Annotated in this window: 52 protein-coding genes and 1 tRNA gene (1 of these 53 cut by a window edge); 31 read left to right on the top strand and 22 right to left on the bottom strand. The window is 61.3% G+C overall.

Features of this window, described 5'->3' with window-relative positions:
* The first annotated feature begins 204 nt into the window (after window positions 1-204).
* A complete protein-coding gene (locus tag CXR43_RS13955) occupies window positions 205-1,803 on the top strand; it encodes a hypothetical protein (protein ID WP_146036528.1) in 1,599 nt (532 codons plus the stop codon).
* 58 nt (window positions 1,804-1,861) lie between these two features.
* Here the strand turns inward: CXR43_RS13955 and CXR43_RS13960 are convergent, their stop codons facing one another.
* The gene (locus CXR43_RS13960) at window positions 1,862-2,875 is read right to left on the bottom strand and encodes a cyclase family protein (protein WP_103334783.1); all 1,014 of its coding nucleotides are present in this window, start codon (window positions 2,873-2,875) and stop codon (window positions 1,862-1,864) included.
* Between the two features lie 191 nt (window positions 2,876-3,066).
* Here CXR43_RS13960 and CXR43_RS13965 point away from each other — a divergent pair, with 191 nt between their 5' ends.
* Genes CXR43_RS13965 through CXR43_RS13980 form a run of 4 tightly spaced genes read left to right on the top strand, consistent with a single transcriptional unit; the run spans window position 3,067 to window position 5,707 of the window.
* Window positions 3,067-4,392, top strand: coding sequence for a short-chain fatty acid transporter (locus CXR43_RS13965; protein ID WP_103334785.1), 1,326 nt, complete (start codon window positions 3,067-3,069; stop codon window positions 4,390-4,392).
* A 4-nt stretch (window positions 4,393-4,396) separates the two neighbouring features.
* Entirely contained in the window at window positions 4,397-4,702 is a 306-nt protein-coding gene (locus tag CXR43_RS13970; RefSeq protein WP_103334787.1) for a YciI family protein, read from the top strand.
* A gap of 1 nt (window position 4,703) precedes the next feature.
* Complete coding sequence (gene catC, locus CXR43_RS13975) at window positions 4,704-4,994, top strand: muconolactone Delta-isomerase (protein WP_103334789.1); 291 nt, start codon at window positions 4,704-4,706, stop codon at window positions 4,992-4,994.
* Window positions 4,991-5,707 (top strand): SDR family oxidoreductase, encoded by a 717-nt coding sequence (locus CXR43_RS13980; RefSeq protein WP_103334791.1) that lies wholly within the window; start codon window positions 4,991-4,993, stop codon window positions 5,705-5,707. The genes catC and CXR43_RS13980 overlap by 4 nt, the downstream gene beginning before the upstream one ends.
* A gap of 13 nt (window positions 5,708-5,720) precedes the next feature.
* Here CXR43_RS13980 and pcaD read toward each other — a convergent pair whose 3' ends face one another.
* Both pcaD and CXR43_RS13990 read right to left on the bottom strand, forming a co-directional pair.
* Entirely contained in the window at window positions 5,721-6,497 is a 777-nt protein-coding gene (gene pcaD, locus CXR43_RS13985) for a 3-oxoadipate enol-lactonase (protein WP_103334793.1), read from the bottom strand.
* A gap of 5 nt (window positions 6,498-6,502) precedes the next feature.
* A complete protein-coding gene (locus CXR43_RS13990; protein WP_146036529.1) occupies window positions 6,503-7,411 on the bottom strand; it encodes a LysR family transcriptional regulator in 909 nt (302 codons plus the stop codon).
* Window positions 7,412-7,600: 189 nt separating this feature from the next.
* On the opposite strand from CXR43_RS13990, the gene phnD reads away from it, so the two are divergent.
* From phnD to phnE (CXR43_RS14010), 4 genes are all read left to right on the top strand, one after another.
* On the top strand, window positions 7,601-8,554 hold the full coding sequence (gene phnD / locus CXR43_RS13995; protein WP_103334798.1) for a phosphate/phosphite/phosphonate ABC transporter substrate-binding protein: 954 nt from the start codon (window positions 7,601-7,603) through the stop codon (window positions 8,552-8,554).
* A 68-nt stretch (window positions 8,555-8,622) separates the two neighbouring features.
* Window positions 8,623-9,444, top strand: a complete 822-nt coding sequence (gene phnC / locus CXR43_RS14000; RefSeq protein WP_103335336.1) for a phosphonate ABC transporter ATP-binding protein — start codon at window positions 8,623-8,625, stop codon at window positions 9,442-9,444.
* The gene (gene phnE / locus CXR43_RS14005; RefSeq protein WP_103334800.1) at window positions 9,441-10,241 is read left to right on the top strand and encodes a phosphonate ABC transporter, permease protein PhnE; all 801 of its coding nucleotides are present in this window, start codon (window positions 9,441-9,443) and stop codon (window positions 10,239-10,241) included. Before phnC ends, phnE (CXR43_RS14005) begins: the two co-directional genes overlap by 4 nt.
* Entirely contained in the window at window positions 10,238-11,041 is an 804-nt protein-coding gene (gene phnE / locus CXR43_RS14010) for a phosphonate ABC transporter, permease protein PhnE (protein ID WP_103334802.1), read from the top strand. The genes phnE (CXR43_RS14005) and phnE (CXR43_RS14010) overlap by 4 nt, the downstream gene beginning before the upstream one ends.
* A 326-nt stretch (window positions 11,042-11,367) precedes the next feature.
* Here the strand turns inward: phnE (CXR43_RS14010) and CXR43_RS14015 are convergent, their stop codons facing one another.
* Window positions 11,368-11,670 carry an SH3 domain-containing protein gene (locus CXR43_RS14015; RefSeq protein WP_103334805.1) on the bottom strand — a complete coding sequence of 101 codons (303 nt, stop codon included), beginning with the start codon at window positions 11,668-11,670 and terminating at the stop codon, window positions 11,368-11,370.
* Window positions 11,671-12,643: 973 nt separating this feature from the next.
* Here CXR43_RS14015 and CXR43_RS14020 point away from each other — a divergent pair.
* The 3 genes from CXR43_RS14020 to CXR43_RS14030 all read left to right on the top strand — a co-directional run bounded on the left by CXR43_RS14020 (window position 12,644) and on the right by CXR43_RS14030 (window position 15,727).
* Complete coding sequence (locus CXR43_RS14020; protein ID WP_246831398.1) at window positions 12,644-13,378, top strand: class I SAM-dependent methyltransferase; 735 nt, start codon at window positions 12,644-12,646, stop codon at window positions 13,376-13,378.
* A gap of 24 nt (window positions 13,379-13,402) precedes the next feature.
* On the top strand, window positions 13,403-14,095 hold the full coding sequence (locus tag CXR43_RS14025; protein WP_246831399.1) for an N-acyl amino acid synthase FeeM domain-containing protein: 693 nt from the start codon (window positions 13,403-13,405) through the stop codon (window positions 14,093-14,095).
* Window positions 14,096-14,308: 213 nt separating this feature from the next.
* Window positions 14,309-15,727, top strand: a complete 1,419-nt coding sequence (locus CXR43_RS14030) for a sensor histidine kinase (protein WP_103334810.1) — start codon at window positions 14,309-14,311, stop codon at window positions 15,725-15,727.
* Between the two features lie 30 nt (window positions 15,728-15,757).
* Here CXR43_RS14030 and CXR43_RS14035 read toward each other — a convergent pair whose 3' ends face one another.
* On the bottom strand, window positions 15,758-16,150 hold the full coding sequence (locus CXR43_RS14035) for a response regulator (protein WP_103335341.1): 393 nt from the start codon (window positions 16,148-16,150) through the stop codon (window positions 15,758-15,760).
* Between the two features lie 340 nt (window positions 16,151-16,490).
* Window positions 16,491-17,300, bottom strand: a complete 810-nt coding sequence (locus CXR43_RS14040; RefSeq protein ID WP_103334812.1) for a GntR family transcriptional regulator — start codon at window positions 17,298-17,300, stop codon at window positions 16,491-16,493.
* Between the two features lie 516 nt (window positions 17,301-17,816).
* On the opposite strand from CXR43_RS14040, the gene uxuA reads away from it, so the two are divergent.
* A complete protein-coding gene (gene uxuA / locus CXR43_RS14045) occupies window positions 17,817-19,034 on the top strand; it encodes a mannonate dehydratase (RefSeq protein WP_103334814.1) in 1,218 nt (405 codons plus the stop codon).
* A gap of 20 nt (window positions 19,035-19,054) precedes the next feature.
* Here the strand turns inward: uxuA and CXR43_RS14050 are convergent, their stop codons facing one another.
* Window positions 19,055-19,780 (bottom strand): GntR family transcriptional regulator, encoded by a 726-nt coding sequence (locus CXR43_RS14050; RefSeq protein WP_103334817.1) that lies wholly within the window; start codon window positions 19,778-19,780, stop codon window positions 19,055-19,057.
* A 144-nt stretch (window positions 19,781-19,924) separates the two neighbouring features.
* Here CXR43_RS14050 and dctP point away from each other — a divergent pair, with 144 nt between their 5' ends.
* From dctP to CXR43_RS14070, 4 genes are all read left to right on the top strand, one after another.
* A complete protein-coding gene (gene dctP, locus CXR43_RS14055) occupies window positions 19,925-20,941 on the top strand; it encodes a TRAP transporter substrate-binding protein DctP (protein ID WP_103334820.1) in 1,017 nt (338 codons plus the stop codon).
* Between the two features lie 96 nt (window positions 20,942-21,037).
* On the top strand, window positions 21,038-21,616 hold the full coding sequence (locus CXR43_RS14060; protein WP_103334822.1) for a TRAP transporter small permease: 579 nt from the start codon (window positions 21,038-21,040) through the stop codon (window positions 21,614-21,616).
* The gene (locus tag CXR43_RS14065) at window positions 21,613-22,908 is read left to right on the top strand and encodes a TRAP transporter large permease (protein WP_103334824.1); all 1,296 of its coding nucleotides are present in this window, start codon (window positions 21,613-21,615) and stop codon (window positions 22,906-22,908) included. The genes CXR43_RS14060 and CXR43_RS14065 overlap by 4 nt, the downstream gene beginning before the upstream one ends.
* Before the next feature lie 34 nt (window positions 22,909-22,942).
* Entirely contained in the window at window positions 22,943-23,872 is a 930-nt protein-coding gene (locus CXR43_RS14070; RefSeq protein ID WP_103334827.1) for a dihydrodipicolinate synthase family protein, read from the top strand.
* Here the strand turns inward: CXR43_RS14070 and CXR43_RS14075 are convergent.
* From CXR43_RS14075 to CXR43_RS14105, 7 genes are all read right to left on the bottom strand, one after another.
* Complete coding sequence (locus tag CXR43_RS14075) at window positions 23,859-25,931, bottom strand: TRAP transporter permease (RefSeq protein ID WP_103335344.1); 2,073 nt, start codon at window positions 25,929-25,931, stop codon at window positions 23,859-23,861. The genes CXR43_RS14070 and CXR43_RS14075 overlap by 14 nt on opposite strands.
* Window positions 25,932-26,019: 88 nt before the next feature.
* On the bottom strand, window positions 26,020-27,030 hold the full coding sequence (locus CXR43_RS14080) for a TAXI family TRAP transporter solute-binding subunit (protein WP_103334829.1): 1,011 nt from the start codon (window positions 27,028-27,030) through the stop codon (window positions 26,020-26,022).
* Window positions 27,031-27,145: 115 nt separating this feature from the next.
* Window positions 27,146-28,909, bottom strand: a complete 1,764-nt coding sequence (locus CXR43_RS14085) for a SulP family inorganic anion transporter (protein ID WP_103334832.1) — start codon at window positions 28,907-28,909, stop codon at window positions 27,146-27,148.
* Window positions 28,910-28,968: 59 nt separating this feature from the next.
* On the bottom strand, window positions 28,969-29,871 hold the full coding sequence (locus CXR43_RS14090; RefSeq protein ID WP_103334835.1) for an MBL fold metallo-hydrolase: 903 nt from the start codon (window positions 29,869-29,871) through the stop codon (window positions 28,969-28,971).
* A 19-nt stretch (window positions 29,872-29,890) separates the two neighbouring features.
* Window positions 29,891-30,325: a DUF6691 family protein gene (locus CXR43_RS14095; RefSeq protein ID WP_103334837.1), complete on the bottom strand. Its 435-nt coding sequence runs from the start codon at window positions 30,323-30,325 to the stop codon at window positions 29,891-29,893.
* Window positions 30,326-30,330: 5 nt separating this feature from the next.
* Window positions 30,331-30,756 carry a YeeE/YedE family protein gene (locus CXR43_RS14100; RefSeq protein WP_168219843.1) on the bottom strand — a complete coding sequence of 142 codons (426 nt, stop codon included), beginning with the start codon at window positions 30,754-30,756 and terminating at the stop codon, window positions 30,331-30,333.
* A gap of 111 nt (window positions 30,757-30,867) precedes the next feature.
* On the bottom strand, window positions 30,868-31,092 hold the full coding sequence (locus tag CXR43_RS14105; RefSeq protein WP_103334840.1) for a YgaP family membrane protein: 225 nt from the start codon (window positions 31,090-31,092) through the stop codon (window positions 30,868-30,870).
* Between the two features lie 53 nt (window positions 31,093-31,145).
* Between CXR43_RS14105 and CXR43_RS14110 the strand changes: the two genes are divergently transcribed.
* Window positions 31,146-31,478, top strand: coding sequence for an ArsR/SmtB family transcription factor (locus tag CXR43_RS14110; protein ID WP_246831400.1), 333 nt, complete (start codon window positions 31,146-31,148; stop codon window positions 31,476-31,478).
* Between the two features lie 435 nt (window positions 31,479-31,913).
* The gene (locus CXR43_RS14115) at window positions 31,914-33,581 is read left to right on the top strand and encodes a BCCT family transporter (RefSeq protein WP_103334845.1); all 1,668 of its coding nucleotides are present in this window, start codon (window positions 31,914-31,916) and stop codon (window positions 33,579-33,581) included.
* Between the two features lie 224 nt (window positions 33,582-33,805).
* On the opposite strand, the gene CXR43_RS14120 is transcribed toward CXR43_RS14115, so the two are convergent.
* Entirely contained in the window at window positions 33,806-34,912 is a 1,107-nt protein-coding gene (locus tag CXR43_RS14120) for a tyrosine-type recombinase/integrase (RefSeq protein ID WP_103334847.1), read from the bottom strand.
* A 369-nt stretch (window positions 34,913-35,281) separates the two neighbouring features.
* On the opposite strand from CXR43_RS14120, the gene CXR43_RS14125 reads away from it, so the two are divergent.
* The 5 genes from CXR43_RS14125 to CXR43_RS14150 all read left to right on the top strand — a co-directional run bounded on the left by CXR43_RS14125 (window position 35,282) and on the right by CXR43_RS14150 (window position 38,942).
* Window positions 35,282-35,704, top strand: a complete 423-nt coding sequence (locus tag CXR43_RS14125) for a helix-turn-helix domain-containing protein (protein WP_246831401.1) — start codon at window positions 35,282-35,284, stop codon at window positions 35,702-35,704.
* Between the two features lie 328 nt (window positions 35,705-36,032).
* A complete protein-coding gene (locus tag CXR43_RS18235; RefSeq protein ID WP_103334853.1) occupies window positions 36,033-36,368 on the top strand; it encodes a HigA family addiction module antitoxin in 336 nt (111 codons plus the stop codon).
* Window positions 36,369-36,373: 5 nt separating this feature from the next.
* A complete protein-coding gene (locus CXR43_RS14140; protein WP_103334856.1) occupies window positions 36,374-37,222 on the top strand; it encodes a hypothetical protein in 849 nt (282 codons plus the stop codon).
* The gene (locus CXR43_RS14145) at window positions 37,219-38,106 is read left to right on the top strand and encodes a hypothetical protein (RefSeq protein ID WP_103334858.1); all 888 of its coding nucleotides are present in this window, start codon (window positions 37,219-37,221) and stop codon (window positions 38,104-38,106) included. Before CXR43_RS14140 ends, CXR43_RS14145 begins: the two co-directional genes overlap by 4 nt.
* Entirely contained in the window at window positions 38,103-38,942 is an 840-nt protein-coding gene (locus tag CXR43_RS14150; protein ID WP_210402101.1) for a hypothetical protein, read from the top strand. Before CXR43_RS14145 ends, CXR43_RS14150 begins: the two co-directional genes overlap by 4 nt.
* 36 nt (window positions 38,943-38,978) lie before the next feature.
* Here CXR43_RS14150 and CXR43_RS14155 read toward each other — a convergent pair whose 3' ends face one another.
* A complete protein-coding gene (locus CXR43_RS14155; RefSeq protein WP_146036530.1) occupies window positions 38,979-43,082 on the bottom strand; it encodes an NACHT domain-containing protein in 4,104 nt (1,367 codons plus the stop codon).
* Window positions 43,083-43,513: 431 nt separating this feature from the next.
* Between CXR43_RS14155 and CXR43_RS14160 the strand changes: the two genes are divergently transcribed.
* Window positions 43,514-43,762: a helix-turn-helix domain-containing protein gene (locus CXR43_RS14160; RefSeq protein ID WP_103334863.1), complete on the top strand. Its 249-nt coding sequence runs from the start codon at window positions 43,514-43,516 to the stop codon at window positions 43,760-43,762.
* Between the two features lies 1 nt (window position 43,763).
* Window positions 43,764-45,089 (top strand): type II toxin-antitoxin system HipA family toxin, encoded by a 1,326-nt coding sequence (locus CXR43_RS14165; protein WP_103334866.1) that lies wholly within the window; start codon window positions 43,764-43,766, stop codon window positions 45,087-45,089.
* Here the strand turns inward: CXR43_RS14165 and CXR43_RS14170 are convergent.
* From CXR43_RS14170 to CXR43_RS14180, 3 genes are all read right to left on the bottom strand, one after another.
* The gene (locus CXR43_RS14170) at window positions 45,086-45,661 is read right to left on the bottom strand and encodes a helix-turn-helix domain-containing protein (RefSeq protein WP_103334868.1); all 576 of its coding nucleotides are present in this window, start codon (window positions 45,659-45,661) and stop codon (window positions 45,086-45,088) included. The genes CXR43_RS14165 and CXR43_RS14170 overlap by 4 nt on opposite strands.
* A gap of 287 nt (window positions 45,662-45,948) precedes the next feature.
* Window positions 45,949-46,812, bottom strand: coding sequence for a hypothetical protein (locus CXR43_RS14175; protein ID WP_103334871.1), 864 nt, complete (start codon window positions 46,810-46,812; stop codon window positions 45,949-45,951).
* 134 nt (window positions 46,813-46,946) lie between these two features.
* Window positions 46,947-47,023 (bottom strand) — tRNA-Arg (locus CXR43_RS14180).
* A 269-nt stretch (window positions 47,024-47,292) separates the two neighbouring features.
* Here CXR43_RS14180 and CXR43_RS14185 point away from each other — a divergent pair.
* Entirely contained in the window at window positions 47,293-48,327 is a 1,035-nt protein-coding gene (locus tag CXR43_RS14185) for a LacI family DNA-binding transcriptional regulator (protein ID WP_267134643.1), read from the top strand.
* Here the strand turns inward: CXR43_RS14185 and CXR43_RS14190 are convergent.
* Both CXR43_RS14190 and CXR43_RS14195 read right to left on the bottom strand, forming a co-directional pair.
* Window positions 48,324-48,944 (bottom strand): enoyl-CoA hydratase/isomerase family protein, encoded by a 621-nt coding sequence (locus tag CXR43_RS14190; protein WP_103334876.1) that lies wholly within the window; start codon window positions 48,942-48,944, stop codon window positions 48,324-48,326. The genes CXR43_RS14185 and CXR43_RS14190 overlap by 4 nt on opposite strands.
* The gene (locus CXR43_RS14195) at window positions 48,941-49,687 is read right to left on the bottom strand and encodes an SDR family oxidoreductase (RefSeq protein WP_103335354.1); all 747 of its coding nucleotides are present in this window, start codon (window positions 49,685-49,687) and stop codon (window positions 48,941-48,943) included. The genes CXR43_RS14190 and CXR43_RS14195 overlap by 4 nt, the downstream gene beginning before the upstream one ends.
* A gap of 238 nt (window positions 49,688-49,925) precedes the next feature.
* On the opposite strand from CXR43_RS14195, the gene CXR43_RS14200 reads away from it, so the two are divergent.
* Both CXR43_RS14200 and CXR43_RS14205 read left to right on the top strand, forming a co-directional pair.
* Complete coding sequence (locus tag CXR43_RS14200) at window positions 49,926-51,266, top strand: TldD/PmbA family protein (protein ID WP_103334879.1); 1,341 nt, start codon at window positions 49,926-49,928, stop codon at window positions 51,264-51,266.
* Window positions 51,253-52,023 carry a 3'(2'),5'-bisphosphate nucleotidase CysQ gene (locus CXR43_RS14205; RefSeq protein WP_103334882.1) on the top strand — a complete coding sequence of 257 codons (771 nt, stop codon included), beginning with the start codon at window positions 51,253-51,255 and terminating at the stop codon, window positions 52,021-52,023. Before CXR43_RS14200 ends, CXR43_RS14205 begins: the two co-directional genes overlap by 14 nt.
* Window positions 52,024-52,077: 54 nt before the next feature.
* Here the strand turns inward: CXR43_RS14205 and CXR43_RS14210 are convergent, their stop codons facing one another.
* Window positions 52,078-54,345, bottom strand: a complete 2,268-nt coding sequence (locus CXR43_RS14210; RefSeq protein WP_103334884.1) for a DEAD/DEAH box helicase — start codon at window positions 54,343-54,345, stop codon at window positions 52,078-52,080.
* Between the two features lie 278 nt (window positions 54,346-54,623).
* Between CXR43_RS14210 and hisD the strand changes: the two genes are divergently transcribed.
* The gene (hisD, locus tag CXR43_RS14215) at window positions 54,624-55,910 is read left to right on the top strand and encodes a histidinol dehydrogenase (protein ID WP_103334887.1); all 1,287 of its coding nucleotides are present in this window, start codon (window positions 54,624-54,626) and stop codon (window positions 55,908-55,910) included.
* A gap of 54 nt (window positions 55,911-55,964) precedes the next feature.
* Window positions 55,965-56,698: the 5' portion of a D-cysteate sulfo-lyase gene (gene cuyA, locus CXR43_RS14220; RefSeq protein ID WP_103334889.1), read on the top strand. 268 nt of this gene lie beyond the right edge of the window; 734 of the gene's 1,002 nt are visible here — the first part of the coding sequence; its start codon is at window positions 55,965-55,967; its stop codon lies off the right edge, out of view.

Consider the following 56,698-nt stretch of genomic DNA (forward strand, 5'->3'; position numbering starts at 1 on the left):
CGCGTGATCCACAAGATGTACCCTGCCCGCGCCAGACCCAATCCCGCTCTCCATTCTCCGACTCGCCCCATATTGCCTCCAGCCGGACCATGGGCCGCAAATCTTAAGAAAAACCTCCATCCCCTCCAAGATCACGTTCATCCCCCCGTAAGGACCCGCTGCTAACCTCCGGCAGGACAAAGCTGAGGAGCACACAGAAACCGCATGGGTTCACTTGCCGCGAGCGCATCCAACGCAACACAGTCCCCCCTCTCACAAGCAGGGATTGCCAGCCGTGACTCCTTTGCCGAACTTGCCGTGCGTCTGGGGGATGTTCAGGCGGCCGTTCTCGCGCTGCTAGAGCTTTTTGCCGCCCTCGCAGACCATCTGGCGGCGGAAGGTACCGGTCCCGATCCCGTGGCCGAGGCCGATCATGCCGCCCGCACATTGGTGGGTGTGTTGCCAGTCATCTCTGGCGATACCTATATCCGCGCCCTTGGTGAAACCCGCGCCGCCCTGCATGAGATTGCGCAAGAGGCGCGGTCGCTCAAGGCCTATGCCGCGCTGACCCGGCTCACCGCCGCCTCGTTGCGGGTGGATGTGCTGCAAGCCTATGTGGTCGAGGTGCAGCAGATCGCCGAAGCCGTGCAGGAAAACGCCCAATCGCTGACCGAATGTGTGGAAGTGATCGATCTTGAACGCGGCCCAGCGGTTGCGGCCCAGCGTATGGCGACGACCGGCCTGCAACGCATGCTGGATGAACTGGCTCAGGCCCATGCCGCCAGTGCTGGCCTCGCAAGCGAAGAACGGGCGTTCCGAGCCGATCTGACGCGGCGGATTGATCGGCTGTCGCAAGGGGGGCGGACAGAGATTTCGGCTTTGATTTCCATGGTCCAGTTCGCCGATCAGTTTGCCCAAAGGCTGGAGCATATCGAAACGATCCTGACGTCCGATGTCGACCCTGTCGACACTGCCCCCTTGGCCGCCGCGCTGGAGGCGGCGCTAGTTGCGGATGCGGGTTCGGTGTGTTCGGCCGCCGTCAACAGCCTTGACCGTCTTGCAAAGCTGGCACGGCGCTCTGCCTTGGTGGATGGGGCGGCGCTTGCGTCCAGCCCGCTTGGCCGGTTGTTGCAGAGCCGACGGGCCGCCCTGGATTGTGTGCAGCGTTGCAATCAGGAAACTGCGGCCTCGCTGTCCTCGGCAGCGGCGGCCGCGCGCCAGATCTCCGGCGCGCTCGCCGGGGCGCAGCGCGAGTTTGATGCCCTGCGCGCCAGCGCCGCCAGCGTCAGCATCGCAGCAACCAACGCCCTGCTGCTGCCCGGTCGTACCGGCGAAGCACGGCTGCCGCTTGGCGTTCTGGCCAAGGCAGTGCAAGAAAGTTCGGCCGCTTTCCGCGACAAGACTGCCGCTGCCAGCCTGTCGATCAAGGGTCTGTCAGACGGGTTTGATGGCAGCGTCATCGCCGCGCTGGAACAGGGTCTGGCCGGATTTGATGAATCGGTCCAAACCTCTTCGGCCCGAATCGATGCCGCTGATGACAGCCAGCGCCGGATTGCTGCGCTGCTGTCAGATATCGACGTTGCCGTTGCTGCACTGGACCACGCCGCCAAGGACAGTCAGGCGGCAATGGCCCGTGTTCTGGCCTCGCTGCGCATCCTGCGGAACTCGGCGGCACCGATCAATCATGGGCGGCCCAATCCCGGCAACCTTGAAAAGTTCATCTCCATTTACACAATGGCAAGCGAGCGTGAGGTTCATGGCGCTGTGACCGGAATCGCCTTGCCAGAGCCTGAACCAACAGCATCAGAGATCGAATTTTTCTGACCCGCTGCTCACGACACGCTGCACAGTCAAGGCCCGTCTAGGCAACCGTGCGGTCGTGTCAGATCGTGGCAATCGGGGTCACTGGCGATCCCACCGCGCCCGGCAACCGCAAGGGCGGTGCCGTCAAAAACACAGCCGTACGCCCGCGCTGTTCCAAGGCACTGGCCAGATCACGCATGTACCACAACTCGGCCAGTGGCATCCCCAGTTTGAACAGGCAATGGTGGTGCAAGGGCAGCTTGAAACAGCAATCATCCGGGGTCAGATGCGGATTTTCCACCGCATAATTATCTGCCGCAATCGCAGCGATCCGGCTGTCGCTGATCCAGCGTTTCAACGCGTCATCTGTTCCGTCAAGCACTGCGCCAAACCGGTCCAGTGCCGCCGGATCGGGTGCTGACTGCATGTCCAGCAAAGCCTCGGCATATCCGGTGCGCAGCATGACGATATCGCCCTGCCGCACCTCAACCTGCTGCGCTGCCATCACCGCCTGCAGATCATTCAGCCCGACACTCCGCCGCTCTGGCCCAAAAGCGCGCAGCAGATCAATTAGCACTCCGCGTCCCTGCACCCCGCTTTCCGCCATTCCCGCTACCGAAAGATGTCGGGCAAAAGACCCGTGCACGCTGCCATCGGTCTGGCCTTCAATGTCGGAACCGGCCCGGAACCCGTTGTAATAGACCGCTTCGCTCACGCCGTCGCCATCCGCGTCGAAGAGCGCACCGACATGGGCCAACGAATCCCATTGCGTTGAATACTGGGTGGACAGCAGCACCTGATCGTCGCTCAGCACATCCTGCAGCCCCGCCGCCACGTTTTCGAGCGGATAGTTGATATAGGGCGTATCGCCCAGAAACGTCGGCTGCAGGCGTGGCGGTTTGCGGCGCGGGTGGATCGAGACGGTGCCGGGGATGTCCAGCGGCAATGACAGGCAAAAAACCAGCCCTTCCCGGATTTCCTTTGCCGCTGCAAGCCGCTGCGCAGCACCGATATGGTTCAGCGTGCCCAGTTCATCCTGTGGGCCGAACCGGCCCCAGTTTGACCCTTCGGGGCTGTTCTTCCACCGCTTCATTCCATCCCCCGTTTTGCCTTCTCAACCGTTCCGCGCTCTCGGCAGTCCACAGGTGGCGCACATCACTGATATGACCCGCGACGCAAGGCTTGCGCAACCACATCCATCGCAATTTATGCGTTGACAATATAACTACGAAGGTTTGATAAGCAATACATATAAGGTTCGGGGAAACCTTCGGAGGAGAACAGATGAACGCGATCGCCAATTTTTTCATGCGGATCATGAGCCGCTATATGCCCGACCCTTTGGTCGTGGCCATTATCCTGACCGCATTGACCGTTGTCTTTGCGGTGCTGAGCCAGGGCACCGGTGTTCTGGAAGCCACGCAGTACTGGGGCGACAATTTCTGGAGCCTGCTGGCCTTCACCATGCAGATGACCATCATCCTGCTGGCCGGCTACATTCTGGCACGGACGCCGCTGGTCAACTGGCTGATGGACAAGCTGATTGCCCCGGTTACCACCCCGCGCGGCGCCGTCATTGCCGCAACCATGATCGCAGGTGTCGCCACCTGGTTGAACTGGGGCTTTGGTCTGGTCATCGGCACGTTGATCGCGCAGAAACTGGGCCACAAGGTCAAGGGGCTGCACTATCCGCTCGTCATCGCGGCGGGCTATTCCGGCTTTGCCATCTATGGCATCGGCCTGTCTGGCTCGGTCCCCTTGCTGATCAACACGCCGGGACATTTTCTGGAGGAGACCATTGGTCTGATTCCACTGAGCGAGACGATCTTTTCGCCCATCATGCTGATCACCAGCGCGTTTATCGTGCTGACCTTGCCCTTCTTCAACGCCATGCTGCTGCCGAAAAACCCGGCGGATATCAAGGAGGTGGCGGCCAATGAGCAAGCGCGCGTAACCCAACCCGACACCGCCCGCGACTCGGTTGCCGAAAAGCTGAACAACAGCGCCATCATCGGCGTCGGTACCGGCCTGTTTGGGGTGCTGTATACCGGGCTGTACCTTTGGAACGGTGGAGCCATCACGCTGAACTTCGTCAACACCTTGTTCCTGTTTCTTGGCATCCTGCTGTTTGTCACCCCCAACCGCTTTCTGGCGGCCCTGACGGACGGGGTGAAGATCTTGGGGGGTGTGATTATTCAATACCCGTTCTACGCCGGCATTCTTGGCATCCTGTCCGGATCCGGCCTGATCGTGACCTTCGCCAGCTGGTTTGTTAGCATATCGACCGCCGAAACGCTGCCGATCTGGTCATTCATTTCGGCCGGCCTGATCAACATCTTCGTGCCTTCGGGTGGCGGTCAGTGGGTCATTCAGGGCCCGGTGATGATGGAAGCCGCCCGCCAGCTGGGCGCGCCAATCCCTGCCACCGCCGTGGCCGTGCAGATCGGCGACCAGTGGACCAACATGGTGCAACCGTTCTGGCTGTTGCCCGCCCTTGCGATCTCGGGGCTGAAGCTGCGCGACATCATGGGCTATATGGTGCTGATCCTGATCTATCTGGGTGTGATCTTCGGTGCTGCCGTCGCGATCTGGGGCCAAATGGGGGCCTGACCAGATGCCATACATGATCGAAACCTACGACAAAGCCGAAGCCGGAGACCTGCGTCTCCGGCTTCGGCCCGCGCATCTGGAGTATCTGGAGGCAAACCGCCACCTGTTGCTGGCCTGCGGTGCCAAGTTGTCAGATGACGGGCGCGCGGCAAGTGGTGGATTGTACCTTGTCGCACTCGAAACCCGTGCCGAGGCAGAGGCATTCATCGCCGCCGATCCCTTCCATCAGGGCGATTTGTTTGACCGGGTGGTCATCACCCGCTGGCGACAGGCCTATCTGGACAGGCGCAACACATTGGAAGAAGGCTGACATGCTGTATCAGGTAGAGATGACCGTTCTGCTGCCCGCTGACATGGACGAAGCGCAGGCGGCAGAAATCAAGGCGCGGGAAAAGGCCTATGCACAGGATCTTCAGTGTCAGGGTATCTGGCGCCACCTGTGGCGGGTGGCAGGCAGCTACAGCAACCTGTCGATCTTTGATTGCCGCGACAACGCCCATCTGCACGAGGTGTTGACCGGCCTGCCGCTGTACCAGTGGATGAAGATCACCGTCGCACCGCTGTGCCGTCACCCCTCCTCAATCCATGAGGATGACCGATGACCCAGACCGCCGTCATCACCGGCGGCGCGGGCGGAATCGGCGCGGCCATCACCGCACGACTGGCCGCTGACGGGTTCCGCACCGTGGTGCTGGACACCGCTGACCCCGAAATCCGCCCCGACCGCTTCGTCCAGGTCGACCTGTCCGATGCCGAGGCGACGCGCGCCGTCACGGCAGACCTGGTCGCCACGGAAAGTGTCACCTGTCTGGTCAACAATGTCGGCATCGTCGCCCCCGGCCCGCTGGAAGCCGTGGATCTGGACGAATTTGACCATTTGTTCCATGTGAACCTGCGCGCCTCGCTGATCTGCGCGCAGGCCTTTGTGCCCGGCATGAAGGCGGCAGGCAGCGGGCGCATTGTGATGAACACCAGCCGGGTCACCTTGGGCAAGGAACAGCGCACGCTCTACAGCGCCACCAAGGGGGCAGCGCAGGCCATGGCCCGGACCTGGGCGCTGGAACTGGCCTCCAGCGGTATCACCGTGAACTGCGTTGCCCCCGGACCCATAGGCACGGCAGCGTTCTGGGCCAACAATCCCCCGGATGCGCCTCTGACCCGCCAGATCATCGACAAAGTGCCCTTGCGCCGCATGGGCCAGCCCGAAGATGTGGCCAATGCGGTGGCGTTCTTCTGCGCGGCCGCATCGGGGTTCGTTACAGGACAGACCCTGTTTGTCTGCGGCGGCGTTACGGTGGGCTTGGGCGGGGCCTGATGGCCCCACCCCTTCAGGCCAGAAGCTGCGTCAGCAATGCCACAAACCGGTCTGGCTGCTCCACGCATGGCAGATGCCCCGCATCGGCAATTTCGACAAACTGCGCCCCGGCAATCTGCTCTGCCATGGCACGCACTAGCGCTGGCGGTGTCGATGCATCGTCACGCCCCACCACCACCAGCGTTTTCGCCCGAATGCGCGAAAGATCCGCAGTATAATCGGCATCGCGGATCGCGGCACAAACGTCGGCATAGCCCTGCGCCGGTGTCCGCTCCAGCATCATGCGCCACATCTGGAAATCGGGCGTCGTTGCATAGCCGGGGGCAAACCAACGTGACAGGATGGCATCGGAAATCGACGCGATGCCATTGTCCAGCACCGCAGCAATTCGGGGGTTCCAAAGCTCGGGTGAGCCGATCCTGGCCGCCGTATCCGCCAGCACCAGATGCGGCATGGCCTGCGCCCGGCGCAGCGTAAGGCGCTGCATGATCAGCCCGCCCACGGACAGGCCGACGCCCGCAAAACGGGTGATCTCCAGATGATCCAGCAGCATCTCCACATCATCGGCCATGGTCTCGATGCTCGGTGAAGTACGCGCGACGCTCAGCCCATGCCCGCGCTTGTCATGCCGCAAGATACCCCAGTCAGCCGGCAGTCGCGCGCAGACCCGGTCCCAGACCCGCAGGTCAGTGCCAAGCGAATTGGCAAAGACCAGCACAGGGGCCTCTCCCTGCGCAGGACGATAGCCATAATGCACGCCTTGCAGCGCGCCGAACTCTTCTACACTCATCGGCGTCACGTCGCGATCCCTCCGTCGAAAACGTCTCTAATACTGGCCAAAAACAGGTTCAGCGGCGGGCTTTCCCTGTCGGCCCGGTAAATCAGCGCGATCGGCGCCGTCCGCGAGGTGCCCCGCAACGGGCGGTAGACCACTCCGGGCAACAGCGCATGCCGCATGGCCTCCGGCACGATCGCCACGCCAAGCCCGGCCCCGACCAAAGAGACAATGGCCGCAAACTGCGGCGCACGGTGAACGATATTAGGGGTCACCCCCGCCTCGGCCCAGGCGGCATGGGCGGCCGCTGAAAAACCGGTGTTCGGCGGCAAATGGGTCGCGATGAAATCGGCCCCATTCAGATCGGCAAGCGAAACTTCCTCCGCGCCAGCAAGTTCATGGGTTTCAGGCAGCGCGATCCACAAGGCCTCGTGATGCAGGGTGTGCGCCACGACATCGGGCGGAATATCAGGATAGGGCAGCCGCACCAGCCCCACATCCAGGTTGCCGGCGGCGACCTCTGGAAACTGGCGGTCCAGATCCATCATCACCAGCCGCAGGTCGATCTGGGCTGCACGGCCGCGGAAATCGGTCAGAATCCGTGTCAACACGCCATTGAAAGCGACCGCACCGACATAGCCCAGCGACAGCTCTCCCAAAATCCCGCGCCCGGCGCGCAGGGCGACGTCCTCGGCGCGCCGGGCATGGCGCACAACCGCCCGGGCATCGGGCAGAATCAGCGCGCCTGCAGGCGAAATCGACACCCGGCGCCGGGTCCGATCAAACAGAAGAGCCCCGACAATTTCTTCCATTTGTTTCAGATGCTGGGTAAGCTGCGGCTGAGACACGCCAAGCCGGGCTGCCGCCCGCCCGAAATGCAGCTCTTCGGCCAGAACGCACAGCAATTCATAATGCTTCAGCGTCAGCAACACATTTCCTTTTCTAATCACTGAATGGTTTATATCAGAAAAAATGATAAGCGGCGGTGCAGTAAAATGCAACAGCCTGCCGGCATCTAGGGCTTTTGAAGCGCCCGTCCGTCACCAAATCGTCACTTGCACGATATCTGGCTGTGACATGCGGCTGCTAGGCGACCTCCAGTTGAAAAGGAGATCGCCATGACCATCCGCACCATCCTGACCGCAACCGCCTTGACCTGCGTTGTCGCCTTCCCCGCCGCCGCCGAATTCGCGCTGGATCAGCGCTACACCGACGCGGACGGCGACATGATTGCCGATATTCCGACCGACCCTGCCCAGTTGGTAGACCCTGACACGTTGATCTTTGCCTATACTCCGGTCGAAGATCCGGCCGTCTATGCCGAAGCCTGGGCCGATTTCATCACCCATATGGAAACCGTTACCGGCAAGACCGTGCAGTTCTTCCCGATCAACAGCAACGCCGCCCAGATCGAGGCGATGCGCGCGGGCCGTCTGCATATTTCCGGCTTCAACACCGGGTCGAACCCGCTGGCCGTGGCCTGTGCGGGGTTCCGCCCCTTTGCGATGATGGCCGCCGCCGATGGAAGCTTTGGCTATGAGATGGAGTTCATCACCCATCCGGAATCGGGCATCACGTCAGTGGAGGACATCAAGGGCCGCACCATGGCCTTTACGGCGGAAACCTCGAACTCCGGCTTCAAGGCACCGTCGGCCCTGCTGGCGTCGACCTACAACATGGTCGCCGGCACCGACTTTACCCCGGCATTTTCAGGCGCACATGACAATTCCATCCTTGGTGTCGCCAACAAGGATTATGACGCTGCCGCAATTGCCAACTCGGTTATGGCCCGAATGATCGAACGCGACGTGATCAAGGCCGACCAGGTCGTCAGCATCTACAAATCCGATACCTTCCCGACCACAGGGTATGGCGTTGCCCATAACCTGACGCCGGACCTGCAGGACAAGATCCGTGACGGGTTCTTCAGCTTTGACTGGGCCGGCACCAGCCTTGAGGCAGAATTCGGTAAATCGGGGGAGTCGCAGTTCATTCCGATCACGTTCAAGGACAACTGGACTGTCGTGCGCGAAATCGACGCGGCAATGGGTGTTGAATACACCTGCCAGTGACCGACTGACAGACCTTGATGCGGGCGGAGATTTCCGCCCGCATCCTGCATTTCTGCCAAGGACATCCCATGCTGACCCTGACTGATCTGACCAAGACCTATCGGAGTGGAGACAAGGCACTGGCCGAAGTCAGCCTGACCGTGCCGAAGGGGCAGGTGGTGGGCCTGATCGGACCATCGGGGGCGGGCAAGTCAACGCTGATCCGCTGCATCAACCGTCTGGTGGAACCCAGCAGCGGCAGGATCACCCTGTCGGGAACCGAGCTTTCCGGTCTGGGCACGCGCGCCCTGCGCCGGGAACGGCGGCGGATCGGGATGATCTTTCAGGAATACGCGCTGGTCGAGCGGCTGACCGTGATGGAAAACGTATTGTCAGGGCGGCTGGGCTATGTGTCGTTCTGGCAAAGCTTCACGCGACGCTTTCCCCCGGCGGATATAGAGCGGGCCTATCGCTTGCTGGACCGCGTTGGCCTTGTGGACCATGCCGACAAGCGCGCCGATGCCCTTTCGGGCGGGCAGCGCCAGCGGGTGGGCATTGCGCGGGCATTGTCGCAAGAGCCGGAGCTGTTGCTTGTGGACGAGCCAACGGCCAGCCTAGACCCCAAGACGAGCCGTCAGATCATGCGGCTTTTGATCGAGATCTGTGCCGAACGCGGCCTGCCCGCGATTGTGAACATTCATGACGTGCCCTTGGCGCAGCAGTTCATGCAGCGCATCATCGGGCTGCGCGCCGGGCAGGTGGTGTTTGACGGACCGCCCGAACAGCTGACCGAAAGCGTGCTGACCACGATCTATGGGGCCGAGGACTGGACGGCCATGCGCAAGGATGGCGAGGCAGACCGCGTGGCCGAGGCCGAAGCCGTAGCGCGTCTGGCGATGATCAACGCATGAGCGGCTATCCCACCACATGGCGGCGTCCGCCGCAGATTGTCACCGACCGGCGGTGGCGTATTGCGCTGAGCGTGGCGGTGCTTGCCTATCTGGTGATCGGGATGGGCAGCGTCGAGGTGAACTGGGCGCGGATGATCGAGGGCGGTGAACGGGGCTTGCGCTTTATCAACGGGTTTCTGCAGCCCGATTTTACCTCGCGCTGGCGCGACATCTCGAACGGGCTGATTGAAAGTCTGACGATGACGCTGACCTCGACTGTGGTCGGGGTCGCCATCTCGGTGCCCATCGGCATCGGGGCGGCCCGGAACATTGCGCCGCCGTGGATCTATTACATTTGCCGCAGCATCATCGCGGTCAGCCGCGCGCTGCAAGAAGTGATCATCGCGATCTTTCTGGTGGCCATGTTCGGCTTTGGCCCCTTTGCCGGGTTCCTGACGCTGAGTTTCGCCACGATCGGATTCATCGCCAAGTTGCTGGCCGAAGACATTGAGGACATTGACGAAGCGCAGGCCGAGGCGATCCGCGCAACGGGCGCAAGCTGGCTGCAACTGGTACATTACGGCGTGCAGCCGCAGGTGATGCCCCGCCTGATCGGGCTGTCCCTCTACCGGCTGGACATCAACTTCCGCGAAAGCGCGGTGATCGGCATTGTCGGCGCAGGCGGCATCGGGGCCACCCTTAACACGGCGATTGACCGCTATGAATATGACAGTGCGGGGGCGATCCTTTTGGTTGTTATCGCCATCGTGATGGTGGCGGAGTATTCGTCGTCTTATCTGCGGAAGTTCCTGCAATGAGTACCTTTCCACAAACATGGACCTTCCGTAGCCCGCGTGCCCGGCTGGCGCTGTGGTTTGGCTGGCTGTGCCTGGTGGCGCTGTTCGTCTATTGTTGGCAGGTGATGACCGCCAATACCATCTGGGCCTTCATCTGGGATGCTCCGCGTCAAGCGGCGGACATTGGCGGGCGGATGATGCCACCGCGCCTGTCCTATCTGCCGGAACTGCTGGTGCCCTTGTGGGATACGCTCAACATGGCGACACTGGGCACGCTGCTGGGGGTGATCCTCGCCGTGCCGGTGGCCTTTCTGGCGGCGCGCAACACCTCGCCCTCCTTGCTTTTCCTGCGGCCTGTGGCGCTGTTCATCATCGTGGCCTCGCGGTCGATCAACTCGCTGATCTGGGCGCTTTTGCTGGTGGCCATCCTTGGGCCGGGGCTGCTGGCCGGGATCATCGCCATCGGCCTCCGCTCGATCGGGTTCATCGGCAAGCTGCTGTATGAGGCGATCGAGGAAACCGACATCCGCCAGATCGAGGCGGTGACGGCGACAGGGGCGAGCGCGGCGCAAGTGCTCACCTATGGCATTGTGCCACAGATCATGCCTGCCTTCTGGGGCATCACGGTGTTTCGCTGGGATATTAACATCCGCGAAAGCGCCATTCTCGGGCTGGTGGGCGCCGGTGGGCTGGGGCTGAAGCTGCAGGCTTCTCTGAATACTCTGGCCTGGCCGCAGGTCACGATGATCCTGCTGCTGATTCTTCTGACCGTGGTGGCGTCAGAATGGGTGTCGGCCCGCGTGCGTGCCGCGATCATCTGATCTAAGGTCGCTGCCCACAGAGTCGCCCGGGCTCTTTGCAGCCCGATGCCCGCGGTGTGATCGACGGATTTTGCTCGCGCCATGCTCCGCTGGCGGCAGGTCGGGTGCCTGCACTAAGTATCGTTTTGCTGAAATCCGTTCACAATGACCCGTCATGTTTGCTGACAGCCGGCGAAATCTGCGGGGCGGAACGGTCCCCATAGCATGACCTTGTGCGGGACGGGCATCCCGGTGCCAGCGGCGTTAACCTGCTTCATTCTGGCCAGATCGCGGCGCGCTGCCCGCCCGGTTTCGCCAGAGCCCCTTTCCGGCCCGCGGAGTATTGGTCAGAGTTTGCGCAGATAGGACGCAGAGACATAGCCTTTGAGCCCGCGCACCCGGTCTAGCGTGACGCTGCACCAACGGGTGCTTCCGGATTGTTCACATCGGTGAACCCGCACCACGGCACCGTTCGGCAGGCCGACGATCACCACATACCCAACCCCCGGACCGGCACGCATCTTGAGCATGTCATCGTCATCGACGCCAAAAACCTCATGCCTGCCCAAGGGATCGGCCGCAGCAGGGGTGATCGCGGACACGGTCGCCAGCATGGCTGCCACGATCGAACCAAGGAGTGCGTTTCGCATTGTTTTGCCTGTTTGTTGTTCGCACCTTGTATTAGGAGCTCTGAACGTCAAACGGAATAGCCGCATGCGGCCGAGACGACCGCCCTTGTCAGGCACGACCGGTCCCCTGCGGGATCACTTGCCCTGGTGGAGATGTAGTCTTCGGCCACACCACGCGTCGATGGCCTGCCGAAACCCTTCGCAAGGCCAAGACTTTTTTACGAAATCAATGATCGAGTCGCTCTTAGTGCAGGCAAATGTCCATCAAGCAAGAGCGCACGCACATTACCATCCGGAGGGGCTCAGCAATAGCCCGTTGTCCCCGATACTGGCCCTGAACGGGCGACCCTCGGTACAGACGCGGCCGAAGGGGCGGCGTTGATATTGTCATGTGTTGCGATGCCGAGAAAATGCGCCACAAGATCCAGCGCCGCCCGGCAGTCCAAACTCGTTACCACTACCATCACCCCTCCCGAGGCTTTGCCCCAAACCGATTCGCACGTTTGTCGCTCAGAATTGGGGTTGCAATTTGTCTTAACAGCGAAGCTCCCCCATGGACTGTGTTCTTTTTGCCGTAATGTGGTCACATTTTGTTGTGGGGTTCTGGCCCGAGTCTTGCCTTCGGCAACGCGGTATGAAGCGGCCAGACTGGGCCGCGCCAATGGTTTCGGAGCAGCGAACAAACCCGCATCTTCACCACAATTCGAGGTTGTATTGGCCGGACCGCGTACATTTTGTAAGTCCCACAGGGAAACAGAGGTGCATCAGCCCCTGTAACGACGACCCGAGCCTTGGTCCTTCGGCCAGACCGCCAGTTGCAAAATTGGAAACATTTCGCAAAGACCATCCGCGCAGTTGGTAAAAGTCCTTGCAATGTCCGCCTCGCATCTTAACGTATTGTTAACTAATGAGGTCGTGCAGCAGGCCCTTCCAAACCGAACTCTGGAGTCTTCCTTCCATGCCGTCACACACACGTGTCGAGGGGTCCGATCTTGTGACTCTTCAAAAAAGTGATGCTGCCGATCGCAGTGTCCGCGTCGACTGGAACAGCTACGCATCGGCCTACGATCTGCTGTCCGAGCACAACCCAGAGTATCAAGCGTTGCTGCACGACTTTGAGGCCTTTCTGGCAACAATAGAAAAACCGCGGCTGATTTATGACATCGGTGGCGGCACCGGAAATTATACCAAGATTGCCGCGCGCATCTGCCCCGAGAGCGAAATTCGCCTGATGGAGCCCGATGCAGGCATGATCGGCATGGCCAAATCCAAACTCGCGACGCATGGCAACATCAGCTATGGCACCCTCGCTCTGGAAGACATCGCTGCAAGCGAAGCCGCAGATCTGGTGATCTGCGTGCACGCGCTTTACACTATGCCCTCCCCAGAGGAGCGGCTTGTTGACCTGCGTCGGCTGCTGCGCCCGGGCGGCTGGCTCTATCTGATCGATATGGGTCGGCACATGGATGTACGCGACTGGCGCAATTACCTGTTCTCGAGTCTGAGACAACAACTCGGGCTGGCGGGCGCGCTTCGGGTCTTCTGGCAGGGTCGCGAAATCGCCAAGCAGAACAAGAACATCTTCGAGGCACAAAAGGCCGGCGACTACTGGACGCATAGCGAAGCAGAGCTGGCAACTGCGGCCACCGCTGCCGGTTTCGAAATCGTCAGGAAGCAATCTGTCTATCGTGGATACAGTGACCTGCTCGTCTGTCGCGCACGGGCATAGCGGCGCAGAAAGACAGAAAAACCAATGATGAACCCACATGTCATCGAAGCGCTGCAACGCTCCCGCTATAAAGTTCTCAGCGAAAGGGCCGAGCTCGAAGAGATCTATCGCCTGCGCTACAAATGCTATCTCGCCGAAGAAGCGATTGGCGAAAATGAGACGGGGATGCTCACCGACGCGCTCGATGACGCGCCGAACTGCGTCCATGTCGCGATCGAGGTCGATGGGAAGGTGCAGGCGGCGATGCGGTTGCACCTTCTGTCAGATCTCTCGCTTACTTCGCCGACGCTGGATGTGTTTCCCGAATTGGCGGAGCATCTCAAGAAGGGGCAGACAATTCTGGATCCCACCCGCTTCGTGATCGATCCAGAGGCCCGCAAGATGCGCGTGCCAATACATTTTCTGGCCCTGCGTATTCCGTTTCTTGCCGCGATCTTCTACGATATAGACTTGGCGCTTGCCTCTGTAAGAACTGAGCATATTGCATTTTACCGCCGGTACCTTGGGTATACGCTGGCGATCAAAGCGCGCGACTATCCTGGGCTAAAAAAGCCGCTGCATCTTCTGACTGCAAATTTCAGAAAACAGCGCGACGCCGTTCTGGCACGTTCACCGGTCTTTGGCCCCATCGAAGAATTCCCGCATGCCGACATCGCCTTTCCGGCGCTTTCGGGGGTCTATACCGCTTCGAAGGCGGGCAGGTCCGAGGCCGCCTGACAGGCATCTGATGTGGCGTTGATGGCGCAACACGGTACAAGACAAGCCACACCGCCGCGCCTTTGCTGATTGTCGCGCAAAGCGCAACTTGCAATGTCAGCCTTATATTTGCCATTATCATCTGAGGAAAAGCCACGCGCCGCCCGTCGTATGGCCGAATTTCGACACATTGGCACAATAGGGCTCGCATTTACGACAGCGGCAGAGGCATGCATGATTGACCTGCAGATGGTTAGGGCGGCCTGGGCGAACCGGTTCAACACGGACGGTCGCGAAAAACTGATCCGAGATTACGTGGTCCTTCTCAACCAGGTGGTCTGGCAGCGGCAGGCGAGCTTCTTTGCCGCCGCCGTTTTGGCGGCGCTGTATTTTGATCCGATCTCTACCTTCGCATCTTACGCGCTGGTCGTTGTCACCGAGATGCTGGACTTGATGCTTGCCCGAAAATCCAATGCCTGGGATGGACGAGACCCCGTGGTGGGCCGAAAAATCCTCAGGGGCATTGCTGTTAACACGGTCCTCAGTGCTGTGGCGATCAGCATTTTCAGTATCAACATAGCGGTTCAGCAGACATCCGGGGGACATTTCACCCCCCTGTTCTTTTTGTTTTCTGCATCCCTGTTCGCGGCAATGTACAACAGCCAGATGGTCGGCATCCTGCTTTTGCGTCTGTCGATCTACGGGGCCGCGTTTCTCTTTATCGCGTTTCTTGACGTCTACCGCTACTTTCCTCCCCTGAGCTCTCCGGTCTGGCTGGAGTTCTTCACGATCATATTCGTGCTCTATTTCATCGTGGATATCTCGGCGAAGTTCTATCGAAACTATCAGGACCGGCTGGACCAGATGAAACTGCTCGAGGCGGAAAACGAGCGGACCAAAGTTGCCTTGGAAATCAAGTCTCAGTTTCTTTCGACGGTCAGCCATGAATTGCGCACGCCGCTGACCTCGATCATCGGCGGGCTGGACCTTGTCAACAATGGCGTCCTTGGTGAGGTGCCTGAAAACCTCAGGCCCGTGATCGGCGTCGCGGCCAAAAACGGACATCGGCTTGCCAGCCTGATTGACGACCTGCTGGACCTGCAGAAGATCGAGGCAGGAGAGATCGTGTTTCATCTCAAACCAATAGACGCAAACGATCTGGTGGCCGATGCCGTGGAATCGACCATCGGTTATGCAGACAAGCTCGGTCTCCGGGTTGCAACCGTTCCCTGCGGTGACGCGTGCCGCTTCATGGGCGACCGCAGCCGCATGATCCAAGTGATGAACAATCTGCTTTCCAACGCACTCAAGTTTTCCAAACCGGGCGGCACCGTCACGGTGCGCGTTGAAACCCGCGGCTCGCGTGTCCGCATCCTGGTCGAGGATGAAGGCGTTGGCATTCCGAGCGGGGCGAATGAGCGCGTTTTTGGCAGATTCAGTCAGGTCGATTCTTCGGATATACGCAAGGTCGGTGGCACCGGCCTTGGACTCAACATCACCAAGCAGATCGTCGAGCGCCACCACGGCATGATCGACTATATCAGCGAACTCGGTGTCGGATCGACATTTTTCATTGAATTTGAGCGCCTTACGGGTAAGGACGGGATAAACGCAGGTGCCAGTCCGGATGTCGCAAGCGGAACCACAGTATGACAGAAAACATCGCCCGGGCCAGAGGCGCGCTTACTGTGACGCGTTATACGTACGCCACAGGTCACGCAGCCGGTCGGCGAGACGCATCGGATCAAAGGGCTTTGGAATAACCTCCAAGGCGCCTTCCTTGATCAGACCATTCGAAAATTCCTCCCCGATCCGCGCCGTCATGAAGACAACCGGGACATCGCTCAGGCCGGGCAATTTGCGGAGTGCGTAAAGCGTTTCCCTGCCATCCATTTCCGGCATCATGTAGTCCAGCAGGAACATGTCCGGACCAAAGGCGACAGCCTCTGCGATTGCTTGTTTGCCGGAACTGCATTGCAGAAGCTCAAATTTGCCGATCTGTTTCAGCGCGAGATTCGCTATGAACAAAACGTCTTCGGCATCATCTACGTGCAGAATCCGCTGCAGCTCTCTCATCACGTCGTCCTCAGAATGTGTCGGCCTTTGGGTCAACCTGAAAGCAGATTGCATGGTAAAGGCATGACTTCCAGCAGTTTATCACATGCGACTCTCCCGCAGAGCGCGGAGCCGGATTGAAACCGGTCCTCTCGGCAGGCCCCTTTTCCAATTTGGAAGGCTCGAAATAGCAAGAAAATGGGCAGATGCACAGGATAAAAAGATTTGCTGCACTTTGACTGATGGCGAAATCCTGCTGCGCCAGAGATCCGAGAGAGCGCTCGGGCGTCTCATCTCCAAGGTCTTTCTGCCAAAGCGAATGACGGTCTGCCGGCCTGTTCTTGAGCGCTCCTTGCTTGGCTTACCCTCTTGAGCGCCTCTCTGGTGAAAAGCCGGTTGCATCTTCCGGTGCCAAGAGCTGTTCGCGCTGATCCAGCGTAACGCGCGCCATGCCGTGCAGGTCGATGTCCGACCCCTCAAAGACCTCGGGGGTTCGCGCCTGATGCACAACCAGATCCTGCAGGATGGTGCGCAAATGAAGGCGCATCGCAGCTTCGGCCCGGGGTGGATCTTTCGCTTCGATCCCGTCAACGACCGCAGCATGCTGTGTGACAATGCGATCTATGTCCAGATTTTGGGTCGTCAGATAGCGCACCCTGTCCATCTGCGACTTCACGCCATCCATGACTTGCCACAGATGCTGACGCCCGGCCGCTTCGGCCAGCGTCCGGTGGAAAAGATCGTCAAGCCGGAGGAATTCGGTGCGATTCGGCTGGGTCAGACCAAGGCTGCACAGGCGGGTCTGCGCCTCCAGCTGACGCCGCAGTTCCCGTACCAACGCGCCGTCTGACGCCGCCGCAACAATCCTTACCAGATCACTTTCGATCGCTTCGCGAATAAAGCGGGCATCTTCAACGGCACGCAAAGAAATCTTGCAGACAAAGGTACCACGCTGTGGACGAACCTGAACCAGACCTTCCTCTGCCAACTTGATGAATGCTTCACGGACGGGCTGCCGGCTGACGCCGAACTGAACGCTCAGCTCGGCCTCTGATACCCGTTCCCCAGGCATCATCCGGTTTTCAATAATCCGTGTCCGGAGGATCTGAACCAATTGCCGCCCGACAGAGCCACGCGGATCGATCTGATCGCTGTTGATCCCTGTAGCCATGCCGCTTCATGTTTCTGTTCAGCAGACCGGTCGCGTCCGGAACGGTCTTTCGCCACTAGTATGGTAGCGCCAAGCGGGCTGCCGGGCAATGGCGGAGCAGGGCATCGCCTTGCCTGGTATGGTAGTATGGTTTAAATTATTCCAGCAGAGAGATTCGCAATGGCAAATTGCCTTGCGCCTTCGTACTGGTCGAAGCCGCCGCGATGCGGTCTACGGTCTGCAATCGCGTGGTGCCAAGGTACGGCAGGGTGTGGCCGGACCAACACCGCTGTGGCGCAACATTGGGGTGGGCAAGGAAATTGTGTTCAACGAGCCGCGATGCCTTGATACCGCAGTGTCAGCGCCATCGTGCTAACTGGGCCAGGCATCATCGAACGGGCCCATGATCACCGGCACCTTTGTACTGGCCACGGCACTGGCCGCCCATGACGCCACTTGCGACCGCACCAAAGTGGTCAGGCTGCAACTTTGTTTTGCCGGCACCCGAGCGCGGCGTATCTGTTGGGAGGAGTGAAGATGAGACAGACGTGGCGTTGGTTCGGCCCCAAGGATCTGGTATCCGTTGACGACATGCTGCAAGCCGGTGTGGAAGGGGTCGTGACGGCGCTGCACCAGGTCTCGACCGGTGATGTCTGGTCCCCGCAAGCCATTGCGCAGCGTCAGGCAGAATTGGCGGTGATGAAAAGCGGTGCCGCCTCCGGACTGAAATGGGAGGTGGTGGAAAGCCTGCCAGTGTCGGAAGACATCAAACGACAGACCGGTGACTGGAAGACCCATATCGCCAACTGGATCACCTCCATGCGCAACCTGCGGTCTGCGGGGATCGAGGTGATCTGCTACAACTTCATGCCTATTCTGGACTGGACACGCACCGATCTGGCCTACCGGCTGGCCAATGGCGCAACATGCATGCGTTTTGACGCCGTCGACTTTGCTGCGTTTGATCTGTTCCTGTTGCAGCGCAAGGGCGGCGAGTCTGATTACAGCCGCGAGGTGGAGGAAGCAGCCCGTGCCCGCTTTGCCGACATGTCAGATGCCCGCAAGCAAGAGCTGTGCGGCAACGTGGTCTTTGGCCTGCCCGGGTCAGCAGAGCGGATGTCGATGGAGGATGTGAAGACGCATCTGGCCCGCTACGACAACATTTCGGCCGAACAGCTTCGGGGGCATCTGATCGATTTTCTGGCTGAGGTCAGCCCGATCGCACAAGAAATCGGGGTACGGCTGTGCTGCCACCCGGATGACCCACCCTTCCCGCTGTTGGGCCTTCCACGCATCATGTCGACCGAGGCCGACTACCGGGCCGTGATGGATGCGGTGGATCTGCACGCCAACGGTATCACGCTGTGCACCGGATCCTTGGGCGCGCGTGCCGACAATGATCTGCCGGGTATGATGAAGCGGCTGGGCGACCGCGTGCATTTCCTGCATTTGCGCAATGTGGCGCTGGAGGAACGGCATCTGGGTGGGTCTTTCCATGAGGCGGCACATCTTGAGGGCAACACCGACATGGTGGCGATGATCGCGGCAGTTCTCGCCGAGCAGGCCAAGCGCAAGGCTGTGGGTCGCGCCGACTGGCAGATCCCCATGCGTCCGGATCACGGACAGGACATTCTGGATGATCAAAATCGCAAGGCTCAACCAGGCTATCCGGCCATCGGGCGCCTCAAGGGGCTGGCAGAACTGCGCGGCATCATGACGGCGCTGTCCCATCCGGCGGTCAGAGCCGCGGGCTAGCGCCCTGCGTGCATCCCGACCTACCCCTGAACCATGCCGCCCAAGGCAAGGGTCAGGGATTGATCAATGTGATGCGAAAGAGCACGGGTTGCGGCATCGGCATCGCCCGCCAGCATCGGCATCAGAAACGCCAGATGTTCTTTGATCACCCGCGTCGCATTCTGCCGGGTCACCCTGACGCGCGACTGCGCCGCCATACGGATCTTGATGGCTGTCACACGGTACACATTCGAAATCAGGCGATTTTCCATCACGCTGACCATCTGTGCATGCATGTCCCAGTCATAAAGCTGAAAGTCGCGTAGAAATTCTGCCACGTCAGATCCGTCACCCTGCCCAAGCCGCACCTGCGCGGCCTGGTGCCAGTCGATCCATTCGGTGACAAGGCAACGGTCCAGCCGGGCCAGAATGTCCGGCACAGCCTCCAGCTCGATCATGCGCCGCATCTGATACGCTTCGCGGATGAAGGTGACATCCAGACTGGGCACCATCAGACCCCGCTGTGGCAGGGTCAGAAGCAGCCCCTCCGCCTCAAACCTCGGAATGGCTTCGCGCACCGAACCCAAGCTGACCCCGGCCATTTCCATCAACTCGCGCTGCGAGATGATCTGGCCCGGTCGGACCTTGCCCCAGTTCAGAAGTTCCTCAATCCGGTCATAGGCAATCTGGCGCAATGAGGGCTCTGCAGCAGAGCCGGCCGCGTCGCGCCGGGCTGCGGCAGGCTGGGTGACCATCGGTTCGGACATTGCGTTGCTCACTGACCTATTGCTAACATGACACTAACATGTTAGTTGCAGGAACGGTAGTGCAATGTTTTCCGGCCGGCAGAGGAGCGCCGGTCAAAAGAAGACAGGCGCGGACACCGATATATTCTGGGAGGAGTAGACAGAATGACATATTCGACACCCCGCCGGGCTTTCCTGGCGTCTGCCGGAGCCTTGGCACTTTTCGCCGCCAGCCTTGCCCCGTTTGCCGCAGCGGCCCAGGACTTGCCTGTGATCCGCATGTCGACCCCGGCATCCGAGACAGACCAGCGGTCGGTCGCACTTGCCACCGTGTTCGGCCCGGCCATCGCCGAATTCGCCACCTACCAGCCGCATTACAATGCATCGTTGGTGGCGCAAGGGTCTGAGCTGGAAGCGATTGCTTCGGGTGATCTGGAGATGTCGATCGCCTCTGCCCAGGAACTGGCGAACTTCTTCCCCGAATTCTCGATCTTCACGGCGGGTTATGTGCACCAGAGTGCCGAGCATCAGCTTGCGGTGTTCAGCGACCCGCTGATGGACCCGTTCAAGCAAAAGGTCGAGGATGAGCTTGGGGTCAAGTTGCTCTCGGTCATGTATCTGGGCAAGCGCCATGTAAACCTGCGCTTTCCACGCAGCGAAAAGGAAGTGATGACCCCCGCAGATCTGGCCGGCGTGAACCTGCGGATGCCGGGATCCGATGCCTGGCAGTTCCTGGGTCGCGCCATCGGTGCCAATCCGACGCCAATGGCCTTTACCGAGATCTACACCGCGCTGCAGACCGGGTCGGTCGACGGGCAAGACAACCCACTGCCCACGGTGGTGGATGCCAAGTTCTACGAGGTGACCAAGCAGGTCAGCCTGACCGCTCATCTGGTGGACCTGAACTATATCGCGATGTCCAAGGCAGTCTGGGACACGCTGACACCAGACCAGCAAACGGCCGTGCAACAGGCGGCAGATGATGCTGCCACGGCCGCGCGTGAGGGGCAGATGGCCAAGGAAGAAGAGCTTGTCACCTTCCTGAAAGAGCAGGGGCTCGAAGTCTACGAGCCCGATCTGGAAGCGTTCCGCACCCATGTGCAGGCACAATACATCGGGTCCGAATTCGCTCAATCCTGGCCCGAAGGCGTGCTGGAACAGATCAACGCCCTTGGCAACTGATCTGGCGTGATATCCTGGCCGGGGAGCAGCCACTGCGCAGCACCCCGGCCTTGTTCCCCTTTTGCGTCGCGCCCTGTGGCGTGCCGGAGGCAGTTCATGGCCCGTGTTATATCCCTGCTGCGCACGTCTGCCGAAGGCTTTGCTGCGGCGTTGATGGCCGCAATGTTCGCCACTTTCATCCTGCAGGTCGTGGTGCGCTATGCCGCTCGGATCGAGTGGGTGACGGAGACCCTGCCGTGGTTGCAGCCGCTCTATTACGGATGGACATTGGAATTCTGCCTCGCGGTCTGGGTCTGGCTGATTTTCTGGGGCAATGCCTTTATCGTACGCCAGGCCGATCACGTGACCTTTGACATCCTGTACATCGCGGTGCCGCCCCGGGTGCGGCGGGTGTTCACCATCATCACCGGGCTGGCCATCGGCATCGCCCTGCTGGCCTCGGTCTTGCCGACATGGGATCGCTTCATGATCCTTCGGCTGAAGACCACCGCCACATTGGGCGATCTGTTCGGCGACTGGATCCGGATGCGCGATATTTATGTGATCTACATGCTGTTCCTTCTGGCCGTCGCCGCACGCTATTTCTGGATGGTCTGGCATGCCTTTCGTCATGGCGTGGAAGAACCCGTGCTGCCTGGACTGGAACCACCGGGCACGGAACGGACAAAACCATGAGCTTCGAATTTCTTCTGTGCCTGGTTGCGCTGATGGGTCTGGCCGCCATCGGAATGCCGATTGCCTATGCGATCCTGGTGGCCTCGATGGCCTATCTGGTGGCGGCGGGCCAGAGCATCGGGATCAGCGGCAAGGTGCTGATGGACGGGCTGTATCAGAGCTATATCCTGCTCGCGGTGCCGCTGTTCATTGTGGCGGCCAATATCATGAACGCCGGGACGGTGTCTGATCGGCTGCTGCAGTTTTGTATCGCTATCGTGGGGCGGTTCCGGGGCGGGCTTGGCCATGTGAACGTGATGGCCTCGCTGGTGTTTTCCGGCATGTCAGGGTCGGCTGTGGCGGACGCCGCAGGGATCGGCAAGCTGATCATCGACATGATGGTCAAGTCCGGCCATTACACGCGCGGCTATGCGGCAGCGATCACGGCGGCGTCGGCAACGATCGGACCGATTATTCCGCCCTCCATTCCCATGGTGCTCTATGCGCTGGTGTCGAACACGTCGATCGGGTTCCTGTTTCTGGGCGGCATCGTGCCGGGGCTGTTCATGGGCGGTGTTCTGATGGCAATGAATGCCTGGATCTCGCACCGGCGTGGCTTTGCCAAGGATGAACCGGTCCCGCTGAGCGAACTGCCGAGCATCACCTTCAGGGCCGGTCCGGCGCTGCTGATGCCCGCCATCCTGCTTTACGGCATCTATGGCGGCGTAACCACGCCGACCGAGGCCGCAGCCGTGGCCGCGTTTTACGCGCTGATCCTTGCGGCGGTGTTCTACAGATCGCTGTCACTGAAAACCTTTTACGGCATTCTGGTTGATTCTGCGCGGTCATCTGCGGCAGTCGGTCTGGTGATCGGCGGGGCGCTGATCCTGAATTATATCGTGGCGTCAGAAAACATTCCGGGCGTTGTGGCGCAGGCGCTTGTGGGCCTCGACATTCATCCGCTCGTGTTCCTGCTGTGCGTGAACCTGCTGCTATTGGTGCTGGGCTGCTTCTTGGACGCGTCGACCATCATTCTGGTCATCATTCCGCTGTTCATTCCCAGTTGCCGCGAACTTGGCATTGATCTGGTCCATTTCGGTGTGGTGGCCATCGTCAACTGCATGATTGGGCTGATCACACCGCCTTACGGCATCCTGTTGTTTGTGATCAACGCCGTCACCCGCATTCCGCTGGCCGAGATCATACAAGAGGTTTGGCCGTTTCTGGCGGTTCTGGTGGCCGCGCTGCTGGTGATGATCCTGGTGCCAGATGTCATCCTGATGCTGCCGCGCGCCTTTGGCTATGCCGGCTGACCTCCTCTTATCCCAAGTTCCAAGGACTCTCCCAATGTCGCATGCCATGCAAGGTATCTTTCCGGTCGTCATCACGCCGTTCAAACCAGACAACACCATCGATTGGGAGGGCTATGCCCGGCTGATCGATTGGTACATCGACAACGGTTCGCATGGCTTGTTTGCGGTGTGCCAATCATCGGAAATGCTGTTTCTGACGCTGGAAGAACGCCGCGATCTGGCGGCCTTCACGGTCAGGCATGTGGCGGGCCGGGTGCCGGTGGTGGCCTCGGGGCATATCTCGGCCGCAATGGACGATCAGAAGCTGGAGCTGCGCACCATCGCCGAAACCGGGGTCGATGCGGTGGTTCTGGTGACCAACCGTCTGGCGGCAGCGGATGAGGGCAGCGACGTGTTCCGCGCGCGGATGGATGACCTGCTGACCGCCCTGCCATCCGACATGGCGCTGGGGCTGTATGAATGCCCCGCGCCCTATCGCCGCCTGCTGACGGATGACGAGGTCAGCTGGTGCGCACAAAGCGGGCGGTTTGCCTTCCTCAAGGACGTGACCTGCAATCTTGATGACGTAAAGCGGCGGCTGCGGTTGGTCGAAGGCTCGCCACTGGCGATCAACAATGCGAACGCGGCGATCGCCTGGCCTGCCATTCTGGCGGGCGGTCACGGCTTTTCCGGCGTGATGAACAACTTTCATCCCGATCTTTATCGCTGGCTGATGGACCATGGCCGCGAGCATCCCGAATTGGCGGCGGAGCTGGACACCTTCCTCGTGCTGTCGGCCATGTCCGAAGGCATGGGCTATCCCAAGCTGGCCAAGCATTACCACCGCCGGATCGGCACCTTCGACTGCGTCCACAGCCGCACGATCCCCTATGACATTGCCGAAAAACACTGGGCGGTCGAGGTGGTCCTTGATCACATCGTCGAGGGAGCGTCCCGGTTCCGCGATCGCATCAGGGCCCTGTAGGGGCCCCGATGCTAGGGTCGGCGCGCAGGGCCAGCCACTGGCGCAAGGCGACCGCGCCGAGGATGGCAGCCCCCAGTGCCGTCGAGATGACCTCCGGTGCGATCATCAAAAGGGCGGCGATAGGCAGAATCACCCTCTCGATCTTCCACAGCGGGGCCATCAGCCAATTGGTGATCGCGGCAGACAGCGCCAGGATGCCCAGCACAGCCCCGGTAAAGGCCAGCGCAAAGGCACTCCACGTGAAGCCTTCGGTCACCAGCAGCAGCGAGGGCGAGAAGACGAACATGAACGGCACCAAGGCCTTGCCCATTGACAGGCGGAAGGCGGTGTTGCCCGCCTTGAACGCATTTGCCCCCGCGATGCCCGAGGCGGCATAGGCCGCCAGCGCCACCGGCGGTGTCACATCGGCAAGCACCCCGTAATAGAACACGAAGAAATGGGCGACCAGCGGCTCGACATTCATCATGCTCAGCACCGGGGCGGCGACAGCGACCATGATGATATAATTCGCCGTGGTCGGGATGCCGCAGCCCATCAGGATGCAGACCACCGCTGTCATCATCAGAGTAAACAAAAGCGCGAGCGTTTGGATGCCAAAAAGCTCGAACGGCAGGAAGCCGAGGAAAGCATGGGTGCTGACTGCCCAGCTTTGCGCCAGGCTGGTCAACATGAAGGCGATCTTGAAGCCGATTCCGGTCAACGTAACCACGCCGATCACCACGCCCACCAAAGCCGCCGCCGCCGTAACGGCAAGAGAGCTCTTGGCGCCGGAGACGAAGCCTTCGTAGATCCCGGCAACAAATTCCTTGGCCCCGTCCGTAACGCCGGACGCCATGACGCGCTGGATTGCGTAGACCGCGATACAGGCGGTGATGGCCCAGAATGCTGCCAGAAACGGCGTGCGCCCCGACATCAGCATCCACACCAGAAGGAGCAACGGCAACATCGACAGCCAGCCTTCGCGCAGAACCTTTACAGCGTTGGGCAGCTCTTCCTTGGTCAGGCCCCGGATGCCCAGACGCTTTGCCTCCAGATGCACCTGCACCAACACGCCGAAGAAATGCATGAAGGCCGGCACGATGGCCGCAATCAGAATCGTGCGCAGCGGGATGCCCAGGTATTCCACCATCAGAAAGGCCACGGCCCCCATCACCGGCGGTGTAATCTGCCCGCCGGTGGAAGAAGCCGCCTCGACCGCCGCCGCAAAATGGCGCTTGAAGCCGATCTTGATCATGGTGGGAATGGTCAGCGCGCCGGTGGTGACCGTGTTGGCGATGGACGAGCCAGAGATTGACCCGAGCAGGGCGGAGGACACGACGGAAACCTTGGCCGGCCCCCCGGCATAGCGCCCGGTCAGCGCGGTGGCCAGATTGATGAACAATTGCCCAAGGCCGATCTTCTGCGCCATCACGCCGAACAGCACGAAGTGGAACACATAGGTGGCAATCACGCCGAGCGCGGTGCCGTAGACACCTTGGGACGAGAGATAAAGGTGATTGACGATCCCGGCCCAGTCAGAGCCGGGATGCACGAAAATGCCAGGCATCGATTGCCCGAAATAGGCGTAACCGATGAACAACAGCGCAATCACCGGCAGCGGCCAGCCCATCGAGCGGCGGACAGCCTCGAACAGTGTCACCAGCAGGACAGTGCCCATCGCCACATCCAGCGGCAGCGGGTTGCCGATGCGAAAGGCCAGTTGGTCATAGATCCATGGCACGTAAAGTGCGCTGATCAGCGCAGCAATGGCAAACAGCCAGTCCAGCACTGGCAGGCCAAGGATGACAAAGCCTGTGGTCTTCTGACGCCCCGAAGAGAAGGCGGCAAAGCTCAGATAGATCAGGAACAGCGACACGCCCATATGCACGCCGCGATGCGTGGTCGCGCGCGGGATGCCGAAACCGGCTGTGTAATAATGATAGACCGCCAAGGCGAACAAGATAACGCCTGACAGCAGCGCCACAGGGCGTGTGATGGTTCTGAACCGCGCTTCGGGATCAAATTCTTCTTCGATTGCCCGCAGTTCCGCCTCGGTCAGGGTGCGCGTGTCGTTGCTCATCAGACGGTCCTTGCAAGCTGTCATGCAGATGAAAGGGACGCGGCCCATGCGCAGGCCGCGTCCCGGTCGTCAGGTCAGATCGGGCTGATCACTCGATCGCGCCGACTTCCTTGTAGAACTTCTCCGCACCCGGATGGAATGGGATGCCTGCCCCTTGGACGGCATTTTCCAGCGTGATGAACTTGCCCTTGGCATGACCATTGGCGAACAGACCCTGCGTCGTCTCGTTGAACAGCGATTTGGTGATCCCGTAGACCAGATCTTCGGACAGATCGGCCGAGGTCACCATCTGCGCGCCCACCGAAATGGTGGCCACTTCAGCGTCCTGTCCGTTGTAGGTGCCGGCTGGGAAGGTGTCGGTGGCGAAGAAGCTGTATTCCTCGCGCAGTGCGTCGATTTCCGGGCCGGTGATCGGCACGATCACGACATCATGCTGGCTGGACAGTTCCGCAATCGCGCCTGCCGGATAGCCGCCAACAAAGAAGAACGCATCCATCGCGCCATCGCGCATCCGGTCCGATGCCTGATCGGGCTTGAGGTATTCCGGGGTAATATCGGCTTCGGTCAGGCCAAACGCCTCAAGGATGATCTTGGCATCCACCAGCGTGCCCGATCCCGGCTCGTCCAGCGACACGCGCTTGCCGCGCAGATCGGCGACCGAGGCGATGCCCGAGTCCGCACTGGCCACCAGATGGATGCTTTCAGGATAGAGGTTGGCAATCAGCCGCAGTTTTTCGACCGCAGGTTGACCCTCGAACAGGCCGGTGCCGGTTTGCGCCCAATAGGCCACGTCAGACTGGCTGAAGCCAGCCTCCAACGTGCCGCCGTTGATCGAGTTCACGTTGCCGACCGACCCATTCGACGCCACAGCCGTGGCAATCAGGCCCGGCACGCCGCAAGAGCCACCTTCTTCACAGGCGCGCGACCCGGGCGGGTTGGAAATCGCGTTCGCGATCAGGCCACCGATTGGGTAATAGGTGCCTGCCGTGCCGCCGGTGCCGATGCGGAAAAACTGCATGTCCTGCGCCACTGCGCCTTGTGCCATCAGCCCGACCGCAAGCGCGGCCCCTGCCAGAGCGTTGAAGGATATGATTTTCATGCCTACCTCCTAGGTGGTCTTTCCTCGAAATGCTGCCGCCCTTCCGGACGATCTGATCAAATCCTAAGCGATGATCGCCCAGAGGTCGAGACTGATTGATCGCTGCGTTCAGAAGTTAACGGCCGGAGCGCGGCCCGGAACCAGCCAGCACCACAGCACCGTCCGGAGCCCCGCCGGTCAGCGTCATGAACGCTTCGTGCTGCGACAGGAAAATCTGGCCCTTGAAGTGATCCATGAAATCCGACCGCATCAATGCATCCGTCACCGGACCTTTGACCTCGGACAGGTGAAAGCCGATCCCGGCAGAGCCAAGACGGTGCGCGATGGCTTCAAGACTTTCCAGCGCGCTTGCGTCGATGGCGTTCACGGCCGGGCACATCAGGACAACATGCTGCAACTGCGGCAGACCAGCAACACGGTCATAGATCGCGTCTTCAAGGGCGCGGGCATTGGCGAAATACAGGCTTTCATCGACCCGGATCGACAGGATGCGCGGATCGGTGATGACATCATGGCGCTCAACGTTTCTAAAATGCTCGGTCCCCGGCACCTGGCCGACAATGGCGATATGCGGGCGCGAGGTGCGCCACAAAAACAGCGCCAGCGAAAGCGACACACCGGCCAGGATCCCCGCTTCGACCCCCACCAGCAGCACCGCGAGGATGGTCACGGCCATCGCGGCGAAATCAGCCTTGGAATAGGCCCAGGTGCGACGGATCGCGGCGATGTCCACCAGAGACAGGACGGCCACGATGATCGTTGCGGCCAGCACGGCCTGTGGCAGGAGTTGGAACAGGGGGGTCAGGAAAATGGTCGCCGCAAGGATACCTGCCGCGGTAAAGGCACCCGCCATCGGGGTTTCGGCACCTGCGTCGAAATTCACCACGGACCGGGCAAACCCACCCGTCACCGGATAACCACCCGACAGGGCAGAGGCGATGTTGGACGCACCAAGGGCAGTCAGTTCTTGGTTGGGCACAATGCGTTGCCGCCGTTTCGCGGCCAGAGTCTGCGCCACCGAGACCGATTCCACAAAACCGACCAGGCTGATCAGCACCGCAGGCAGCAGCAATTCCTGCCACAGGCCCGGATCAAACGATGGCAGCGCAAAGGGTGGCAAATGGCCGGGGATATTGCCAACGATCCTGACTCCCTTATCCGCCAGCCCAAAGCCGACCACCGCAAGGATGGACAAGACGATGGCGACCACAGGACCGGTCTTGGCGATTAGATCCGACGCCCGTGCCGGCACCCCGCGTGCCAGCAACAGCGGCTTCAACTGCTTGCGTGTCCAGAACAGGAACGCGGTCGCAGTGGTGCCGATGACAAAGGTATATGGGTTCAGTCCATCAAGTCCCGCGGCGATCCCGGCCAGCACGCGCAACAGGCTGTCGCCCTCCACCCTGATCCCCAAAATGTGCTGCAGCTGGCTGATCGCAATCAGAAGTCCAGACGCGGTGATGAAGCCCGAAATCACCGGATGCGACAGGAAATTGGCCAGAAACCCCAAGCGCAGCAAAGACATCGCCACAAGGACAAGCCCGGACAAGAATGCCAGCGTGATAGCCGCCGTCAGATATTCCGCGCTCCCGGGGTCCGCCACTTGCCCCACCGCCGCCGCTGTCATCAGGGACACCACCGCCACCGGCCCGACCGCGAGTGCCCGGCTGGTGCCAAAGATTGCATAGGCGATCAGAGGCAGGATCGAGGCATAAAGCCCCACCTGCGGCGGCAGGCCCGCCAGCATGGCATAGGCAAGGCTTTGCGGCACCAGCATGATGGTCACGATCACCGCCGCGATCAGATCGCTTTGCGCGTCGGATGTCGTATAGGCTGGTGCCCACCCAAGGATGGGGAACAGAGACGAGAAACGTTTCAACGGCTTGGCCTTTTCAGTCGCGCGCAGAAAGCCGGGGGCGGCGGTGTGGTCCTGAAGGCTTAAAGCCCGTTGATCGGCACTTTGAGAAAGCGCTTGCCGCTTTCATCCGGGGGCGGAAGGTCACCCGCGCGCATGTTCACCTGCAGGGATGGGATGATCAGTTTCGGCATGGCTAGGGTCGCATCCCGCGCTTCACGGAGCTGGACGAACTCATCTTCAGTGATACCGTCCTTGATATGAATATTATGGGCCCGCTGTTCGGCCACGGTCGTCTCCCAGCGAATTTCACGGCCGTTGGGCCCGTAATCATGGCACATGAACAAGCGCGTTTCGGCGGGCAGCGACAGCACGCGCTGGATCGACCGGTACAGCGTGCGTGCGTCCCCGCCCGGGAAATCGGCACGGGCCGATCCGCCATCCGGCATGAACAACGTATCACCGACAAAAGCGGCATCGCCCGCCACATGCGTCATGCAGGCTGGCGTGTGACCGGGCGTGTGCAGGGCAAACACCGTCATGCCACCGATCTGATAGGTGTCGCCATCCTTGAACAGCCGGTCAAACTGCGACCCATCGCGTTGGAATTCGGTGCCTTCGTTGAAGATCTTGCCAAAGGTGTCCTGAACGAGGGTGATGTGTTCACCAATGCCGATCTTGCCGCCAAGCTTGCCCTGAATATAGGGGGCACCAGACAGGTGGTCGGCATGAACATGCGTCTCGATCAGCCATTCCAGCGTCAGGCCCTGCGCGCGGATGAAGTCGATCACCGCATCGGCCGAGGCATAGGAAATGCGGCCTGCGGCATAGTCGATGTCCATCACGGAATCGATGACGGCGCAGGCGGTGCTGGCCGGATCGCGCACCACATAGGTAACCGTGTTGGTCGGTTCATCAAAGAAGGCCATCACCTCTGGTTTGACCGAAAGGTCAACGGCATGGGGAATCGTTGCAAAATTTGTCATCGGTGTGTCCTCCGGACTGTCAGGTGCTTCGGCGACGGGGCAAGGCTTGCAGCCAGCGTGCAATGACAATACCGCCAGCCATCGAGATCAGGAACAGGGCGGTCGGCCAGGGCGCAAAGCCCAAGGCCGGAATGGCACCCCCGGGACAAAAGCCCGCAATGCCCCAGCCCAGGCCGAACACGGCAGAACCGCCGATCAGTTTGGCATCGATCACTCGTGCCATCGGCAGATGGAATGTCGTGTCGAACAGCGGCGCTTTGCGCTGGCCAAAGATGACGCGATAACCAATGGCCGTGGTGATCAATGCGCCACCCATCACAAAGGCAAGGCTTGGGTCCCATGTACCGAGGGGATCAAAGAAGTTCAGAACCTTGGCCGGGTTGCCCATGCCCGAGATGGCGATACCAAGCCCAAAGATCAGGCCCGCGACAAGGGCAGACAGGATATGTTTCATCTGCGTTACCCTCCAAAGCCATGTCGGATCAGCGTGACGGTGGCAAAGGTCGTGGCCATGAAGGTCAGCGTTGCCACCAGCGACCGGGGTGACAGCCGGGCCAGACCGCAGACGCCATGACCCGAGGTGCAGCCCGAAGCGAATGTAACGCCAATCCCCACGATCACCCCTCCCAAGGCCAGCAGCGCCCCATTGGTCGGTGAGACGAAGTCAAATTCTGCGCCAAATCGCGTCGCAAGAAACGGTGCGACCACCGCACCGGCCAGAAACGCCAGCCGCCAAGGACTGTCGGGGTTTCGGGGGTCCAGCACGCCACTCAACATGCCGGTCATGCCCGCGATGCGCCCGTTGAAGACCATCAGAACAACGGCCCCAAGGCCGATCAGGATGCCGCCAAAGAGGGAGGCCCAGGGGGTAAAGTCAGTGATCATCGTATGGCAAGCTCCGGCATGAAAGGGGGATCAGATGCTTTGTCACAGGCGCCGCACCACCCGTCGGTCGGGACGTTCGGGCCTTCAGCGCCGTGGCGCTGAAGGAATGGCTTATTTCTTTGTCATCGGGCAAGTATTGATGCCAAACAGGGTATAGGCAGGGCAGAAGCGAAAGAGGGCGGTTCCGATCATCACGACGCCGACAGCCGCCAAAGCAAATTTCCATGCGCCCCAGGCAGCAAGCAGATCTGCAGACACGGGGAGAAAAGGCGCAGCCAGCAGAACCGCACCCAGAACACCGCGCAGCAGCCGATCAAGAGGTCCAACGTTTGTCATTCCGCATTCCTTGTTTACAAGCGATGTTGCTTATTACTTTCGAAAGTGCTTAAATGTCAAGTATGAAAACCGATATCACTCTTGAAGACATGACAGCCCTGGAAACCAAGGCTGAAGAAGTGTCTGAAACCCTGGCGGCCATGGCCAACCCCAAGCGGTTGCTGGTGCTGTGTTCGCTTTTGGCCGGTGAAAAATCGGCTGGCGATCTGGCCGCGATCGTCCAGCTGACACCCGCCGCCTTGTCGCAACATCTTGGCAAGATGCGGGCCTTGCGCCTTGTGGTGACGCGCCGCGACGGACAGACCATCTATTACAGCCTTGCCAGCGCCAAGGTCCGCGCCCTGCTGGAAACCCTCTACCGCGTATATTGCGCCACAGATGACTAAATCGGGCAAGATTTTTACGTCCGCCCTCTGCCAACAGGGCAGCGCCACCGAGGCTTGCGTGCGGGCCACTGCCTGTCTTGTCTCTCCAAGCGCCGCAGCGGTCGCGATCATCGCACGCCTTCAATCTTTGCCTGTTTCGGCAAACATGCAAAGGTAAAACGGGCGAGAGGCGACCGTTTGACGGCCTTCACAGCACATTCCCTGCGATGCAGCCCCATCCTCCGGTTGAACTTTCGCTCCAAACCGGCGAAAACGCGCCTATGTGCCGCCCTTGGGCAACACAACTTTCGCACGGACGCATTAGCAGGGGAACAGCGGCGCGTCCAAACCTGGCCTGTGGTCGCAGGCCGATCCATCCGGGACGACCCGCCGTCATCTGCTGACGGGCAAACCAAGCGTAAACCGCGCCGGGTCTGACACCAAAAGAGGGACATCATGACCGACACCCCAAACGCGCTTCAGCGCGACGACGAACCGATCAGCGACATCGAGGCAATCCCCGAACCCGAGGGTGAGACCGAGATCATCACCACCGACTATTCCATCGGGCAGGACAATGTGGCGCCAAGCTACATCCTGCAGTTCGACTTTCACCAGAAGGTCTTCAGCATTTCTGCGCTTGGGATCGTGGCTTTCACCATTCTGACTCTGGCGTTCCAGAACCAGATCGAGCCGGTGTTCACCGGCATGCGCGACTGGCTGACCGGAAATCTGGGCTGGTTCTTCCTGATCGCAGGCAACATCTTTGTGCTGCTGTGCCTGTTCCTGATCGTCTCACCGCTGGGCAAGATCCGCCTCGGCGGGCCAGAGGCCACGCCTGACTATGGCTATATCGGCTGGTTTTCGATGCTGTTTGCCGCCGGCATGGGAATCGGGCTGATGTTTTATGGCGTGTCAGAACCTTTGTCGCATTACACTGCGGCCTTGGGCGGCGTGACCGTGGATGAAACCGGTGCCCGCACCGATTGGGCACCGCTCGGGGGGGCGGCAGGCGACACGGCAGAGGCCGCGCGTCTGGGCATGGCGGCCACGATCTTTCATTGGGGCCTTCACCCTTGGGCAATCTACGCGGTCGTGGCGCTGGCCTTGGCGCTGTTCTCTTACAACAAGGGCTTGCCTCTGACCCTGCGTTCCACCTTCTATCCGATCTTCGGGGAAAGAATCTGGGGCTGGCCGGGCCATATCATCGACATTCTGGCCATCTTTGCCACGATCTTCGGACTTGCCACCTCGCTCGGCATCGGCGCGCAACAGGCGGCGGCGGGGCTGGACTACCTGTTCGGCTTTGGCCAGTCGGATTCGAGGCTGATTATGCTGATCGTGTTCATCACCATTCTGGCGATTGTCTCGGTGGTGCGGGGGCTGGAAGGCGGGGTGAAGATCCTGTCGCAGCTCAACATGTTTCTGGCCCTGGCGCTGCTGATCTTTGTCGTGGCCCTTGGGCCCACGGCCAGCATCTTTACCGGATTTTTTACCAACCTTGTGGCCTATGGTGAATATCTGCCGGCACTGGCCAATCCGTTCGGCCGGGACGACGCCAACTTTGCCGCAGGCTGGACGGCGTTCTACTGGGCATGGTGGATCAGCTGGTCACCCTTTGTCGGCATGTTCATCGCCCGCGTCTCGCGCGGCAGAACGGTGCGGGAGTTTCTGATTGCCGTGCTGATCGTGCCAAGCCTGTTCTCGGTGCTGTGGATGACAGCGATGGGTGGCAGCGCAATCTCTCAGGTTGTCAACGACGGCTTTACCGGAGTTCAGACGGCGGCACTTGAACTGCAGCTGTTTGAAATGCTCAGCCAATTGCCGCTGGCGGCGATCAGTTCTCTGATCGGCATCGTGCTGGTCGTTGTGTTCTTCGTCACCTCGTCCGACTCCGGCTCTTTGGTGATCGACACCATCGCAGCAGGGGGCAAGACCAATGCGCCAGTCGTGCAACGGGTGTTCTGGGCCACTTTCGAAGGGCTGGTGGCGATTGCGCTCTTGCTGGGCGGTGGTCTGGCGGCCTTGCAGGCCATGGCGGTTTCAACCGGGCTGCCCTTTACTCTGGTGTTGCTGGCAGCCTGCTATTCCATCTTGCGCGGCCTGATGAACGAACCGCGCTGAGCATTCGGGCAGCCCCAAGGGGCTGCCCGTCACTTGCGATGGGAAAGCCCGACATGGCGGGCAATGGTGCTGACGGTGAACACCTGCCGCGGGCGGTTTGCACGGGAATCAAACCGGCATTTCTGCAGCCGCTGTCGCAAGCCCCTGACAAACCGCCAAATTTCAATGAGCCTTCTGGTGATCCCGACAGGACTTGAACCTGTAACCTGCCCCTTAGGAGGGATTCATTCATTTTCCTGATCCTTCTTTGTTTTCTTATGCTTGAGCGGTCGAGGTTCGGTCGGTTGTACATAGTTTGTACGAAACCGCGCCCTGACATCGGCCTCGTCCGTCTCGGCGTGGGCATAGATGCGCATGGGCAGATTGGGGTCTGACCAGCGCCCGGCCTTGGCCGCCGTGACCGGATCGACGCCTTGTCGCACTACCAGTTCGGTGAAAAACCCGTGCCGCCCGGCGGGGTGTGCCGACAGGTAAGGGATGCCCGCGCGCTTGCATATCGTCTTCCAGCGGTTGTTGTAGCCGGTCGGGCTGCCATAGCCAAAGACGCGTGGCGACAACAGTTGCCCCGTCTTTAGGTTCTTGGGCCGCTTCGGCTTCAACACCACCAGCTCGGCCATCATCTGCGGCGAAACGGTGATCCAGCCCTCCGGGTGGCCTTTCTGCGCCTTGATGCACACCTCGCAGGTGGCAGGCCGCAGATCATCCGGTTCGATGGACACCGCCTGATCGATCCGCGCCGCTGTCTCGAACATGAAACGCACCATGGCGGCGTTGTAGGGGTCGGCGGCGGCACAGAAGGCTTCGATCCAGTCGCGCGTCGCAGGGATGCGCTCGATCCGGCTGGGCTTGCGCCGCCGCTGGTCCTGCGCGATGCGCTCAAACTTGTCGTAACGCTTCACGCGCAGTAACGGCGTGCCCTTGTGCTCATGCGCGTTGTTGATGACTGCCCGCGCGGGCGTCACGATCTCGCGCCACCAGGTATCGGTGCAGGCGTTCGGCTTGAGCTTGCGACCGAGGCATTTCAGCAGCGCGCCCGTTATCGCGCCCAGCGGCATATCCCCGATCTCGTCGAGGATCGGCAGAAGCTGCTTCGCCGTCTTGGCGGAGGGGTGATAGAAATCGACTGCATCGGCAAAGCGCAGACTGTGCTCTTCCCCGATCAGGTACTTGCGGACCTGAAGCTGGGTTTCGTCGTTTATCCAGTCCCGCGCGCCAGCTTCAGTAGTCGCTCGCGTGCTTTGGCGGTATGGACCGGCGATCGGTCGGCCATTGTATTCGACCCAGCCCTTGACCCAGAAGACGGAGCCACGCTTGTAGATTTCGAGCGGCATGCCTGTCCTTCCTCGAAGATGGTGTCAATTTGCGCGGGGGTGATCAGCATGGTCCGTCCCAGCCGGAAGAACGCGCCGGTGTCGTTGGCCTTTTCGCGTAGCGTCCGCTCAGAAATCTCGATCCCGTGGTCGGCCATGATCTCGACCCATTGGGCCGGGGTCTTGCCGATGGTGAGGATCTGGGAGCTTTCAATTATCTCAATCTCCGCCACTTGGATCGTCCTTTCTTGCATGTGTCCACGACTACGCCTACGCATAGAATCGCTTGTTCAGCACCATCTGACGTGTTCAGATGGGATCAAACGTATATTGTCGTCATTTTGTGCGACATTCGCCCAAATGGTAATGCACGTCAATCGGAAAACGCACATGACGCGAGAGCCATCAGATCTGTTCGCCGAGATGGGCCCGCGCCTTGCGATCACTCGCAACGACATTGGCCTGTCGCAAGCGGCCATGGCGGAAGCGCTGGGCGTGTCCCCTCGGGCCTATCACAGCTACGAAAAAGGCAAGCGCGGTATACCAGTCGAGGCCTTGGTCGCGATGATCGAACGGTTCGACCTAGACGTGCGCTGGTTGTTGATCGGAGCAAAATCGGTACGGGCAAACCATGATTTTGAGGCGCTGAAGAACATCGAAAACTCACTGGACAGGCATCTGATGGCGGAAGGCATCAAGATCAAAAGCGAGAAGCGGGGGGCGATCATCGCCCGCTGGTATCAATCGCATATCGAAGGGCGCGAGGTCGTCGACGACGATGTGCACACTTGGATCGAACTGGTAAGGGACTAGACTGTTGGAAAGACCGAGCAAAAAGTGGCAGAGCGTGCGCAGGGCAACTTTGGAGCGAGCCCGCAGAGCAGCGATACAACCGCTTGAGCACCTACATTTAATCTACTTCGGCGTCTGCATCTGCTACCTTACTGGCTTCGTGCGCTTTCAGTTCTTCGACCCCGCGGCAGGTTTCACTTGGATCACTGGGACGCAACTCCTGATCGTTGCGTTCGCGGGTGCGCTTATGCCGATCCTCACCGGATCGGTGCTCACTCTGCATTTCGCCAGTCGAAAACTGCAACGTCTGGCGACCGAATGACAGGTAGGAGCTTATGAGGAGGCGAAAATGAAGCGCGACCCCAACAGCTGTCCCACACACCCGGGGGAACTGCTCCGCAAGGATGTGATCCCTGCGACGGGGGAATCCAAGGCAGCGGTCGCACGGTTACTCGGCATCTCGCGTCAGCACCTGCATAGCGTTCTGGCCGAGCGAAAGCGGGTAAGTCCAGAGGTCGCTGTGCGCCTTGCCAAGCTTTTCGGAAATGAGCCCCTGTTCTGGATCAGGATGCAGGGTGTCTATGACGCATGGCATGCTTGCCAAGACGTGGATGTTTCGGCGGTGCCGACGCTAATTCCTTCCGAGCGCGGCGTAGCAAGTCGCCGGTCGGCGTCTTCGCGGTGACCCCCATGCTCCAGTTCGACGGCCGTTGGAGATTTGACAGTCCAGGTCCGATAGAAACCGGCGTCGACAACGCTTTCCGTGACCTCATTAATCGGATTGCTGGACAAGCTCCGCGTAAATCCATCCTCGAGCATTTCAAGTCACGGTTTGCCTCTGCGGCCAACATCCAATACTGGCCGAGCAGCAACGAGCGGTTCGCCGCCGAGGATCTCACGACCGCCATGTCCGCAGCAGCGACGAACGCGCCTCTATTCATCGAAGCGTTCTGGCTCGGCTGTGAGGAACTCCGGCTCCGTCATCCCGAAATGGTGTTGCCCGACGCGGGTCGGATCAACCGCATCCTCACCGACACAAACGCCGGCTATCAGCTCGATCCGCCCCTGCTGGTTGCCACCCGTGTGCATATCCCCATCGCGGTTCCGACCCCGCCCCCATCACTGGATGTGCAGGCCCGGTCGCTCATCGAGCAGGCGCTGCAAGCCTCAGAACACGCCCTGGCCGAGGGGAACGGCCGACAGGCCGTCCAGGAAGTCTTGTGGCTACTGGAGACCATCTCCACTGCATTTCGCAGTCCTGAGGTGTTCGACGGCACCATTCAGGGACGCTACTTCAACAAAATAGTCGGTGAGTTGCGCCTGCGCGGTCGCGGGCATCAGGAACAGATCCTGCAATGGATGATGACATTGCATGGATACCTGTCCTCCCCCACCGGCGGCGGGGTGCGCCATGGCGTCGATCTCAAGGAAGGCCTCGCTCTGGGAATCGAAGAGGCGCGTCTCTACTGCAATCTCATCCGTAGCTACCTGACATTTCTCATGGCGGAGCATGAGCGCCTGACAAGGCGCGTCGCATGACCGTCTATATGACGAAGACGTGGGGATTTGGATCGCCATCCGGGCCACTTCAATTTAGCCAGCGCGGGTGGCGGGACCGAGCCCGCGGCCTCCTCCGGCCAGGCGATCTTGTAGTGATCGTCGGCACGATGGGCGATGAAACCCATTCCGAAGAGCGCGGCATGATCCTTGGCCTCATGGAGCCGACCACGACGATCGTCAGCTCACTCGACTACGACCTCGCCCGTGGCCCACGCGATTTCGATGAGGCTGGCAACTACCGCTGGCCGTTCGGGCTCGAACTCTTGCGTGCCTGGCGCTTCCTCGAAACAAGGACCGCCTTGTCGGCGATCTCGCCACGGCGCTTCAGCATGGATTCCGCGCAGGGAATCGTACCGCTCCTCGCAGATGAGGCCGAGGCGATCCTGCTCTTGCCCAGAGAACCGGTCGCGCTGCTCCGGCCCGCTCGAACCGAGGCACGGGTCGCGGGTCTAGAGGCAGCTCGCCGGCGAGGCGCACCGCCACCAACGACCAAGCGCACCGGCATCATGCATATGCGGAGGGCACCAGCCTTCACCTACGCCATGATGATCGAAGGCGCTTCACCCCCTTCGTTCAAGATTGGCTGGGCCTTTGACTGGAGGCGGCGGGAGCGCAATTTCAACCAGTCAGCCATGCCCGAGCTCGGTGGCGTTCGATACCGCACGATCCTCCACGAACTGTGGGACACGGCCATAGATGCCTTTCGCATGGAGCAGGCGATCCTCCACCATTTCGATGCTCTCCGGCATGCGCGCAATCAAGAGGTGGTATCCGCGGTCTCGGCGGACACGATCCAGAAGTCGTGGATCGATTACCTTTCGAACTACAGGAAGCGGAGCACACGGGGAGGAAAAGGCACATGAAGAAGCCGTCCGCGATGGTCAGCAAGAGCACCAGGTTTCCCTTCCAGGTTGCCGTATCCTGTTGGATTGACCTGCTCGGCTATGGCGAGATGATCTCCGCCTCCGGGTTCAATCCACTGCACGCCGAAGCGCGCGATGCCCTCGCTCGCATCAGGACGTTTCATCGCATCGTCGCCGACCACAGCGCGAGATACTTTCCGACATTGGTGATGAATGATGGGGCGGTCGCCTATCGTGATCTCTCCCTGCGAGCGCGTTCACCTACTCACGATTTTCTCGTGCGGGCGTGGAAGATGTTCGAGGCGGTCCGGATCGAGGACATGAAGAGTGGCCATCCAGGACCGCGGATGGTCTTGGCCTGCGGGTTTCGCATGCTGGGACGGCGTGCCGGCCTGGACGCGTCTCGCGACCACTTCAAATCAATCGTCGATCGGTTGCAGAGGGGCGATATCGGCGCCGAGCAAGCGGTACGCGAGGCAGCATCGATGCGGCCGCGCTTTGATATCGTCCCGCAACTGCAAGCGAACTTCGCCTTCACAAAAGCCTACATCGCCGAGCAGACCGGGACGAAGGGCAAACTTCCCGGTCCTGCATTCTACGTGGACATGGCGATATTCGGCGGCGACCGTCCGCAATGGATTGATCTGGGCCCTGACATTGACTGGGCACACCCCAAGTTGAACTTGCATGCGGTTTTCGCTGAGGTCCGTGGCATGCAGGATGGGCGACATCCGAGCGGCGGGCCGACCGATATTCGCGATGGCCTTGCCGTTGCGCAGACGCTTGCCAACGACCCAGATGTCCTTATGGCACTACGCGCCGCGGAAAAATCGTAGCCATCGCCCGGGAACGGTCCGCTTCCCATCGACGGCTTAGTCCGGGCATGCACCCTTTCCACCGGTCTGCTTCTTTGAACGCTTCTGACTGCGTCGGACCAAGGCGGCGGTCATCTCTGCCGGCCGCGATACATCCAACACAATGACCTCCAATTTGCCTTTCAGGGGTATCGGAATATCGTCAAGGAGCATCGTCTCCAGCCCCTTAGCGCTTGAAGGGGCTTCCCGGCCATCGCTCCGGGCGGGGATCGAAAACTCGGTCCCGAACCAGAAGACCAAATAAATTCCGTAGCCATCGGCCCCCACGTCCGATGCGTAGCCATTGAGCTGACTGAGGGGTGCCGTCCAAAGCTCCCTATTGTAGTGCCGCTTTGCTTCGATCGGCAGGTTCTTGCCGGCGTGGCTGAGTAGCAGAACGTCGGCTCGCTTGTTCTCCCCGCGCCGTGCTTCAGGGAAACTGCCGACAATCCCGTATCTCTCCAGACGAACCCGCATTAGTTCGAGCAGACGGTCCCGATCCTCGTTTTCGATCTGTGGTGTCGTTGCCGCTCCGTCCTTGTCGGTGTTCCAGAACCGCTTCCATGGGGTTTCGCTGCCTGTTCGCAACGTGCTCCTGTACCGATCGATCTCCTCAAGAACCACTGCTGTGAGATCTGCCGGACTTGCAGGGGCTCCCCCAGAAAGCGCCACGACGAGGTCACCCACCGGCGGCGCCGCATAGAGATCATCCCGCTTCATCCTGGCATGTTCGGCGGCCGCGTGGGCGAGTTGCGGCTTCCAACTCGGATGTACCTCTGATGAGAGCGTTCTTAGAATCTCGCCTGCGTCGGCACTTTTCGAAGCGCTCAGACGACGGATGGCTGCCCTGATGATCCCGCTGACGGTGTTGGAGTGCAGCCAGTCATCGTCGTCGGCCTCGTGGGCTTTCCCAAGAACTGCGATTCGGATGCGATCCAGCACATTGGGCTGCGGAGATAGTTCAAAGAGGGCAGTCGCCAGATCGCCGTTGGGCCGCAACAACGCGCCTCGGACCTGCTCATCGGGAACTTCGGCAGAAAAAGTAGTCGGATCGAGAGCCAGCGCAACAAAGCTCCAGATCTCGCGCTGCTCATCACCTAGATCGGTTCGCTTTAGTGCCTCGTCGGCAAAGCCCGCCAAATCGTCGTCAGCAAGAACAGATGCAGCAGCGACCAAAGCCTGCCGCAATGCGGGCATCGGCAGGTGGGGCCGATGGTTCAGCAGTTCATGAAGGATGGCGGCGATGAACCCATGCTCTTCGGCGCTCACCAAGTGATGAAGGCCATCGAGATCGTCGTCTCCAGCGTCAAGGGCAGCATTCCAGTACCGCAACATCTGGCTGACGCCCTGCTCGCGATCCTGCGCGAGACGTTGCACCGCCCAAGTGGCAAGCCAGGGTCCGTCGTCGCCCGCAAAATAGCTCTGACGCATTCCAACCAGCGCGCAGACCAGTGGGGCCGCTGCAAGCTCGGCTTCCCGACCATGCAAGAGCCCCTGATGTATTCCAGCGGCTACAACATATTCCTGAGCGTAGGCGCCGTTGGTTGCCTCCGCCCGTCCGAGACTCTCCGCATCGACCTTGATGTCGGTGTGTATCGCGAACTGGACAAACCCTTCTGCAATGGCTGCGGCAATCTCCTCATTGGTATAGGTCGTGACTTTGGCGAGCGGCTCCTCCTTCTTTGATATTCTCGCGTTGCGGTAATGGTCGGCGGCCCACTTCAGCGCGCCGAACTCGCTCGCGACGCCGCTCGCGATCGCGGCGAGCTTCGGTGTCAACTCAGCGATGTTGTCTTTCCGTGAGACTTCTGTCTTTGCGTCCTGCTGAGCCTGCCTTTGCGCCTGCTGCTTTTTCCACTTGGCGTTCGGATCGGACAGCAGCGACTTTATGAATCCAACGTGGCCACCTTCCTCTTTGAGAATGACGACCATCTTTTCGCGCCACGTCGACCAATGCGCCTCACCGCGCGCCGTGTACGCGGCAATCTGAAAGAGCCGTTTGCGCCGTGGTCCCTTCGCCTCGTCCCGGGCCAACGCAATCAGCGCCTCCACCAAGGACTCCGACGGAAGGCGGCGCATGGTCGAAATGTATTGGTTCACAACAACCCAAGGCCCATCTGTGGGTTCGCCGGATTTCGCCATGGCGAGAAAAAAGTCCAGCTCCCGCGGCTGAGGTTCGGCGTCCATCCACTTCTGTATCACCTCGACCACGCCGCTATCGAGCATGTCCCAGACATGCTCGCGGGCATTGTTTATCCAAGTCCACAAGCGCTCGGCGTCAACATCGGGACGACGCTCAATTGTGGAGACCAGCGCCTGATCGATGAAGAAGCGAACTTGCGATTTCTGTCGGCGCCCGCCAGTCGACCCGTGCAAAATCGGTAGTTCGAAGAGGTCTTCCGGGGTAGACCGACGCAGGGCAAGAGCCAGCGCATTCAAAGCCCCGCGGTCTTTCACCTCATCATCATCATCCGATGGTGCGGGCAGTGCGCTGAAGTCAGCCAGGAGTTTTCGGATCTCGGATGCCGCTATCGCGTCGGCCGGCATCCCCGCCAGCAGTCTCGCCCTCAGTACCACCTGGCCGGCGTCGACGGGCTGACGCTCCAGCTCCGATATCAGGGCTCGCCGTATTGCCGTTCGGTCCCCTCCGGCTCTGACGGTCACTTCCGAGGCGCGTTCCCGCATCCACAACGGTCGGCCGGCTTCGAGAACGATCTCACGAAGTTTGCTCTGTATTCCCTGCACCGGCGGTCCATCTGCAAGAGCCTGCAGGACGGTAAGTTGGAGATGCCTACGGACGTCCGTGTCCAAGATCGTCGCGAAATCTCCGGCAAGATCCTCGCCGGCAAGCCCGCCCAGTACGGTCGCGTCGTCCTGCGCCGACAGGAAATAGGGATCGTCCCGGTCAAGATTGAAAAGGATCGCTTTTCGCCCGGAGGTGTCGAAAGCGGCAGCATCGCCATAGGCGAGCACGGTCGCGGCATCGCGATCGATGAGACGGAGTGCGCCCTGGGTGTCTCCCAGCTTATGAAGATGCGCCGCGAACCAGGCATAAAGTCCTCGAAGCTCGCTGGGTGCCTGGCGATCCGCGCCGGTGATGAACGCGAGGGCACGACGCAGGGGGAAAGCGTGATTGTTTCCCGTCCCCGTCACGATCCTTGCCAGGAAACGAGCAGCGAGAAACTCCGCCACTGTGCGATGGCAGACCTCGAAGGCATGACCCTCGCCGCGAAACAACGCCGTGTCCAAGGCGGCAGCGACCTGTGCAGGCTCGATGTCGAGCCCGTTGGTGCTCAGATACTCATTCGCGCTATCCGAATGAGGCGGCATGGCATTGGAGCGCCAGACCGCCCTGGCACCGGAAGCAAGGACGTAAAAGAATAGTCTGGAAGCAGTTTCGACAATGGCCTCGACGCTAGGTCTGGGATCGGTCACGCGTTCGGGATCGTACTCGTGGGCCAGTGCCCAGATGGCCTTTTCGAACAACTCGAAGCGCGTTCGAGGCCATGTTCCATCGGCCACCACGACCGAGTGAAGTAGCCGGAGACTCAGGGGGCTTTCGAGAAAGGCCGCTGCGCCGCGCGTCCGCGCCTCGATCACGAATGCTCGCGGATCAGCAGCGCCAAGCGCTGTGAGGACGGCCTGGGCCTCAGTTTCGTCCAAGGGCAGAAGGCGCGCGACGACGATGGAGCCGTTGTTGGCCGCCCGTCGCATGGCCCCAAGATCTGCGGCATCACGCCAGTCCTCAGCCCGACAGGTCAGGCGCCAGCGATGGCGTTTGCTCGCTGACAACGCGCTGGCAAGTTGCAGGAGCTTGTCTTTGCCGTTCTCGCCCGTCCGATATTCGTCTAAGGCATCGAGATATACCGTATCGGCGGCCGGCAGCGCCGCGCCACTCATCGCTTCACGACAGGTGAAGACCTCGCCCCCTTCGGCCGCGGCCTCATAGCGCAACGCCGTCGACTTCCCGAGGCCGGGCTCGCCAAGCAGAACGACGAACGGTTCGTCGCGCAGCGAGCTCAGTTGGCGCTCGCTCGCTTCTGCCTCGCTGTGAACAAGGACGCGTCGGTCCAAGGATGCAATCTTCATGAGCAAAAATACTTTCGCTTCTGTCAGCGACAAAGAACAAAATGCGAGTCCTTGCCCGCTACACGCTCAGCAGACCTTGAAACACGCCTTCGTAGGGCAGCTTTTCGTCCCCAATTTCCGAAAAGCCGACAGTCTTGGGCAAGCTCCTACCCAAATCTGATCACGGTGAAAATCAGATTCTGATCGACGGAAACCCTCCGTATGCTGCGCATCGTCGGCGCGCTTAGCCTATTTCATTCCTTGATCTTTGTGCCAAGGCTTAGCGCACCTCCGGCGAGCTACAGGAAGCCCCAAACGGGGATGCTTTTGCAAGGTTGAAGTCCACCAGGTTCGCGATGGATAAGGCAGCAGATATAATCACTGCTCGCTCTTGCGTAGCGCGGCTAATAGCCCTTGAGCTATGATGATTGATTATCGTCTATGGACTATATTGACAGAATATCGCCAAAAGACTATCAGAGCCTATGCTGAACGCGCCTGCATATCCCATCAGAAGCCTTCGGCAAGCCGGGGCCGTCCTGCGCGCCAGGCGTGCTTCGCGCAGGATCAGCCAGAAGCAATTGGGGCAGATGACGGGAACGGCACAATCTACCATCTCGGACATCGAGAATGGCGTGGTGTCGGTCAGCCTCGATGTCTATCTGCGCCTCCTCGAAGCTCTGGATGCGGAGTTGTCAGCGACCGATCGTCTGGTCGACCGGGACGTGACCTGAGATGGCGCGTATTGCCCGCGCTGCTCGCGGCACACGCCAGAGCCAGACCGCAGTCTGGTACGAGAGATCCAGGGTAGGCACGCTGGCGCGTGCGACCGATGGAGCGATCAGCTTCACCTATGATGCTGCATGGCTCGTGTCCGAGACAGCCTTTCCTGTGGCCAGCGCCTTGCCGCTGTTGAAGGCCAGATGGCAAGGCGATCCCGTGGTGGCGGCCTTCGACAACCTTCTGCCCGACGCGGAGGGTGAGCTGCGCGAAAAGATCGCCGCACGAGTTGGTGCACAGGGCAAGGATGTATTCTCGCTGCTATCGGTGTTGGGGCGCGACTGCGTCGGTGCGCTCCAGTTTCTGCCGATGGATGAGGCCCCTGCAGAACAGGACATGCAGTATCGGCTCATCTCGGAAGAAGAGATGGTTGCCGATCTGAGAAATCTCGCGGCTGCCCCGCTCGCGCAAGGCGACGATGAGGATTTCAGGATTTCCATCGCAGGCGCCCAGGAAAAGACTGCCTATCTGCATGTGGATGGTCAGTGGGCAAAGCCGCGCGGCATCACGCCCACCAGTCATATCTTTAAGACACCCATGGGCATCCTGCCCGGCCCGGACCAGATCGACTTAAGCGACAGCGTCGAAAACGAACTGTTCTGCATGACCCTTGCACGGGAAATCGGGTTGCCCGCCGCGCATGTCGAGAAGATCGTCCTTCCCGGGCAAGTAGTACTGTCGGTCGAACGATTCGATCGGGTTTGGCAGGGTGAGACGCTAAAACGTTTGCCACAGGAGGATATTTGCCAGTCGCTGGGGTACCCCTCAGCTATGAAGTACCAGAAGGTGGGCGGCCCGGGCATCGCGCAAATCATGGAGCTTTTGCGGGAATCCGATACACCGATCGAGGATCGGGAGACCTTCTTTCAGGCGCAGATTTTCTACTTCCTGATCGGTGCGTCGGATGGCCATGCCAAGAATTTTAGTTTGCGTCTGGGACGCCAGGGCCGCTTCAGCCTCGCGCCCCTGTATGACATCCTGAGCGTCGCTCCAGTCGTTCGCGCCGGGCGCTTGCAGCGCAAGCGTTACCGGCTCGCCATGTCGGTCGATGGCCATTACGGCGTTGACGAGATCGTGCCCCGACACTTCGAGTCCGAAGGGCGCGCCGCAGGTCTTCCCAAGGGCCGCGCCTTGGAGCTGCTGCAGGACGTGACGGACCAGCTGGGTCCGGCGCTGGAACGCGCGATGGTGGCAGTCGGCACCCAGGTGCCTCAAAGCGTCAGCGACCCGATAGCAGATGACGCGATGCAGCGGGCTGCGCAGGTCAAGGAACTGCTTTAGGGATCTGGCCCCTTGGTGGCCAACCCTGCTAGCGCCTTGTCAACCTCTCGCGTCATCGCAACTTGTCTTGCCTCCCAGAGGGTGCGGAAGTTTTCGACGAAGTCGACAAAGAACCCCGCGAAGGTGCGGATAGTGGTCATGTCTTCGACGGTGAAAGGGATCGGGCGGCCGCGCAGTTTGGCCTCGTTGAGTTTGCGGGCCACTTGGTTGATTGCGGCGCCGTGTGTCTTAATCTCTGCGCCCCAGTCTTGAATCTGGTCGATCAGGCTCTGATCGGTCGGACGCAGCAGGACATCCGCAGCACCCATCAGGCAACGCAGTGCGGCGGGGTGGTCAGTGATGTCCCGCTTCACCATCCCGTTCTTGAAGCCCGCCAGTTCGCGTCTACTGACGCGTAGGCTGATCGTTCGGGTGCGCGACGGGCACGCTCCTTGGGCCTTGGTCAACGTGTTGTAGACCGTCCGGCGCGAGACCCCGAATTGGCGGGCAAGCGCCTTGACGGGCGTGCCTTCGGCGCGGGTTTCGATGATCTGGCGGCGTTCGTCGTCGGTCAGTTTGCGGTGGTGGCGCATGTGAAGTTTACGTTCCTATTTCTTGCCAACTTCATCCAAGCTTCCCGCCTCCCAGCGTCAGCGGAGGCGGATCAGAGGCTTGGAGTCCGTTTCAGTGGTTCTGCTTGGTGGGGCGGGATGCGGGGCGCGATGCGGGAAACGTGAAGCGTGTGGCGGCGAGCACGGAACGCGGCGCAGAGGACGCAATGCGGTGGGCGAGGTGCAGAAGACACGGGGCGCGATGCACGGTCCAGAAAGCCCAATGCACGGGACGCAGTGCGCGGTGCGCCCTGCCAAGAACGCGCCTCTCATGCCGCCAGCCCCGCCGCGCGCAGCTGGCCATCGGTCACCAACCCCGCCGTCACCAGCGCCGCCAACTGCGGGGCGGTGATGTGCTTGCACATCGGGCTGCGGTCGCGGACCCAAGTGGCCAGCCGGGCGTGGTGGTCGGCCGCGAGGGCCGTCTGCGCCTGCCGCTCCTCGGCCAACGCATCGAGGAAGCGCTGCCACCGCCGGTCGGCGAACCAGTTATCCGCGAAACAGACTTTTGACCTCGTGAAGCCCACACTCTCGGTGGCGTAGGCCTGCACAGCGCGCAGCAGGTCGTCGGGGTCAACACCCTCCTTCACGGCCTCCCTGATCCGGGCAAGGCACGCAGCTTTGCCGCGTTGCCGGTCCTTCGGGTAGGCGGCCAAGATCTTCTCGAACCTTTCATCCTCCACTGCCGCCGCCTTCGCGCGCTCGCGCGTAGGTGGTTTATGGATGGTTTTAGGGTGGTTTGGGGTCCACAGTGGACCCCGTACCCCGTCCACGGTGGACCCCGTACCGGGTTCAGGCTGGACGGGGTCCACCGTGGACCCCGTCCCGTCATCGGGTTCGGCCATCGATTCCAATTGCATCACGCGTGCCAGAACGATGCGATAGATCACTGTGAAACCATTCTTGCAGGGGCGGCGTCCGGTTTCGATCAAGATGCCCTCGCGCAGGAAATCGCTGATCGTCCGCTTCACGGTGCTTTCGCCCAGCTCGGTGTGGCGCTGGACCGTGCCCTTTGAGCACCAGATGCCAGAGCCATCGTCGCTCGCCTTGTCGGCCAGGAACATGATGATCTGTTTGCGGGCGGCACTGCCGAACCTGCGGTCGGCACATTCGTTCGCAACGCGCCAGCTCATTGCAGGGCCTCAACTTGTACAGGTTTTGTACAGAAATCCCGACTGCCGCCCCAGATTTCCCGCGAAATCAAACGGGCGTTTCCGCAGCCGCCTTCGCAAGCCCCTGACAAAACTCTATGTTTTATTGGGTTTTTTGGTGACCCCGACAGGATTCGAACCTGTAACCTGCCCCTTAGGAGGGGGCTGCTCTATCCAGTTGAGCCACGGGACCACGCATTTCCTTCATGCGGAAAAACCCATCTGGTTTCAAGCGTGGACTTCGGGACAAAGACGTGGCGGGCGGTAAAAGGGGGAGTGAGTTTTGGCCCACCACTCCCCCTCAGGGTCCAGCGCGTCCGGGTTGAGAGCTTGCAAGGCGCGCAGGATTTCACCAGCCTGTCGATGCGGCTGTTAGCGGTAACATAACAGATGAAACGGTCTTGGACAAGGGATCTGTTTGGCGCTAACAAGAAAAGGCTCCGCCGCAGAAGGCCGTATCCATTGACAAAGCCCGTTGTTCCCGATTTCCGCCGTACCCTGACCTTGCGCGATGTCTCCGAAGCATCGGGCGTCAGTGAAATGACTGTCAGCCGCGTGCTGCGCAACCGTGGCGATGTTTCGGACAGCACGCGCGAGCGCGTGCTGGAGGCGGCACGGCGGTTGGGCTATGTGCCCAACAAGATCGCGGGTGCCTTGGCCAGCCAGCGGGTCAATCTGGTGGGAGTCATCATCCCCTCGCTGTCGAACATGGTCTTTCCCGAAGTGATGACCGGAATTTCCGATGTGCTGGAAGACACCGGGTTGCAGCCGGTGGTTGGGGTCACAAACTACCTGCCGGAACGCGAGGAAGCGGTCATCTATGAGATGCTGAGCTGGCGGCCTTCCGGGTTGATCCTGGCCGGGCTGGAACACAGCGAAGCCAGTCAGGCCATGCTGGCGCAGGCGGGTGTGCCAGTGGTGGAGATCATGGATATCGACGGCACGCCGGTGGATTCCGCCGTGGGGATTTCCCATCGCCGGGCGGGGCGGCAAATGGCCGAAGAAATTGTGGCCGCGGGGTATCGGCGCATTGCCTTTCTGGGCACGCAAATGCCGAATGACCACCGTGCCAAGAAGCGGCTGGCCGGATTTGAAGAAGCCCTGGCCCGTGCAGGGCTGACACTGGCCGATCGGGAGTTCTATTCGGGCGGGTCTGCCCTGCTGAAAGGCCGCGAGATGACCGAAGCGGTTCTCAAGCGCAGCCCGGATGTCGATTTTCTCTATTACTCCAATGATATGATTGGTGCGGGCGGGTTGCTGTACTGTCTTGCCGAAGGAATTGACGTGCCGGGACGCGTAGGCTTGGCCGGGTTCAACGGGGTGGAGTTGCTGGACGGTCTGCCGCGACGCCTGGCAACGATGGACGCGTGCCGCCTGGATATCGGACGGCTGGCCGCAGAGATCATCGCGGGCAAGCGCCCCGACGGGATTGTCAGCGGTGAGATCATCGAGCTGTCGCCAACCTTGCAACGGGGCGACACCATCCGCAACGGTTAGGTCGGCGGCACCAGCCGTTTGATCGCGGCCACATGGTCTGCACTTGCAGCCATGGCATCCTGCGCCAGCGCCTGCGCCTCGACCATCAGAGCCTCTGGAGCGGTGACACGATCAATCAACCCCCAGTCAAGGGCTTCGGCCGCGTCGATGTGAACGCCGCCCATCAGAATCATCTTGGTGCGCGCCGGGCCGATCAGCGCTGCCATGCGCCTCGGGTCAGTGGGTTGCGGCAAAAAGCCGAGTTTCATCACCGGATAGAAGAATTTGGCCGAAGCCACCGACAGCCGCACATCGCAGGCCAAGACCATTCCCATCGCGCCGCCCGCCAGCGTGCCATTCAGCGCGGCGATGGTCAGACAGGGCAGGCCGGCCACCCGGGCAGACAGTCGTTCCCACACCGGGTCAACGGCCAGCCCGGCGCGGGCATCATCAAGATCAGCCCCGGCAGAAAAGACATGGCCCGCCCCGGTCAGGATAACGGCACGCACTCCCTTGAGTTCGGCATGCGCAAGGGCGGCATCCAGTTCCTCCAGCATAAGGCGGGTCAGTGAATTGGCCTTGTCCGGACGGTTCAGCGTCAGGGTCAGCAGCCGGCCGTCAAGTTCGACATTGATCATTCCAACACTCCGATGGCGCGGCGAATGGACTCGTCGCGCAGTTTCACTTCCTCGCCAAGCCAGGCGTCACCGCCCGGACCGCACATCCACAGCAGGCACTTTGCGGGCCATTCCGGCGGCACATGCACCGCCGGGTCAAGCGCAGCGACGGGATTGATCCCGCTGGCCTTTATTCTGACCTGCATGTCGGTGGCGACCGTTCCCGGGGACAGGCCCATGATGCGCAATCCGTTGCTGCCTTCTTCCAGATGGGCGGCGCGGGTCAGCATGGCGGCCCCGGCCTTGGCGGCACAATAGGCGCTCCACCCTTCATAAGGGTTACTGGCCGCCCCAGAACTTACGGTAATGATCGTGCCGCCCCCTCCCGCCTTCATCACCGGTATGGCCGCGTGCATGCCGTTGAAAACCCCCTTGAGGTTCACATCGATGGACTGGCCCCAGATCTGCGCATCCGCGTCTTCCAACCGGGCGATGGGGTCGATCATGCCGGCATTGTTGATCAGTGCGTCCAGCCGGCCCCAGCGGTGCAGCACAGTCTGCACGGCGGTCTGCATGGCAGCCGGATCGGCCACATCGCAGGGCAGCGCCATGGCGGCAGCACTGATCTGGTCTGCCAGCGTCTCTATATCGGCCCCAGACCGGGCGACCAGCGCGACCCGCCATCCCGCATCTGCAAAGACACGGGCCGCAGCGGCCCCGATACCGCGACTGGCCCCGGTGATGATGACGGTCTTATCGGTCATGGTCCGCTCCATTCTGCTTTGACAGGCACAGTTAGCAGCAGCGGACCACAGTCGGAAAGTCTTGACCCGCCTGTGTGGCCCGGGAAGGATGTGGTTCATTCCAAAGGCTGGCGCACGAGGTGCAGTATGCGAGACGCAACAGGAGCAGCGTCCTGTGCCGTTCTGGGGCAAGTGTGATGACTTGCAGGCCCGGCCCTGACGGACTACCTCGGCCAGAGCACAGTGCAAGGAAACCGCCATGACCGATCTTTCGCGCCTGACCGATGCCCTTTTGTCTGCCGCCCGGCGCGCCGGTGCGGATGAGGCGGATGCGCTTGCCATGGGTGGCACCTCGCTGTCGATCGACATCCGTGCGGGCAAGCTGGAACAGGCGGAACGCTCCGAAGGGGTAGAAATCGGTCTGCGCGTCCTCATCGGCGGGCGGCAGGCCTGCGTTTCGGCCTCGGATATCTCTGATGCGACGATCGCAGCCCTTGCCGAACGGGCCGTCGCCATGGCGCGTGAGGCCCCGGCAGACCCGACCGTGGGGCTGGCAGACCCCGGTCAGATTGCACGCAGCTGGGATCTTGCCGCACTGGAACTGGCCGATCCGGCTCCAGAACCCAGTGCAGCAGAGCTGGAGGCGGCGGCACGGGCGGTAGAGGCGGCGGCGATGGACCGGGCCGGGATCACCCAAGTAGAGGCATCGGCCAGCTATGGCCGCCGGGCGATGCATCTGGCGGCGTCGAACGGGTTTTCCGGCGGCTATGGCCGCACATCACATTCGCTGTCAGCGGTCGCCTTCACCGGGGAAGGCACCGCGATGGAACGTGACTGGGCTGCAGAGGGGCGCATTTACGCCAGTGACATGCCGGAGGCAGAAGGAATCGGCCAACTGGCCAGCGAACGCGCCTTGCAGCGCGCGGGGGCGGTACGACCCAAGACCGGCACCTATCCGGTGCTGTTTGATGAACGCGTGGCCTCCAGTTTGATCGGGCACTTGCTGTCGGCCACCAATGGCGCGGCCATTGCACGGGGCGCGTCCTGGCTGCGCGATGCCTTGGGCCAGCAGGTGCTGCCTGCGCATCTGTCGGTGATAGAGGACCCGCACCGGGTGCGGATCGGGGCCAGCCGCCCGTTTGATGGCGAAGGGCTGCCGACCCAGCGTCGGGTGATCGTGGAAAACGGCGTGTTGACGGGGTGGACCCTGGATCTGGCCACGGGGCGCAAGCTGGGGATGCCATCCACGGCCAATGCGGCGCGGGGGGCCTCTTCGCCGCCTTCGCCATCGACCAGCAACATCGACCTGACACCAGGCAGCCTCAGCCGCGATGATCTGCTGGCGCAGATGGGCACCGGGTTGCTGGTGACCTCAATGATCGGCTCCACCATCAGTCCGACCACCGGCGATTATTCCCGCGGCGCAGCGGGGTTCTGGGTGGAGAACGGGGTGATCCAGTATCCGGTGAATGAATGCACCATCGCCGGCAATCTGCGCGACATGCTGCTGCGGATCATCCCGGCCAATGATGCGCGCGCGCATCTGTCCACCCGCGTGCCATCGCTGCTGATCGACGGGATGACCCTTGCCGGAGCGTGATCTGGATCTGCTGGCCGAGGCGGCCCGCGACGCGGGCAACATTGCCATGCGCTTCTGGCGCCGCGATCCGCAGGTCTGGGACAAGGGCGGCGATCATGGTCCGGTGACCGAGGCGGATCTGGCCGTCAACGACATGCTGAAATCACGGCTGCTGGCGGCGCGGCCAGATTACGGTTGGCTGTCCGAGGAAACGCCGGACTCGGCGGAGCGTCTGGCAACGCAGCGCGTGTTCATTCTGGACCCGATTGATGGCACCCGGGCCTTTGTGGCTGGCGAAGACAACTTTGCCGTGTCGCTGGCAGTGGCAGAAGCTGGGCGCGTGATTGCGGGGGCGGTGATGATGCCCGCCAAAAACCGGCTCTATACCGGCGAAATCGACGGCCCGGCACGGTGCAATGGCAATGTGATCCGCACTGGCACGCGGGCCGATCTGGTGGGGTCAAACCTGCTGGCGACCAAGGCCAATATGGAACCGTCGCATTGGCCAGGCGGCGTGCCAGAGTTGAAACGCAGCTTCCGCACCTCGCTCGCCTATCGGCTGTGCCTGGCGGCCGAGGGCCGCTATGACGGGATGATCACCTTCCGCGACACCTGGGAATGGGACATCGCGGCGGGCAGCCTGATCTGCGACTGCGCCGGAGCACGGGTGACCGACCGCATCGGTGCCGCGCTGCGGTTCAACTCTCCCGGTGCCATGACGGCGGGGATTATTGCGACCAACCCGGCCCTGCACAGCGCCATCATGGCACGGTTGTAACAAAAAAGGGGAAGGCCACAGCCTTCCCCTTTGTCATTTCAATCAAGGGCAGGATCAGCGCTTCGCGCCCTTTGGCGGAACAAAGCGTTTCGAGGTATCCTTGGCATCGGCGCGCGGGCGGGCCGGGGCGTCAGACTTGCGGGCAAAGGGCTTTTTGGCATCACCACCCGCTTTGAACCCCGATGGTTTGCCAGCCGGTTTTCCGTCGCGCTTGGCATAGGGCCGCGCATCATCACCCTTGGGGGCATAGGTGCGCTTTTCGGCCCGGTCGCCTTCGGCCTTTGGCTTATAGCCGGTGCCTTCCGCGGCGTGGCTTTTGAACCCGGCCGCACGGGCCGGTTTGCCATCACTGCCGCCAAAGGATTTGTAGCCAGCCGATTTGAACTTGGCACCACCAGCCGGACCGTCCTCGCGCTTTACATAAGGTTTGCGCTCTGCCCCATCCCGCGGGGCATAGGGCTTGCGGTCACCGTCTTCGCGCTTGGCATAGGGCTTGCGCTCCGCGCCGTCACGCGGCGCGTAGGGCTTGCGTTCTGCAGCGGCGCGTGGCGCGTAGGGCTTGTCTTCACGCGGGGTATACGGTTTGCGCTCGGCGTCGTCGCGCTTGGCATAGGGTTTGCGCGCCGGGGCCGGGGCAGCGATGATCGCATCATCCTCAACCACACGCGATGGCTTTGGCTTATAGGCCGGGCGGTCTTCGCGCGGCGCAGGGCGCGGGGCCCGCTCAGGCCGGTCAAGGCTTGGCTCGCCCTCCATGCGCGACATGGTCAAGCCGGGTTCCAGCTCCAGCTGCGGTCCGAAACGGCCTGCCAGGGGTTCCGCGATCTGGACATAGGTCACATCTTCCTTGACCCGGATCGCGCCGATCCCGTCCTTGGAAATGCCGGCCCCGTCACAGATTTTCGGCAAGATCCAGCGCGCTTCGGCCCGGCCGGAATGGCCGACGGTCAGGGTGAACCAGACGGAGGGGCCAAATTCGCTGCGCTCACGCGGGGCACTTGCCGGCGGCGGCGGCAGACTGTCGGACAGCACTTCGGGGGCCGACCGGCCTTCGCGCCACAAGCGGATAAAGGCGGCAGCGGTCTGTTCCGCACCGAACCGTTCAATCAGGGTCGAGACCATCGCCGCTTCGTCGCCCACAGCCTCGGTCAGGGCGGGGTGTTCCAGAATGCGCTGGTCATCCTTGGCCTGCACTTCTTCGGCGCTGGGGGCCTTGACCCATTGCGCCACGACCTTGGCCCCGGCCAACAGACGCTGGGCCTTTTTCGCCTCCGCCGGGGGCACGATCAGCGCTGACACGCCCTTGGCACCTGCGCGCCCCGTGCGGCCAGACCGGTGCAACAGGGTATCGGAATTCGACGGCAGATCGGCGTGGATCACCAGTTCCAGACCCGGCAGGTCGATGCCGCGCGCGGCCACATCGGTGGCAATACAGACCCGAGCCCGGCCATCGCGCAGCGATTGCAGCGCGTGGGTCCGTTCCTGCTGGCTCAGTTCACCCGACAGGGCCACAGCCTGAAACCCACGATTCGTCATGCGGGCCATCAGATGGGTCACGTTCATCCGCGTTTTGCAGAACACGATCGCGGTGGGCGCATCGTAATAGCGCAGCGTGTTGAAAATCGCATGCTCGCGGTCGCGCGACGCGACCGACATGGCGCGATATTCGATATCGGCGTGCTGCTTGGTCTCGCCCTTGGCGATGATGCGCATGGCATCACGTTGGAAGGTGCGGGCCAGCGTTTCGATCTCTTTCGGCACGGTGGCCGAAAACATCAGGGTGCGGCGGTCCTGCGGGGCCGCGCCCAGAATGAACTCCAGATCCTCGGCGAAGCCCAGATCCAGCATCTCATCAGCCTCGTCCAGCACGGTGGCGCGGCAGAAAGACAGGTCCAGCGAGCCGCGTTCGATATGGTCGCGCAGACGGCCGGGCGTGCCGACCACGATATGCGTGCCCCGGTCCAGCACGCGCTTTTCCGTGCGGTAATCCATGCCGCCGACGCAGGACGCGATCTGCGCTCCCGCCACGCCATACAGCCAGTCCAGCTCACGCTTGACCTGCAGGGCCAGTTCGCGCGTCGGGGCGACGACCAGCGCAATCGGCTTGTCAGCATAGAGCAGGCGGTCAGACCCGGCCAGAATTTCGGGCGCAATCGCCAGACCAAAGGCCACCGTCTTGCCCGACCCGGTCTGCGCCGAAACCAGCAGGTCGCGCCCTTCGACACCATCGGCCAAAACAGCCATCTGCACTGCCGTAAGGGCTTCATAGCCCTTGGCTTCCAAAGCCTGCGCCAGCGGCGCGGCCACGTTTACATCGATCATTCGTTTTTCCAAAAGAGAGGATGCCATTGCATCCGTGAAGCCCTGTGCGGCGCCTTCTTTCCCTTTTGGCCGCGGGCCTCCTCGCCCGACGTGCCCCCGGAATCCTCGGGCCGACAGCAAGCGCAATAGCGCAAAACCCCCCCGATGTATAGCGAAACTGACACCAGGGCAGGTTCTGCGCGGTGGAACGCCTCGCTCCATTTGCCTGAAGGCAGGAATAGAGCGTTGTCAACACGGGGCAGAGGGCCTGACAATCGGACGACAGATCAGGAGGTTGCATGACGGCGACGCATTTCAAGACCGGCACGGCAATGGGCGCGCAGGCCGCAGACCTGTCGGCCAAAGTCAGCGCCATGCTGGCCGATCTGGAGACCGGGGGCGAGGCCACGGCACGGCGCATGGCGCGGGATCTTGATGGCCATGCCGGCGATATCGTGATGTCCGAGCAGACCATCGCAGAGGCCTGCGCCCGTGTCCCGCAAGCGTTGAAAGACGATATCGCCTATGCACATGAAAACATCGCCCGCTTTGCGCAGGCCCAGCGCGACAGCATCACGGAAACCGAAGTCGAGCTGCGCCCTGGCCTGACCGCGGGGCAGCGGCTGATCCCGGTACAGGCTGCGGGCTGCTATGTGCCGGGGGGGCGCTACAGCCACATCGCCAGCGCAATGATGACAGTGACCACGGCGCGGGTGGCGGGAGTGCCCCATATCGCCGCCGTCTCGCCGCCACGCGCAGGCGCTGCGGGCGGCATTCCAGACGCAATTCTGTACACGCTGCACCACTGCGGGGCCGACCGGATTCTTGCGCTGGGGGGCATTCAGGGCATCGCGGCCATGGCCTTTGGCCTGTTCGGGCTGCCCCGCGCCGATATCCTCGTCGGTCCTGGCAATCCCTATGTGGCCGAGGCCAAGCGGTTGCTCTATGGCCGCGTCGGCATCGACATGGTGGCGGGGCCAACTGACTCGCTCGTCGTCGCGGATGCGACGGCGGACCCGCTGACCGTCGCATGGGATCTGATCGGGCAGGCCGAACACGGCGCGAATTCACCGGTCTGGCTGGTAACCGACTGCGCTGCACTGGCGACCGAGGTGGCGCGGCTGGCACCGCTATGCGCCGCAGACCTGCCGCAGCCCAACCGCGCGGCGGCCGAGGCCGCTTGGCAGACGCTGGGAGAGATCATCCTCTGCGCCGACCGCGAGGCGATGGCGCGCGAGGCCGACCGTATCGCTCCCGAGCACCTGCATGTGCAGGCCACCGATCTGGACTGGTGGAAATCCCGGCTCACCGCCTATGGCTCGTTGTTTCTGGGCGAGGAGTCGACAGTGGCCTTTGGCGACAAGGCGGCGGGCACCAATCATGTTCTGCCAACCTCGGGTGCTGCACGCTATACCGGCGGGCTGTCGGTCCATAAATTCCTGAAAACCGTCACCTGGCAGCGGGTTACCGCCGAGGCCCTGCCCCGGCTTGCTTCTGTCACCGCCAACATCAGCCGGTTCGAAGGAATGGAAGGCCACGCCCGCACCGCCGATCTGCGGCTGCATAAGGTTGCAGCGCAGCTTTAAGTCGGGTTCATATTGGCGGGCAAAGCCCGGTCATCCAGCAGAAAGACACTCATCATGCACCTCTCCCGCTTTCCCCGGATCCGCCTGGCCCATCTGCCGACCCCGCTGGAACCCATGCCGCGTCTTACCGCGCTGTTGGGCGGGCCAGAGTTGTGGATCAAGCGCGACGATTGCACCGGCTTGTCGACAGGCGGCAACAAGACCCGAAAGCTCGAATACCTGATGGCCGAGGCGCTGGAACAGGGCGCCGATATGGTGCTGACCCAAGGAGCGACGCAATCAAACCACGCGCGCCAGACGGCGGCGGCGGCGGCAAAGCTGGGGCTGGACTGTCATATCATCCTGGAAGACCGCACCGGCTATAACGAGCCGAACTATCGGCTCAACGGCAATGTGCTGCTGGATGTGTTGCATGGTGCCACGATCGAGCACCGCGGCCCGGGGCTGGACATGAATGGCGAGCTTTTGGCCGTAACAGAGACGTTTCGCGGCAAGGGGCGCAGGCCCTATGCCATTCCAGGCGGTGGTTCGAATGCCACCGGAGCGCTTGGCTATGTCAACTGCGCGCTGGAACTGCTGGGGCAGATGGTGGACCGAGGGCTCGCCTTTGACCACATGGTCACCGCCACCGGCTCTGCGGGAACTCATGCCGGCCTGATCGTGGGGCTGAAGGCACTGAATGCTCAACTGCCGCTGCTGGGCATCGGCGTGCGCGCACCACAGGAGGTACAGGAGGGGAATGTGTTCCGCCTTGCGCAAGCGGTCGAGGAAAAGCTGGGCACGCAAGG

Source organism: Pseudotabrizicola formosa (assembly GCF_002900965.1).
GTDB lineage: Bacteria > Pseudomonadota > Alphaproteobacteria > Rhodobacterales > Rhodobacteraceae > Pseudotabrizicola > Pseudotabrizicola formosa.

Excerpts from the sequence above, each read along its gene's own strand:
- CXR43_RS13955 (WP_146036528.1), top strand. The coding sequence starts at position 205 with ATGGGTTCACTTGCCGCGAGCGCATCCAACGCAACACAGTCCCCCCTC.
- CXR43_RS13960 (WP_103334783.1), bottom strand. The coding sequence starts at position 2,875 with ATGAAGCGGTGGAAGAACAGCCCCGAAGGGTCAAACTGGGGCCGGTTC.
- CXR43_RS13965 (WP_103334785.1), top strand. The coding sequence starts at position 3,067 with ATGAACGCGATCGCCAATTTTTTCATGCGGATCATGAGCCGCTATATG.
- CXR43_RS13970 (WP_103334787.1), top strand. The coding sequence starts at position 4,397 with ATGCCATACATGATCGAAACCTACGACAAAGCCGAAGCCGGAGACCTG.
- catC (WP_103334789.1), top strand. The coding sequence starts at position 4,704 with ATGCTGTATCAGGTAGAGATGACCGTTCTGCTGCCCGCTGACATGGAC.
- CXR43_RS13980 (WP_103334791.1), top strand. The coding sequence starts at position 4,991 with ATGACCCAGACCGCCGTCATCACCGGCGGCGCGGGCGGAATCGGCGCG.
- pcaD (WP_103334793.1), bottom strand. The coding sequence starts at position 6,497 with ATGAGTGTAGAAGAGTTCGGCGCGCTGCAAGGCGTGCATTATGGCTAT.
- phnD (WP_103334798.1), top strand. The coding sequence starts at position 7,601 with ATGACCATCCGCACCATCCTGACCGCAACCGCCTTGACCTGCGTTGTC.
- phnC (WP_103335336.1), top strand. The coding sequence starts at position 8,623 with ATGCTGACCCTGACTGATCTGACCAAGACCTATCGGAGTGGAGACAAG.
- phnE (WP_103334800.1), top strand. The coding sequence starts at position 9,441 with ATGAGCGGCTATCCCACCACATGGCGGCGTCCGCCGCAGATTGTCACC.
- phnE (WP_103334802.1), top strand. The coding sequence starts at position 10,238 with ATGAGTACCTTTCCACAAACATGGACCTTCCGTAGCCCGCGTGCCCGG.
- CXR43_RS14015 (WP_103334805.1), bottom strand. The coding sequence starts at position 11,670 with ATGCGAAACGCACTCCTTGGTTCGATCGTGGCAGCCATGCTGGCGACC.
- CXR43_RS14025 (WP_246831399.1), top strand. The coding sequence starts at position 13,403 with ATGATGAACCCACATGTCATCGAAGCGCTGCAACGCTCCCGCTATAAA.
- CXR43_RS14030 (WP_103334810.1), top strand. The coding sequence starts at position 14,309 with ATGATTGACCTGCAGATGGTTAGGGCGGCCTGGGCGAACCGGTTCAAC.
- CXR43_RS14035 (WP_103335341.1), bottom strand. The coding sequence starts at position 16,150 with ATGAGAGAGCTGCAGCGGATTCTGCACGTAGATGATGCCGAAGACGTT.
- CXR43_RS14040 (WP_103334812.1), bottom strand. The coding sequence starts at position 17,300 with ATGGCTACAGGGATCAACAGCGATCAGATCGATCCGCGTGGCTCTGTC.
- uxuA (WP_103334814.1), top strand. The coding sequence starts at position 17,817 with ATGAGACAGACGTGGCGTTGGTTCGGCCCCAAGGATCTGGTATCCGTT.
- CXR43_RS14050 (WP_103334817.1), bottom strand. The coding sequence starts at position 19,780 with ATGTCCGAACCGATGGTCACCCAGCCTGCCGCAGCCCGGCGCGACGCG.
- dctP (WP_103334820.1), top strand. The coding sequence starts at position 19,925 with ATGACATATTCGACACCCCGCCGGGCTTTCCTGGCGTCTGCCGGAGCC.
- CXR43_RS14060 (WP_103334822.1), top strand. The coding sequence starts at position 21,038 with ATGGCCCGTGTTATATCCCTGCTGCGCACGTCTGCCGAAGGCTTTGCT.
- CXR43_RS14065 (WP_103334824.1), top strand. The coding sequence starts at position 21,613 with ATGAGCTTCGAATTTCTTCTGTGCCTGGTTGCGCTGATGGGTCTGGCC.
- CXR43_RS14070 (WP_103334827.1), top strand. The coding sequence starts at position 22,943 with ATGTCGCATGCCATGCAAGGTATCTTTCCGGTCGTCATCACGCCGTTC.
- CXR43_RS14075 (WP_103335344.1), bottom strand. The coding sequence starts at position 25,931 with ATGAGCAACGACACGCGCACCCTGACCGAGGCGGAACTGCGGGCAATC.
- CXR43_RS14080 (WP_103334829.1), bottom strand. The coding sequence starts at position 27,030 with ATGAAAATCATATCCTTCAACGCTCTGGCAGGGGCCGCGCTTGCGGTC.
- CXR43_RS14090 (WP_103334835.1), bottom strand. The coding sequence starts at position 29,871 with ATGACAAATTTTGCAACGATTCCCCATGCCGTTGACCTTTCGGTCAAA.
- CXR43_RS14095 (WP_103334837.1), bottom strand. The coding sequence starts at position 30,325 with ATGAAACATATCCTGTCTGCCCTTGTCGCGGGCCTGATCTTTGGGCTT.
- CXR43_RS14100 (WP_168219843.1), bottom strand. The coding sequence starts at position 30,756 with ATGATCACTGACTTTACCCCCTGGGCCTCCCTCTTTGGCGGCATCCTG.
- CXR43_RS14105 (WP_103334840.1), bottom strand. The coding sequence starts at position 31,092 with ATGACAAACGTTGGACCTCTTGATCGGCTGCTGCGCGGTGTTCTGGGT.
- CXR43_RS14110 (WP_246831400.1), top strand. The coding sequence starts at position 31,146 with ATGTCAAGTATGAAAACCGATATCACTCTTGAAGACATGACAGCCCTG.
- CXR43_RS14115 (WP_103334845.1), top strand. The coding sequence starts at position 31,914 with ATGACCGACACCCCAAACGCGCTTCAGCGCGACGACGAACCGATCAGC.
- CXR43_RS14120 (WP_103334847.1), bottom strand. The coding sequence starts at position 34,912 with ATGCCGCTCGAAATCTACAAGCGTGGCTCCGTCTTCTGGGTCAAGGGC.
- CXR43_RS14125 (WP_246831401.1), top strand. The coding sequence starts at position 35,282 with ATGACGCGAGAGCCATCAGATCTGTTCGCCGAGATGGGCCCGCGCCTT.
- CXR43_RS18235 (WP_103334853.1), top strand. The coding sequence starts at position 36,033 with ATGAAGCGCGACCCCAACAGCTGTCCCACACACCCGGGGGAACTGCTC.
- CXR43_RS14140 (WP_103334856.1), top strand. The coding sequence starts at position 36,374 with ATGCTCCAGTTCGACGGCCGTTGGAGATTTGACAGTCCAGGTCCGATA.
- CXR43_RS14145 (WP_103334858.1), top strand. The coding sequence starts at position 37,219 with ATGACCGTCTATATGACGAAGACGTGGGGATTTGGATCGCCATCCGGG.
- CXR43_RS14150 (WP_210402101.1), top strand. The coding sequence starts at position 38,103 with ATGAAGAAGCCGTCCGCGATGGTCAGCAAGAGCACCAGGTTTCCCTTC.
- CXR43_RS14160 (WP_103334863.1), top strand. The coding sequence starts at position 43,514 with ATGCTGAACGCGCCTGCATATCCCATCAGAAGCCTTCGGCAAGCCGGG.
- CXR43_RS14165 (WP_103334866.1), top strand. The coding sequence starts at position 43,764 with ATGGCGCGTATTGCCCGCGCTGCTCGCGGCACACGCCAGAGCCAGACC.
- CXR43_RS14170 (WP_103334868.1), bottom strand. The coding sequence starts at position 45,661 with ATGCGCCACCACCGCAAACTGACCGACGACGAACGCCGCCAGATCATC.
- CXR43_RS14175 (WP_103334871.1), bottom strand. The coding sequence starts at position 46,812 with ATGAGCTGGCGCGTTGCGAACGAATGTGCCGACCGCAGGTTCGGCAGT.
- CXR43_RS14190 (WP_103334876.1), bottom strand. The coding sequence starts at position 48,944 with ATGATCAATGTCGAACTTGACGGCCGGCTGCTGACCCTGACGCTGAAC.
- CXR43_RS14195 (WP_103335354.1), bottom strand. The coding sequence starts at position 49,687 with ATGACCGATAAGACCGTCATCATCACCGGGGCCAGTCGCGGTATCGGG.
- CXR43_RS14200 (WP_103334879.1), top strand. The coding sequence starts at position 49,926 with ATGACCGATCTTTCGCGCCTGACCGATGCCCTTTTGTCTGCCGCCCGG.
- CXR43_RS14210 (WP_103334884.1), bottom strand. The coding sequence starts at position 54,345 with ATGATCGATGTAAACGTGGCCGCGCCGCTGGCGCAGGCTTTGGAAGCC.
- hisD (WP_103334887.1), top strand. The coding sequence starts at position 54,624 with ATGACGGCGACGCATTTCAAGACCGGCACGGCAATGGGCGCGCAGGCC.